The sequence below is a fragment of the Nitratireductor lacus genome (assembly GCF_056431025.1).
Genome location: NZ_JBWKMB010000007.1, coordinates 55511 through 111471 on the forward strand (window position 1 = coordinate 55511; position 55961 = coordinate 111471).

The window sequence follows — 55961 nt, forward strand, 5'->3', positions numbered from 1 at the left end:
GTGGTGGCGCTGGTGATGACGGTTGGCTTCGGCCTGATCGGCACGTGGCGGGTTCTCGGACACAAGGCGGCGCCGGTTCTGCGCAATCTGTGAGCGTGAAAAACCGTTAACCCTTCGCGCGGAGAGGTGCCGTTTCGCCCGCGAACTGTTGCCGCAGGCGCATTTCCGGCGTGGGGAGGTCTTGTCCTGAACACAAACTGACATCATATTTGATCTACGCATGCTGGTATCCCGCCAGCGGCGCACGGTCTCACGGCCGTCACCGGACGGGATTAAAGCCAGAAAGGGGTAATTATGGCTGACCTTCGTAACTATCAGGCCCGCGCAACGCCCGGCGTGCGCGCGGACGCGGCCATCGACGAGGGCCTGCGCGCCTATATGATCCGCGTCTACAACCTTATGGCGCTCGGCCTGGCGATCACCGGCCTTGCAGCCTTTGGCGCGTTCAACCTTGCCATCGCCGACGGCCAGCTCACGGCTTTCGGCCAGCTCATCTATGCCAGCGCCTTCCGCTGGGTTGTGATTCTCGCACCGCTTGCGCTGGTGTTCTTCCTGAGCTTCCGCATTCAGAACATGAGCGTCGGAGCGGCACAGACAACCTTCTGGGTCTATTCAGCCCTGGTGGGTCTGTCCCTGTCGACGGTCTTCCTCGTTTTCACGGGTGAAAGCATCGTCCGTACGTTCTTCATCACCGCCGCTTCGTTCGGCGCGCTGTCGCTCTGGGGCTACACGACCAAGCGTGACCTTTCGGGCATGGGGTCGTTCCTGTTCATGGGTCTGATCGGCATCATCATTGCCTCGATCGTGAACATTTTCCTCGGCTCATCGGCGCTGCAGTTCGCCATTTCGGTGATCGGCGTGCTGGTGTTCGCCGGCCTGACGGCCTACGACACCCAGCAGATCAAGGAGATGTATTACGAGGGCGACGATGCCACCGTGTCCGGCCGCAAGGCGATCATGGGCGCGCTGCGTCTCTATCTCGACTTCATCAACCTGTTCATGTTCCTGCTGCAGTTCCTCGGAAATCGCGAGTAGCGGGCGCGGAACCAGAAACAGTGCTATGGAGAGGGCGGCTTTCGGGCCGCCCTTTCTTTTGCTTCATTCGAGAGCGACCACCGAGTTTCCATGAAACCCACCATCCGCCCCGCAACCCCGGCTGATCTCCCTGCCATCACCCGCATCTACGCCCACGCCGTTGCCGGGGGCACGGCAAGCTATGAGCTTGAACCGCCGGGCGAGGCCGAGATGCGCGAGCGCATGGAGGCGCTCGTTCGCAATGGCTACCCCTATATCGTTGCGGAGAATGAAGACGAAATTCTCGGTTACGCCTATGCGGGACCGTTTCGCCCGAGACGGGCCTATCGCTTCATGGTCGAGGATTCGGTTTATCTGGCGCCGGAAGCGCAGGGTCGCGGCGTCGGGCGGCTTTTGCTTCAGGCGCTGGTTAAAGCGTGCGAACGGTGCGGATTTCGCCAGATCGTCGCCGTTATCGGCGACGGCTCGGAGGAAAGCGCCTCGGTAAAACTGCATCGGGCCGCAGGTTTCCGCGATGCGGGCATTCTTCGCGGCAGCGGCTTCAAGCACGGGCGCTGGCTCGACACGGTGTTTATGCAGCTCGCGCTGAATGGGGGCGACAGTGCGCTGCCCGATCCCGATTCCATCCCCGAGCGGCTGTTTCGGGGCGAGTCGGTTCGTTGAGGACGATCTAAACCATCTTTCGGTCCCGACCCGACAGCGCCGCGCGTCTTATAAGACGCGCAAGGGACGCTGTAACACTTTCAAATGAATTCATTTGAAAGCGACATGCATTAGGTGACGAGTTTCAGCTTCTTGTCGAACACGGCCAGGACGCGTGCCAGTTCGTGTCCACGTTTCAGGATTGCGCCTGTGGCGGCGATAACGCTGTAGGCACCCTGCTTCCGGGTCAGCTTGGGATCCTTGACGATCTGAAACAGCGGGACTTCGCTGGTTCGCCGGAAGACGGAGAACACCGCCCGGTCCCGGAGATGATCGATGGCGTAGTCACGCCACTCGCCTGCCGCGACCATGCGGCCGTAGATGCGCAGAATCTGATCCAGTTCGCGCCGCTCGAAGGTTACGGGGAGATCGGAACGTGCCCTGCGTGCCTCGTGCAGCGGAATCAGTATCCCGGAGCCGTCCCTATCCTCCCCCGCGCTGCCGTAATCGGTCATTGGCTGTACCTCATGACGATTTGGTGACATGGGAAGGTTCGCCCGCCATAGGCGGAATTGCAAGCCCGCATTCCCCAGGCTGCATCTGGTCGGGCCTGAGATGCGAAAAAGCGCGCCTCATCCTTCTTGATGGCATGGTTCATCAGAGTGGTTAGAGTTACCCACATCTTTTGCCGGCACGGCTATTCTTGGTCTGCAAGCCTCAATTGTTAGCCGGTAGTCACAAATCAGGACCGTTTGTCGGAATTGGTGATGACTTGCCTTTTTCTTGCCGCATTTTGTTCAAGCTCACGCCCCATTGTGCCGCAACGATCCGCCCGTTGCCTGAGACGGTTCGGTCCGGACACGGATCCCGAAAACCCCAAGCCCCCCCGCCCTCGGGGTCATGCCCGGATCGAACCAACTCTCGGATGTCCGAGCGGGCAACGGTCCCAAGAGATCAAAACCGGTGCTGAATGAGTCAGCGCCGGTTTTTCTTTTGGGACCAGGCCGCGCGGCGGCCATATTCATAGGCCCCCATCCCCGGGGTTCATGGCAAATGCGCCCAATATCGCTCCCGGTCGACCGTCTTTGTCGACGCGCTGGAGCAGGAGTGCGCAGCCATTGCCCTTCTGCACCAGTTCGGCCTTGGGCATTTCGAAGCTCTTGGCCGCGCCGTCCCACATGCCGATCGTCTGGATGCGGTTGACAGCATTGCGATATTGTATCGACCGCCCGCGGTTTTCGCCGGCGCGGATATCCACTGTGCTTTGCGGCGTGTAATCGACAAAGACCAGATGCGCATTGATGGGCTCGCCCTTCAGGTTCTCGGGTATTGAGCCGACATTGACGACGATGGTGTCGCCCATGTCCTTGAGGGAAATATCCACCTGAAGTCCGTCCACGGTTCCTGCGAGGGCTTCAAGCGTTGAAGTGACCTTGCCCCGGTCCGCGCCATTCATGTCGCGCCGGCCGTTGACGATGGCCTGTGGTGTGTAGACGGATGCCCTTTGAAGTGCACCGGCATATCTTCTCTGCCGTTCGGAGTTAGCCGGGCTTGCGAGCGCATCACGCCAGCCCAGATAGTCCCAGTAATCGACGTGGTAAGCGAGGGCGACAACATCGTCCCTTGCGGCGAGTTCACCCAGCACAGCGTCTGCGGGTGGACATGAATTGCAGCCCTGGCTCGTGAAGAGCTCCACAACACCGATCGGGTCGACCGGGCGGCTGGTGCTTTCAGCACTGCCGGGGCCAGTGAAGGCCAATAAGCCTAAAGCCGCAGCCAGAAAATGGCCGGGTATCCAGAGCCGAAACATGCGCTCTCCGTTTGGGATGTGAAGCGATCATTGCTTTGTTTCAGAACTATAGGAGCGACCACGCCTCAACAAGAAGTCACGTTCAGGTGAGACGGGCCTACGGCGCGGCTTCCAATGGCAGAAACAAAAAGACCGCCGGCGTTTCCGCCGGCGGTCTGACTGAAGCGATCCTGTAGCCTGGTCAGGCGGCCAGGTCGCGCAGGACGTATTGCAGGATGCCGCCGTTCTTGAAGTATTCAAGCTCATCCAGCGTATCGATGCGGCAGAGAAGCGGGACCTCCTTTACCGAACCGTCGGCAAAGGTGATTTTCGCGTTCACGGTTGCGCGCGGCTTGATGGTCTCGAGCCCGTCGATGGTGACGGTCTCATCGCCCTTCAGGCCGAGCTTTGCCCAGCTCGTTCCTTCGTCGGCAAAGACGAATGGGATGACGCCCATGCCAACCAGATTGGAGCGGTGGATACGCTCGTAGCTCTCGGAGATCACGGCGCGGACACCGAGCAGGTTGGTGCCCTTGGCAGCCCAGTCGCGCGAGGAGCCGTTGCCGTATTCGCCACCGGCGAACACCACCAGCGGCACGCCTTCCTTGCGGTATTCCATGGCTGCGTCGTAGATCGACATCTCCTCCTTGGAGGGATAGTGGATCGTGTAGCCGCCTTCGGTGCCGTTTTCGCCCAGCATGTGGTTGCGGATGCGGATGTTGGCGAAAGTGCCGCGCATCATCACCTCATGGTTGCCGCGCCGCGTGCCGTACTGGTTGAAGTCGGCAACGCCCACGCCATTGTCCATCAGGTATTTGCCGGCTGGCGACTGTGCCTTGATGGAACCGGCGGGCGAAATGTGGTCGGTGGTGATCTTGTCGCCGAACAGGCCGAGGATGCGCGCATTCTTGATGTCGCTCACATCGCCGGTCGTCTTCTTCATGCCGACGAAGTAGGGCGGGTTCTGCACATAGGTCGACTTGTCGTCCCATGCATAGGTCTCGCCTTCCGGCACCTGCACGGCCTGCCAGTTCTCGTCGCCGGTGAAGACCTCGGCATACTTCTTCTCGAAGAGATCGCGGGTGACGTTCTTCTGGATGAACTCCTGGATCTCCTGGTTGGAGGGCCAGATGTCCTTCAGATAGACGTCGTTGCCGTCCTTGTCCTGACCGATCGGTTCCTTGGTCAGGTCCTTGGTGACCGAACCGGCGAGCGCATAGGCGACGACCAGCGGCGGAGAGGCCAGGTAGTTGGCCTGCACATCCGGCGAGATGCGGCCTTCGAAGTTGCGGTTGCCGGAGAGAACGCCGGCAGCGATCAGGCCCTTGTCGTTGATGGTCTTGGAGACCGGCGCCGGAAGCGGGCCGGAGTTGCCGATGCAGGTCGTGCAGCCGAAGCCGACGAGGTTGAAGCCTATCTGGTCGAGTTCCTTCTGCAGTCCGGAATTCTCCAGATACTCGGCCACCACCTGCGAACCGGGAGCGAGCGAGGTCTTCACCCAGGGCTTCTGCTTGAGGCCGAGGCGATTGGCGTTGCGGGCCAGCAGGCCGGCGCCGATCAGAACGCTTGGGTTCGAGGTGTTGGTGCAGGAGGTGATGGCGGCAATCGCCACGTCACCATGGCCGAGGTCGTAGTCCTCGCCCTCAACCTGCCAGCGCTGTTCCAGCGTGGACGGGTCCTTCTTGTATTCCTTCTCGAGCGATTCGGCGAAGCCGGACGCGATGTTGTCGAGCGGAATGCGGCCTTCCGGACGTTTCGGGCCGGCCATCGAGGGAACCACGTCGCCAAGGTCGAGCTCGAGCGTGTCGGTGAAGACCGGATGCTCGGTGCCCGTCTCGCGGAACATGCCCTGCGCCTTGCAGTAGGCTTCCACGAGCGCGATGCGCTCTTTCGAGCGGCCGGAGACATTGAGGTAGTTCAGCGTTTCCGAATCGACCGGGAAGAAGCCGCAGGTAGCGCCGTATTCCGGACCCATATTGCCGATGGTGGCGGCGTCGGCCAGCGTCAGATGGTCGAGGCCCTCGCCGAAGAACTCGACGAACTTGCCAACCACGCCCTTCTTGCGCAGCATTTGCACGACGGTGAGCACCAGGTCGGTGGCCGTCACGCCTTCTTTCAGCTTGCCGGTGAGCTTGAAACCGATGACTTCCGGCAGGAGCATGGAGATCGGCTGGCCGAGCATGGCCGCTTCGGCCTCGATGCCGCCAACGCCCCAGCCGAGCACGCCGAGACCGTTGATCATCGTGGTGTGCGAATCGGTGCCGACGCAGGTGTCAGGATAGGCAATCGTCTTGCCGTCCTCGTCCTTCGTCCAGACTGCCTGGCCGAGATATTCGAGGTTCACCTGGTGGCAGATGCCGGTGCCTGGCGGCACGACGCGGAAGTTCTTGAACGCCTTCTGACCCCATTTGAGGAAGCGGTAGCGCTCGCCATTGCGCTGGTATTCCAGCTCCACATTGCGCGCGAAGGCCTTAGGCGTGCCGAACTCGTCGACGATGACCGAGTGGTCGATAACGAGGTCAACCGGAACAAGTGGGTTGATCTTCTGCGGGTCGCCGCCGAGCGACACCATGGCATCGCGCATGGCTGCGAGATCGACCACGGCGGGAACGCCGGTGAAATCCTGCATCAGCACGCGGGCCGGGCGATAGGCGATCTCGTGGCCGGCCGTACCGCGGTCGTCGAGCCATGCCGCGACCGCTTCGATATCGGACTTGGTGACCGAGCGTCCGTCTTCGTTGCGCAGCAGGTTTTCAAGCAGCACCTTCATGGAGAAGGGCAGGCGGGAAATGCCTTCGAGACCGTTTTTCTCGGCCTCCTTGAGGTCGAAATAAACATATTCCGCATCCCCAACCTGGAGGGTGCGACGGCAATTGAAACTGTCAAGTGATTTGGTCACGGGCGATCCTATCCTGTTCTGCTATCCGAAACGGGAACGGACTCCTCGAGGCATCACGCGCAAAAGGTGCGGGTACGGTCATTTCCGCTGTCCGCCCCCAAGCGTCCCGGCCGTTCAAGGCGGCGCGCGCGCGGGTATCGGCACAAAGAGTTACACGCCGACCGCTGGCGTGGTTGAGGCGGATATAGAGAATTTTGTAGAAGAGTTCTAGAGTGAGAAATGGCAAATCTGCCATGTCGTGAAAAATTCAGGACCATATCTTTGCCGAAGGACGACCACATGATGCGGCTTGCTGCCGAGGGGCTTGGCGGTGAGCGCGGCGGCGAGACCGTGTTCTCCGGCATCTCCTTCACGCTTGGTGAAGGCGAGGCGCTGACGGTCACGGGGCCAAATGGCGCAGGCAAATCCACCCTGTTGCGCGTGATCTGCGGCCTTTTGCCAGCCTTTGAGGGCAAGGTGCAGTTTTCCGGTGGAGGGGAGGCGTTTCCGGATGTGGCGTCCGCCTGCCACTATCTCGGCCACCGCAATGCGATGAAAGCAGAGCTCGGTGTGGAGGAGAATTTGCGCTTCTGGCAGGAGTTCATGGGCGAGCCCCATCTGCCGCCGTTCGAGGCGCTGGAGATGGTGGGTCTCGGCGATATCGGCCACCTGCCGTTCGGCTATCTGTCCACGGGGCAGAGACGGCGCGCTTCCATCGCGCGGCTTCTGGTGAGCTATCGGCCCGTCTGGCTGCTCGATGAGCCGACATCCGGCCTCGACAAGGCATCCGAAGCGCAATTCGCCGACCTCATGGGCGTGCATCTGGAGGATGGCGGAATGATCGTGGCCGCCACCCATCTGCCGCTTGGCCTGAAGGGTGCGCGGGAGCTGAGGATGGGGGAGGCTGCGGGTTGACGATGCTGGACGTGCGCTACCTCAAACAGCAACCATCCCGGTTTGCACCATGCTAGCGCTTTTCCGACGCGAGTTGCAGATCGGCGTGCGCACCGGCAACGGGGCGCTGACCGGTGTGCTCTTCTTTCTTGCCGTTGTCGCCGTCATACCTTTCGGCGTCGGGCCGGATTTGAATCTTCTGGCGCGCATCGGCCCGGCAGTTCTCTGGATCGGTGCTCTGCTTGCCGGCCTTCTCGGGCTTGAACGCCTGTTCCAGGCTGATCGTGAGGACGGCTCTCTGGACCTGATGCTTCTGGCCGACAGCCGGCACATGACGGCTATGACCGTGTTTGTAAAATGCTGCGCGCACTGGACAGTAAATGTTCTGCCGCTCGTGGTGGTGACGCCGCTGCTCGGCCTTTTCATGAATATCGAACTTGTGGGCATTCTGGCTGCGACCGCGACGCTGGCCGTCGGCACGCCCGCCATCACCTTCATCGGTGCGGTGGGCGCGGCCCTTGCCGTTGCCCTGCCGCGGGGTGGGCTTCTGGTCTCGGTTCTGGTCCTGCCGCTCACCATCCCGGTTCTGATCTTCGGTGTGGCGGCGGCGCGGGGTGCGGTGGCCGACCCTGATCCGTTTCTGCCGCCCTTCCTCATTCTTGCCGCTCTGATGCTGTTCTTTGCCGTCATCGGGCCGCTGGCCGCTTCCCTTGCACTGCGCTGGGGCGGCGACTGATGTGCGGCAATCGATTCGATTGCGGAACAGGACGCGCAACGCTATGGGTTCAGGCATGACAAACGCCACGCCGCAAGCCTCGACGCTCTCCGGTCGCCTGACGGCGCTCGCCAATCCCACGCGGTTTCTCGCGCTGGCCGACACGCTTGTTCCATGGCTCGGCGGCCTCTCGCTGGCCGTTCTCGCTGCCGGCTTCTACATGGCGTTTGCTGCGCCTGAAGACTACCAGCAGGGAATCACCGTCCGGATCATGTATATTCATGTGCCGTTCGCCTGGCTCGCCATGTTCTGCTACTCGCTTATGGCGGCGTCCGCGCTTGGCACGCTTGTGTGGAAGCATCCGCTTGCCGATGTGGCGCTCAAGTCCGCCGCTCCCATCGGCGCGGCCTTCACCGCGCTGGCGCTGTTCACCGGCTCCGTCTGGGGCAAGCCCATGTGGGGCACGTGGTGGGTCTGGGATGCGCGGCTGACCTCCGTTTTCATCCTGTTCCTGATGTATCTCGGCATCATCGCCCTGACACGGGCGATGGACGATCCCGGCCGTTCGGCGCGGGCCGCGGCAATCCTCACGCTCGTCGGCTTCGTCAACATCCCAATCATCAAGTTCTCGGTGGACTGGTGGAACACGCTGCATCAGCCGGCTTCGGTGTTCCGCCTCGATGGGCCAACGATACACGCCTCGCTCCTGTGGCCGCTGCTCATCTGCGCGCTGGGCTTCACTCTGCTTTTCGTCACGCTGCATCTGATGGCGATGCGCGCGGATATCTGGCGGCGTCGTGTTGTGGCCATGCGCAGGCTTTCGGCGCGGGCGGCGGAAAGGGCGGCCCGATGACCCATGCAGCCTATGTTTTTGCCGCCTATGGAATCTCGGCGCTGGTAATCGCGGGGCTTGGCCTGTGGATCCTGATCGATCAGGCGGGCCGCAAGCGCGAGCTCAAGGAGCTTGAGGAACGCGGTATTCGTCGCCGCTCGGATCGCAAGGCTCAGAAGAAATGAGCGTGACGAGCGACAAACCAGCGCGTTCGCGGCTCGTCCTGTTTTTGCTGCCGCTTCTTCTCTTTCTGGCGCTTTCGGGGGTCTTTCTGGTTCAGTTGATCTCCGGCAAGGACACGTCTGTGGTGCCATCCGCACTGATTGGCCGCCCCGCGCCGCAGACCGATCTTCCACCGCTCGAGGGGATGAGCCTACCCGGTCTGTCATCGGAGGCCTTCAGCGGCCGGGTCACGCTGGTCAATGTCTGGGGTTCCTGGTGCCTGCCATGCCGTCAGGAGCACCCGCTGCTGATGCAGCTCGCCACGGATGAGCGCGTCGTGATTGCGGGGCTCAACTACAAGGACAAGCCGGAAAACGCCCGCCGGTTTCTGGGCGATCTCGGCAACCCCTACGATGCCATCGGTGTCGACCAGAATGGCCGTGCGGCGATCGACTGGGGTGTCTATGGCGTTCCTGAAACCTTTCTCGTCGGACCTGATGGCACGATCCGCTACAAGCATGTGGGGCCGTTCACGCCCGAGAGTATCCGCGAAAGTCTGATGCCCGAGATTGAAAAAGCTCTGGCGGAGCGCCCGGCGGGCTGATTGGCCATGCCATATTCTCTGGCCCAGATAAAATGCTGCACTGCAGCAAAAGTGCCGTGAAACGCATGCTAGGGTTTTCATCCCAACGAACAGGAGGGATGTATGACGACCCATATCAGCGCGCATTTCGAGAAGCAGGCGCAGGCCTGCGATCGCATGGGCTCTTCCTTTACGGCGCAGTTATGCCGTCTCCTGCCCGAAATCCTGGACCGCGAGACCGCCACCGGTGCGCGCGTGCTCGGCTGGCCGGGCGAGGCGGGGGAGGATGCGCTGGCGCTGCGTCTGTGTGGCGGGCTTCACGCGCTTGTGCTTGGCGGTGAGGATGCTGCACTTGCCGGTGTCTATCCACCGCACGCTGCTTCACCCGATGAGCTTCGAAAGGCCGTGAGCGCGGCCATTGCGCGCCATGATGAGCGCCTTTGCGCCAATCTGGACAGCGCACCACAGACCAATGAGATCGGTCGTTCGGCGATGCTTCTGCCGGGCTTTCTCCAGATCGCGCGTGAAACAGGCCTGCCGCTCGACCTTTATGAAATTGGCTCGAGTGCAGGGCTCAACCTTCTGTTCGACCGCTTTCACTACCGCTATGGCGATAGCGCATGGGGCGACCCCGCTTCTCCCGTGAGGCTGGCGCCTGAGACGCGCGGGTCAGCCCCGGACCTGTCGGGGGCACTGGATATCGCCACGCGCCAGGGGAGCGACATCGCGCCCATCGACGTGTCCCGTGATGATCAGCGGTTGCGATTAACCTCCTATGTGTGGGCCGATCAGGAGGCGCGGCTTTCCCGCTTGCGCGCGGCCATGGAACTGGCAAAAGAGACGCCGTTCGCACTGGAAAAGGCGGATGCCGCTGACTTTGTGGAGGCCGCGCTTGCCGCCCGCCGGCCCGATCGGGTCACGGTGCTTTTCCATTCGATCATGTGGCAATACCTTCGCCATGAAACGCGGGCCCGTATAGAGACCGCGCTTGAGGCGGCAGGCCGGGCAGGGGGTCCACCCATCGCATGGCTGCGCATGGAACCCTCGGACACGAATGAGCCATTCGCGCTGGTTTCGCTCACGCTGTGGCCCACCGGAGAGCGCCGCGATCTGGCGCGCTGCGACTTCCATGGCCGCTGGATCGAGTGGTTGCTCTAGATCGCCGTGCGTCCATCCGGACGCACAAAGGACGATTCAGACTATGGATGGAGCATCGGAATAATCCGAAAACCGGGTTCCACCTTTCGGTCCGATGCTCTAGCGCGTTGCGATGGCCGCCGCCGCACCCGCCATCATCGAGGCGCTGGTGCGGTTTGCAATGCGCATGGCGCGCGGGCTTTTGAGCAGTCTTCGTGCCTGCGTGGCGGCAAGCACCCACACGGCATCCACCGCCACCAGCACGAGCACCATGGTGAGTGTCAGTTCAGCCCAGCCGATCAATGTCACCGAGGCGACATCGATGATGGTGGGCAGCAGCGCCAGATAGAACATCATGATTTTCGGATTGCCGAGTGTCACTGCCATGCCGGTGAAGAAGAGACGCAGGCGCGAGCCGGCATTGGGCAGGGCTTCGTCACTTGCTTCCACCGGTGCGGTCCACATCTTCCAGGCCAGATAGAGCAGATAGGCCACGCCTGCATATTTGATCACCACGAACGCCATGTGGAAGGTTTCCGCCACATAGGCGAGGCCTAAAATGGCGAAGGAAAGCCAGATGCCCTCGCCGATCCACATGGCGGCCAGGAATGGCAGCACATCGCGCCAGCCGCGCGTTATGACGCGGGCGACCAGCGCCGCGATGCTGGGGCCGGGAGAGCCGGCAGCGACAAGCAACGCACCGGCAAAGATGATGAGGGCGGAGATATCCATTGTTCTACCTCGCGGAGAGCGCCAGACGCAGGCCGAGCGCGGCAAAGGCTGCCGCAAAGGAGCGCCGCAGCCATTTCATGATGGTCGGGCTCGACAGGACCCTGCCGCGCACGAGCGAAGCCATCTGCCCATAGAGCACGAAGACGACGAAGGTCATCGCCATGAAGATGAAGCCCAGCCACGCCATGTCGAGCGCCGGCAGGGCGCTTTCAGCGGGAATGAACTGGGGCAGGAAAGCGAGAAAGAAGATCGAGAGCTTTGGGTTCAGAATGTTGATCAGGAAGCCGCGGCGGATGATCGCCCGATGCGGGATCGCGCTGCGGTCTGGCTCGGCATTCAGCATGCCGTTCTCCTTCAGCGCGCCCCATGCCATCCAGAGGAGATAGAGCACCCCGGCGAATTTCACGATCTGGAACAGCATCGCGCTGGCATGCAGCAGGGCGGCGATGCCGAGGATCGCGGCTGCGATATGGGGCAGAATGCCGAGCGTGCAGCCGAACGCGGCCGAAACGGATGCCAATCCGCCGCGACCAAGCGCGATGGCCAGTGTGTAGATCACACCAGTGCCAGGAATGAGCACGACGACAAGCGCCGTGAGCAGGAATGCGGGATCCATTGGGGGCTCCTCCACGAGAACGCGGGAGATTAGGGCTCCATGTATGGAAACTGTCAACCCGGATGGCGGGACGTGTCGACGGCTGCGCCTGGCACCCTCGCCCTTCGACGAGCTCAGGGTGAGGGTTACTGAGGACGACCAGTAGGCCCACTATTGACCAGTAGGCTCATTATTGAAATGTCGAGGTGACAGAGCGGTGGGCGGTTGATCCTCGCGGACGATACACCTTTCGAGCCACCGCCACGCCCCGGTAACCCTCACCCTGGGCTTGTCGAAGGGCGAGGGTGCCAGGCAACAACGTCAATGTCGCTCTCAAGAAGTCCAGTATCGCAACGCCAAAGAAGGTTACGCAGCCGCATTCTCATCCGTTTTGAGCCCGCAAGACAAGTGCGGGCTCATCTGGAAGTAAACCTCAAGCCGCGCCGGCGCGGCTTTTCTCGAAGCGCTTGCGCTCGTGCGGGTCGAGATAGAGTTTGCGCAGGCGGATCGACTTCGGCGTCACTTCCACCAGCTCGTCTTCCTGGATCCAGGAAAGCGCGCGCTCCAGCGTCATGCGGATCGGCGGGGTCAGCTTCACCGCCTCGTCCTTGCCGGCGGCGCGGATGTTGGTGAGCTTCTTGCCTTTCAGCACGTTCACTTCCAGATCGTTGTCACGGGAGTGAATGCCGATGATCATGCCGTGATAGACTTTTACGCCTGCGTCGATCACCATCGGGCCGCGATCTTCCAGGTTGAACAGGGCGTAGGCCGCTGCCTCACCGTCATCGTTGGAGATCAGAACACCATTCACGCGGCCGCCGATCTCGCCCTTGTAGGGCTGATAATCGTGGAACAGCCGGTTCATGATGGCCGTGCCGCGCGTGTCGGTCAAAAGCTCCGACTGATAGCCGATCAGGCCGCGCGTGGGCGCGTGGAAGACGAGGCGCTGGCGGTCGCCGCCGGAGGGGCGCAGCTCGATCATCTCGGCCTTGCGCTCCGACATCTTTTGCACGACGACGCCGGAATGCTCCTCGTCCACGTCGATGACCACTTCCTCGATGGGCTCGAGAAGCTGGCCGCTTTCGTCCTTCTGCATCACCACGCGGGGGCGCGATACGGCGAGCTCGAAGCCCTCGCGGCGCATGGTTTCGATGAGAACGGCGAGCTGGAGTTCGCCACGGCCTGAGACATAGAAGGAATCCTTGTCGTCGGCTTCCTCGATCTTCAGCGCCACATTGCCCTCGGCTTCCTTCAGGAGGCGGTCGCGGATCACGCGGCTCGTCACCTTGTCGCCCTCGGTGCCGGCGAGCGGCGAGTCGTTGACGATAAAGCTCATGGTCACGGTTGGCGGGTCGATCGGCTGGGCTTCCATCGGCTGGCTGACCGACGGATCGCAGAACGTGTCGGCAACGGTTCCCTTGGAGAGACCTGCAATGGCGACGATGTCGCCGGCATGGGCCTCCTCGATGGGCTGGCGCTCAAGGCCGCGGAAGGCGAGGATCTTGGAGATGCGGCCGTTTTCCAGAAGCGTGCCGTCGTGATGCAGCACCTTCACGGCCTGGTTCGGCTTGATGGATCCGGCCGCGATACGGCCCGTGATGATGCGGCCGAGGAAGGGGTTGGCTTCCAGAATGGTGCCGATCATGCGGAAGGGGCCGGGCTCGGTGGTCGGCTCGGGCACATGCTTGAGCACCAGGTCGAACAGCGGGGCGAGACCCTGATCCTTGGGACCTTCGGGCTCGTAGTTCATCCAGCCGTCGCGGCCCGAGCCGTAGAGGATCGGAAAGTCGAGCTGCTCGTCAGTGGCGTCGAGCGCGGCGAAGAGGTCGAACACCTCGTTGATCACCTCGTCGGCACGCGCGTCCGGACGGTCGATCTTGTTGATGGCGACGATCGGTTTCAGGCCGACTTTAAGCGCCTTACCCACGACGAACTTGGTCTGCGGCATCGGGCCTTCGGCCGCGTCCACCAGAAGCACGGCGCCATCCACCATGGAGAGGATGCGCTCCACCTCGCCGCCGAAATCGGCGTGGCCGGGCGTGTCGACAATGTTGATGCGGGTGTCCTTCCATTCCACCGAGGTGGCCTTGGCAAGAATGGTGATGCCGCGTTCTTTTTCGAGGTCGTTGGAGTCCATGGCCCGCTCTGCGACACGCTGGTTGTCGCGGAAGGCGCCGGACTGCTTCATAAGCTCGTCGACGAGTGTCGTTTTCCCATGGTCAACGTGGGCGATGATCGCAATATTGCGCAGTTTCATGTGTGCTCTTTTGGGGTCGGTAGGCGCGCGAAAGGCATGGCGCGGCCAGTTGCGTTGCCGCGCTCATACAGGTTTTTTCGCAATTGCGAAAGTGTGCAGTGCCCTTCATGCCGCGGGCGGCCGCAAGATCAGCCCCAGCTTGCGCCCTTGAGCGCGTTGAGCGGAAACTTGAGATAGCGCTTGCCATTGGCCTCCGGCGCGGGGAGCTGCCCGGCGTTCATGTTCACCTGCAGTGCGTGCAGGATGAGTTTAGGCATCGGCAGGGTCCTGTCGCGCGCTTCGCGGACGGCGACGAAATCGGCTTCCGTTTCGCATTTCGACATATGACTGTTTGTCGCCTTCTGTTCGGCGACGGTGCTTTCAAAACGCGGTTCACGCCCGCCCGGCTGATAATCGTGGCCGACGAAGATGCGGGTCTCGTCCGGCAGGCTGAGAATGTCCTGGATGGATTTCCAGAGCCGTTCGGCGCTGCCGCCGGGAAAGTCGCAGCGAGCCGTGCCGGAATCGGGCATGAAGAGCGTGTCGTGAACGAAGGCGGCATCGCCGATCACATAGGTGATCGAGGCCAGCGTATGCCCGGGCGAGAACATGACCCTTGCCGGCAGCGAGCCGATGGTGAAGGTGTCGCCGTCGGCAAAAAGCCTGTCCCACTGCAAGCCATCCGCTTTGAATTCGGGCCAGTTGTAGATTGTTTTCCAGAGCTTCTGGACCTCTACGACCTTTTCGCCGATGGCGATGGGTCTGCCGGTTTTCTCTTTCAGATAGCTTGCGGCGGAAAAGTGGTCGGCATGGGGGTGCGTGTCGAGAATCCACTCCAGCTCCAGGCCCTTATCTGCAACGAAGGCAAGGAGCCTGTCGGCATTCTGCGTCGACGTGCTGCCCGATTTCTCGTCGAAATCCAGCACCGGGTCGATAATGGCGCATTTTCCGGTTGCCGGGTCGGCAACGACATACTGCGCGGAGAAGGTGCGCTGGTCGAAGAAGACGGTCACATCCGGACGTGCGGTGGTGGCCTTCGCCGCTGCACCGGCTCCCCGGGGCGTGTATGTCTGATCCATCGTGCTCTCCGTGAGTGCGTGCGATACAGATTAGTTAATGCCGGTGAGGGGAAGATGCAATTTCTCAAACTGCGACCAATTGGGCATGGCATTCCAATAAATTGGTAGTTTGAGCCAACTGTTGGCTTAATCTTTCGGAAGCGCGCAAAAAAACCGGGACCAGAGGCCCCGGTTTGCTGATCTGCGCGGTCCGTCAGGCAGAGCGCACGGGATCGAGCGTCACTTTGTAGAGTTCGCTGTCGTCGCGGTCCATGAGCCGCACGGTCATCTGTTCCGTGGTGGCGTCGATGTCGACAAGACCGAAGAACTGGAAGCCGGCCGAAGGCGGCAGGTTGGCACCCTGTTCCTCGCTGGGGACCTTCACATATTTGAGCTCGGGTCCGAACGTCCCGTCGAGCCTGTTGGGCCCGAACGTGCCGGCGTGAAGCGGGCCGGACACGAACTCCCAGAACGGTTTGAAGTCCTGGAAGGCGGCCTTGTCGGGATTGTAATAGTGCGCGGCCGTGTAGTGCACGTCGGCGGTGAACCAGACCGTGTTTTCAATGCCCGCATTCTTGATGTAGCGCAGGAGATCGGCGATCTCGAACTCACGGCCTTTCGGGCCTGCATTGTCGCCATTGGCGATCGCCTCGATCCTGTCGCCATCCGGCACCACCAAGCCGATCGGCATGTCGGCGGCAATGACCTTCCAGGTGGCGCGGGAGTTTGCGAGCTCGCGTTTCAGCCAGCGGATCTGCTCGTCGCCGAGGAAGCGGGTTTCCTCGCCGGCGGCTTCCTGGAGGCCTTCCGAATTGGCGGCACGGTAGGAGCGCATGTCGAGGAAGAAGACATCGAGCATCGGACCGTAGGCGATCTTGCGGTAGACCCGGCCCGGCTCTGCCGGGGTATAGCGGATCGGCGTCATCTCGTGGAAAGCGCGCGCCGCACGCGCCTGCAGCAGCGCCACCGACTTTTCGGTGTAGCGATCGTCTTCCGAAAGATCCTTGGAGGCCGACCAGTTGTTGACCACTTCATGGTCATCCCACTGGAAGAATGTCGGGCAGACGGCGTTCAGTGCGCGCACGTGATCGTCCATCATGTTGTATTTCCACTGGCCGCGGAACTCATCCAGCGTTTCGGCAACCTTGCGCTTTTCGTCGATCAGGACGGTGTTTTTCCAGACGCTGCTGTCCTTGAGCGTAACCTCATCTTCCATCGGGCCATCGGCATAGATGGTATCGCCCGAGTGGAGGAAGAAATCCGGGCGGTGCTTCGCCATGGTGGCATAGGTCTTCATGCCGGTCTCGTCGATGCCCCAGCCCTGACCGGCCGTATCGCCGGACCAGGCAAAGCGGATGTCACGGCGGGCAGACGGAGCCGTCCGGAACTGTCCGATAATGGGCTCGGAACCAGCCGAGACGTCGCTCAGATCCACGGCCCTCATGCGATAGAAAATGTCCTGGTCCGAGGCGAGGTTTTCGAGCAGCCGCTTGACGGTGAAGTCGCTCTCCGGCAGCGCGTCCATGGTGGGCAGCCGCACGGGGTTGGCGAAGCTCTCGGTGGTCGAGATCTCGAACTCGATCCGCGCCGGCCGGTCCGTGCGGGTCCAGATCATGCCGCTCGTCGTGTCGACATCGCCGGACTGGACGCCGTGCGTGAACACGGGGCGCGAAGAAGCCCGCGAGATGGCGGGCATGGCAAGCCCGCCCACGGCGGTGGCGAGTGCGGTTGCGCCGGTTCCTAGCAGGAATTTGCGGCGGGTACTCACTGCGAAGGACTTCATGACAGTCTCCCTCAATCTGGTTGATTCTCGGGAGGCAATCTGGTGCTTCAATGTTGCAGTGAGTTATCGCTCACATGACACATCCATGACTGTCAAAAGCCCTTTCAGGCGAGCCCCTTCTTCTCCATCATGGCTTCCGGGGTGGGCATGCGGCCGCGGAAGGCTTTGTAAAGCTCCTCGGGATCGGCGGAGCCGCCCGCAGAATAGATGTGCCGGCGCAGCTTTTCCGCCGTTTCGGGATCGAAGGGATCGCCTTTCTCCTCGAAGGCACGGAACGCATCGGCATCCAGGACTTCCGACCACATGTATGAATAGTAGCCGGCTGAATATCCATCGCCGGCGAACACATGCAGGAAGTGTGGCGTGCGGTGGCGCATGGCTATGGCCTTGGGCATTTCGAGCTTCTCCAGCGTTTCCGCTTCGAAGCGCAGCGGGTCTTCCGGCGCTTCCACCTGGCTGTGAAAGGCCATGTCGACCAGTGCGGATGCGGTGAACTCCACTGTGGCGAAGCCGGCGTCGAACGTGCGTGCGGCGCGCATCTTCTCCACCAGTTCCTGGGGCATGGGTTCGCCGGTCTCGTGGTGCAGCGCAAACTTCTGCAGCACCTCAGGCACGGTGAACCAGTGCTCGAAGAGTTGCGAGGGCAGTTCCACGAAGTCGCGCGAGACCGAGGTGCCGGAGATTGACGGCCAGGTGACATCGCTCAGCAGGCCGTGCAGTGCGTGGCCGAATTCATGGAACAGCGTGCGCGCCTCGTCCACGGAGAGCAGGGCGGAACGCCCTTTCGGCGGTTTGGCGAAGTTCATCACATTGTAGATGATGGGAGATTTGCCTTCCCCCAGACGATAGCCGGATTGAAGCGCGCTCATCCATGCGCCGGAGCGCTTGGACGGGCGATTGAAATAATCGGCCATGAAAAGACCCCGCGTGGAGCCATCGGCGTTGCGGACGATGAATGTGCGCACGTCCTCATGCCATGCAGGCACCGCTTTCAGTTCCTCGAAGGTGAGTCCGAAAAGCCGATGCGCCACATCAAACGCAGCAGCGATGACATTCTCCAGAGCAAGATAGGGTTTGAGGGCGCTCTCATCGAAAGCAAAGCGCTCAGCGCGCCGCTTTTCGGCATAGTAGCGCCAGTCCCAGGGGGCGATGGCGTGGTTCTGCCCTTCCCGCGCGGCGAGGCGGGCCAGTTCTTTCTCGTCCTCGGCGGCCTTCTCGCGCGCTTTCCGCCAGACCGGTTGCAACAGGTCCTGCACGGCTTCGGGCGTTTTGGCCATCGTGTCGTCGAGTTTCAGCGCGGCATAGGATTCATAGCCGAGCAGTTTCGCTTTTTCAGAGCGCAGCTTCAGTGTTCTGGCAATCACGTCGGTGTTGTCGGTCTTTCCGCCGTTCTCGCCACGTTTCGTGAATGCGCTGAACACTTTTTCGCGCAGATCGCGCCGTTCTGACGAGGCGAGGAATGGCTCGGCGATGGAGCGCGACAGCGTCGCCGCAAATCGCCCCTTCTCACCGCGCGTCTCGGCAGCTTCGGCCATGGAGCTCTTCAGGGCGTCGGAAAGCCCGGCCAGGTCGCTTTCGTCCAGAAACAGCGCCCAGCCGCTCTCGTCGGCAAGCACATTCTGGCCGAACTGCGCGCCAAGACCGGCCAGTTCCTCGTTGATCGCGGCAAGCCGCGCCTTGTCATCCTGATCGAGTTGCGCGCCGCCGCGCACGAAGCGCTTCCAGGTTTTTTCCAGAACGCGGCTTGCTTCCGCATCGAGACCCAGCGCCTCACGATCCTGGTAAAGCCGGTCAATGCGGGCGAAGAGCGCATCGTTCATGAAGATCGCGGAGACGTGGCGTGCCATGCGCGGCGAGATCTCCCGCTCCAGCGTCTGGATCGTCTCATTGGTATGCGCGCCGGCCCGGCACCAGAAAACCGCAGAGACTTTCGACAGGGCGTCTCCGGCAAGCTCCAGTGCGGCCAGCGTGTTGCCGATGCCGGGTGCTTCGGCGTTGCCGGCAATCCTGGCGATCTCGGCTTCGTGCGCGGTCAGGGCAGCCTCGAACACAGGTGCGAATGCTGCGTCGTCGAACGCGGAGAAATCCGGCAGGCCATGCGGGCCGGTCCAGTTCGTCAGCGGGTGCGTTGCGAGATCGATTGGGGCGGATTTCTGCATGAGGGTTCCAGAATGTTGGAAGGGTGGGCCCCCTGCGATGTAGGCGTTGGCTGCCAGACGCGCAATGGCTGGAGTTGACGGTGATCCATCATGACTATATGTGATGCTTATATTAAGCTTACCTTATAATAAGGGGCAATTGTCGTGACGCACTCCGTCAATCCCGATTCCTTCGGTTTTCTGGTTGCCGATATCCATCGCCTGATCCGTGGCACGATGGACCGCGCGATCGCGGATGCCGGTCTTGGTGTAACGCCTGGTGAGGCAAGAACCCTGGCGCATGCGGCGCGCGCTGGAGCCGTCCGGCAAAATGTCCTGGCCGAACGCATGGGTGTCGAGGCCATGACGCTCAGCGGTTATCTCGATCGGCTCGAAGCGCGGGCACTTATCCGCCGTGCAAACGATCCGAAGGACCGGCGCGCCAAGCTGGTCGAGCTCACCGATGCGGCTGACGACGTTCTCGTGGCCATAGGCCGGGTGGCTGCGGAGATGCGAAAGAAGGCTGCGGGCTCGCTCAGCCCTGCAGAATGGGATAGCCTGCTGGAGCAGCTCAAACTCGTCCGCGCCAATCTTGCCGGAATCTCGCAAAAGCCTGCCGACTCCCGTGCGGAGGCACCCTTATGAACCTGCGTGCGGACACACCGGACGGTGTTGCCGCGCGGCCGCTCATGAGCGAGCGGCGTGTCAGCATCATTGGGGCAATGCTGGTCGCGCTCGGGCCGGTTTCGATGGCGCTCTTCACGCCTGCCATGCCGCAGATCGTGGAGGCGTTCGGCACCACGGAAGCGGCGGTCAAGATGACCATATCGCTTTACTTTGCCGGCTTTGCATTTGCCCAGCTATTCTGCGGTCCTCTGTCGGACGGGCTGGGGCGCAAGCCTGTCACGTTCGCGTTTATAGGCATCTACGTCGTGGCGAGCTTCATTGCGCTGATGTCGCCCAATATCGAGACGCTCATCGCCGCGCGTTTCATGCAGGGTTTCGGGGCTGCGGTTGGCGTTGCGGTATCGCGCGCGGTTGTGCGCGATCTTTTCACACAGGAAAGCTCCGCCCGCATCATGAACCTGATCGGCATCATCCTGGCGATCGGTCCTGCCTTTGCTCCCACTCTTGGTGGCCTCACAATGCAGCTTGCCGGCTGGCACGCCATCTTCGTTCTCATGCTTGTAGCAGGAGCCGTCATTGCGCTGGTCGTACATTTCTGCATGCGCGAAACAGTCGTGCGGGATCTGTCGCGGATCAGCCCCGGCGCGTTGATCCACTCCTATGGCCTTTTGCTCGGCAATGCCTATTTCATGCTTTCCAGCCTGGTTATCGCCGGAGCGGTGGGCGCGCTCTACACGCAGGCGACAGTGCTGCCTTTCATTCTGATGAGTCGTGTCGGGCTGACACCGGCCGAGTTCGGGATCGGCATGCTGGCGCAGTCGGGCATGTATTTCACAGGCGCGGTTGCGGCGCGTTTCCTGATGAGATCGCTCGGAGCCTACAAGCTGGTGCCCATCGGCCTTGCCGCCATTGGCGCGGGCAGCCTGCTTCTGATTTTCTCCCTGACTCTGTTCGAGCCGAGCTTTATCGGTGTGATGGGCCCCGTGGGGGTTTATGCCTTCGGCATTGCCTTTGTGATGCCGGCCATGATGACAGCGGGCCTCGCGCCATTTCCACGCATCGCAGGTTCGGCGTCGTCGCTCACTGGTTTTCTGCAGATGGGAACAGGGCTTGCCGGTGGCAGCATCGCGGCGCTGATCGGCGATCCGGTGCTGGCAATGGTGCTCATCATCCCGACGCTGGGGGCCATGGCGATCATTTCATGGCTGATCTGGAACCGGCTGCCGGAACCGGCACTGGCGACGGCCCTGCGGCCAAGCCCTCCGGGTCCGGTTTAGCAAAGCCCGTTAATCGAGCTGCGGTCGCTCGAAATCACCGGTCTGGGGGTTCATCACCCACAATTCGCCGCTTGAGATGTCAAACCAAGCACCGTGCAGAGAGAGCTTGCCCTTGTCTTCCAGTATCTTCACACAGGGGAAGCTGCGCAGGTTCTGCACCTGGTAGCGGATCGAAATACGCTCCAGCGCTGTCTGGCGCTCTGCCGGCGTCATCAGCTCGTTGCCGGACAGTGCCTCGGCAGCCGGCGCCACGAGACCCATCCACTTGCCGATGAAGTCACCTGGCGAAAGCGGCTCTGCCGAAGGATTGAGCGCCGCACCAATGCCGCCGCAGCGACCGTGACCCATCACCACGATATGCTTTACCTTGAGGCTCTGCACCGCGAATTCAAGCGCTGCCGAAGTACCGTGGTGCTGGCCGTCCGGCGCATAGGGCGGCACGAGGTTGGCCACATTGCGCACGACGAACAGTTCGCCCGGACCGCAATCGAAGATCGTTTCGGGCGCCGCTCGGGAATCGCAGCAGGCGATGACCATGGTCTGTGGAGACTGGCCATCCTTGGCCAGTTTGCGATAGCGGTCGCTCTCGGAGCTGTAACGGCCGGCCATGAAATTTTGGTAGCCGGCGATCAGGCGTTCTGGAAGATGGGTCATGAGCTTTCGAATAGCGGCAAAATGCGCGGCGGGCAATCCGGTTTAATGTCGAACCACGCACAGCGTCAATGCAATGGCTTTCATGCGCTGCTCTCAGATGCCCGGAGCTGTTCTATCCGTTTAACATTCTCGCATTCATATGGATCTCGGATGTTTCCGCCTGCCCCTGGAAAGCTGACGCATTCAGTGTGATGCGGAGACGGGCTCCGCGACGCGTTCGATATCGACCACCATCTGTGGACGTGTGAGAACCTGCCGGTCGGTTTCCAGCATGAGCTCGTCCGAACCGCGTTCCGTGGCCCTGTTGAGGATGGTCACCACGGATCCCGTTGTCTTCGCAAGCGCTTCTTCCCGCGCCTCGCCGGCAAGCAGGCGCGCGAGGTAGAGTGCTGCCGTCAGATCGCCGGTTCCATTCGGAGCTTTTGGAATGCTGTCGTGTGCCGCACGCAGGATTTCCGTCTCACTGACAAGCAGATTTGCCAGCCGGTCGGCGCTGCTTGCAGGGGCCGATGTCACCATCACATCGGCAGGGGGCGCCTTTCGCGCAGCGCGGATCGCCGTCTCCGTGCCGTCGATATCGACGCCTGTGAGCCAGGCCAGCTCATATCGGTTGGGAGTGGCGATGTCGGCCAGCGGCAATAGCCGGTCACGGATGGCTGCTGCCGTTGCTTCCGGCACATAGAGCCCGCCCCGGTCGCCAAGCACCGGGTCGCAGACATAGCGTGCCGCTGGATTGCTGGCTTTCAGGGTTTCCACAAGGCCTGCGATCGCTTCTGCCTGTTCCGGGTTCCCCAGATAGCCGGTCAGAACGGCAGAGACCTCGCTTAGCCATGGCGCATTCTCCAGATCGTTCATAAACCGTGCGAACTGGTCGGGTTCCGGCACGATGCGTGTTGCGGGGCCGTGCCCTGGATGCCACGGCAGAATGACGGTCGGCACCGCCCAGACCGGAAAGCCAAGCGCTTCCAGCGTGAAAACGGCTGCGCGGTTTCCCACGCTGCCGCGCGCGACATGGCTTGAGATGACGATCACGGCGCGTGTTTCGCGCCGGTTTTCTTCTGTGGTCATGCTGCCCTTATCCGCCGATGATGCCGAAAACGTAGAGGAGAAGCCAGAGGATCAGCGCGGTCAGGGTTGTCACGGCGATGGCCCTGCCGATCCGTGTGCCCCAGAGTTCGATCGGATCGTTCTGCTCCGCGTCTCTTGCCGCGATGTGATCGCGCGCGCGGGTCATCATGGAACTGCCTTCGCTTTCGCGGCTGACCCGGTCGAGGATGCGGCGCGACTCCGCTTCCGCCCGCTCATCCCGTTTCTGTGCTGACCCCATACGAAAACCCGCTGCAGTGAGTGAGGGTCGACCGTACAGCATGGACGCACTGATCGGAATTGGTTTCCTATCAGTGGACCATGTTCTAATGTCCGGAGAACCAATTTTCTGGAGGTGCTCCTTCATGTCGTTTGCCAAGTCGCTCGCCGCCGTTCCTGCACGCGGCCTTTTCCCCCTGCTTGCGCTCTGCCTGTTGCTGCCGTTGCTGTCGGCCTGTGGTTTCAACACCATTCCGACCCGTGAGGAGCAGGCCAAGGCGGCATGGAGCGAGGTGCTGAACCAGTATCAGCGCCGTGCCGACCTGATCCCCAATCTGGTCGAGACGGTGAAGGGCTATGCCGCGCAGGAGCGCGAGGTGCTTGAAGGCGTTGTCGAGGCGCGCGCGAAAGCGACGCAGGTCCAGATCTCGCCGGACATGCTTACCGATCCTGAAGCCTTCAAGGCGTTTCAGGAAAGCCAGGCGGGTCTTTCCGGCGCGCTGTCGCGCCTCCTTGCGGTGGTTGAGAATTATCCGGATCTGAAATCCAGCCAGAATTTCCTGGCTCTGCAGGCGCAGCTTGAGGGCACGGAAAACCGCATTGCCGTTGCCCGTCGCGACTATATCGAGGCCGTGCGGCTCTACAACACCTCGCTGAAAACGCTGCCCTCCATGCTGTGGGCCATGTTCTGGTTCACCGGCAACGAGCCCTATGAGACCTTCACCATCCCGGAAGACAAGATGGATGTGCCGTCGGTCAATTTCGGGACCAGCAGCGGCGGCTGACGGAGACGGACCCATGGGGGAGGCTTTTCCGCGTGCGTCGACCGCGCATTGCCGGGCCGGGATCTGGATGGCATTTGTCGCCGGGCTGATCGCGGTTTTCTCGGCATCGGCCCTTGCGGCTGCGGAACTGCCGCCGCTCACGGGTCGGGTGGTCGACAATGCCGGTATCATAGACGCATCGACCGAAGCCTCGCTTACCGAGCGACTGGAGGCTTTCGAACGGAAGTCCTCCGACCAGATCGTCGTCGCTACGATCCGCAGCCTTGAAGGCGAGGCGCTTGAGCCATTCGCCAATCGCCTGTTTCGCGCATGGGGGCTGGGGCAGGCGGGCGAGGACAATGGTGTCCTGCTCCTCGTCGCGCTCGATGACCGCAAGATGCGCATCGAGGTGGGCTACGGTCTTGAGGGAACGCTGACGGACCTGCACTCTAAGCTGATCATCGAAAACACGATGGTGCCGGCCTTTCGTGCGGGCGACTTCCCGGCCGGCATCAGTGGCGCGGTCGATGACATCGTCATGGTTCTGGAAGGCAATGCAGCCGAGCTTGAAGCGCGCGCCAGGCGCAGCCAGCAGGATGACGATGGTCTCCCCTGGCCGGTCATTCTCTTCTTCATTGTCTGGGGCACGTTCTTCTTCGGCGGGTTTGCCATGGCGTTTCTGCCGCCCATCTTCGGTCGCAAGATCGGTCCGAAGCGCTACAAATGGCTCGGCATGACGGTGGATTACAACAAGTCGAGCAGCGGCTCGTCCGGCGGGCACTCATCGGGCGGCTGGTCGTCCGGCGGTGGTGGCGGTGGCGGCTTTTCCGGTGGCGGCGGTTCGTCGGGCGGCGGCGGTGCTTCGGGGAGCTGGTAGAATGACGCGACGCATCAAAAGGCTTTCAGGCGCGGAGCACGCGCGCATCGCCCGGGCAATCAGTGACGCCGAGGAAAAGACATCGGGCGAGATCTACTGTGTGCTCGCGCGGACGAGCGACCCCTATCTCTACCCAGCCTGCCTGATCGTCGCTCTTGCGATCCTCATTCTGGGGCCGTTCCTGGCGCTTGCGCTCAGACACTGGTGGATCTCGATCGATCCGGTGGTTTTCGCTGCGGCCCAGCTCGCTGCCTTCGCTGCCGCAGCCGCTCTGGTTGTTGCCTTTGAGGGGCTGCGTGTGGCCCTGGTTCCCAAAGCGCTGAAATACCGGCGGGCGCATGACAATGCGCAGAACCAGTTCTTCGCGCACAACATCCATGTGACGGAAGGCCGGACGGGCGTTCTGATCTTCGTTTCGCTGGCGGAACGATATGTGGAAATCGTGGCCGATCACGAGATCGACGCCTGTGTCGACCAGAGTGTCTGGAACGAAGGTGTTGCGCTGATGCTGGACCATGCGCGGCGTGGCACACTGGCCGATGGCTTCGTGGAAACGGTCACTTATGCGGGCGAGGTGCTTTCCCGGCATTTTCCTGCCGGACGGCGTAATTCCAATGAAATCGCAGACCGTTTGACGGAAATCTGAGCGCTTTTCGGCCATTTGTGCGTGACCGCAAAGATGAGCGCTCTAATGCTTGCGCATGTCGACCCGACGCAGCTATGGTTAAGAAATTATGAACACGCTGACGATCGACATCAGACGAGCAGAGCCGAACGACGCCGAGGCTGTCGCCGAGGTTCATGACAGTGCGTGGCGCAGCGCCTATACCGGCATCATCCCCTATCAGGCGCTCGGACGCATGATCGGTCGGCGCGGTCCGCGCTGGTGGGCAAATGCGATTCGCCGGTCTGCCACTGTTCTGGTGATCGAGATCGGCGGCGAGATTGCCGGCTATGCAACACTCGGGCGGAATCGCGCCCGCGAACTCAGCCAGGAAGGCGAGATCTACGAGCTTTATCTGCGGCCCGAATACCAGGGCATCGGTCTGGGCCGGCGTCTCTTCCAGGCGGCACGCGACATGCTGGAAGCTCATGGTCTGAAGGGACTGGTGGTCTGGGCGCTGGAAGACAACGAGACGGCTCTGGCGTTTTATTCGGGCGCAGGCGGGCGCGACATCGCCGAAGGCGTCGAGGTGTTCGAGCATCGGGCGCTGCGCAAACTCGCCTTTGTCTGGGACTAAGACGCCTGAGGCGACTGGCACCCCGTTCCGCCCCATCTGTGCATTGGCGCGCAGTGTCAAATTTTCGCACTGCACCATTCGCTGCATTGCCATGCGGCCTTTGACGCGATAAAGCGGCAGCCATCCATTTCCGGGCTGCTCCGTCCGGCTGACCGTATCGGTCGCCATGCCGGTCTCCGGCAGCCATAAACTGCCAGAACAAAGGTTGCTTTCCCCATGCGCATAGACGCCATCTCCACCGGTGACAATCCGCCGGAAGACGTGAACGTCATCATCGAAGTTCCGGTCGGCGGCCAGCCGATCAAGTACGAGATGGACAAGAACTCCGGGACGCTGGTCGTCGACCGGTTTCTCTACACGCCGATGACCTATCCGGGCAATTACGGCTTCGTGCCGCATACGCTTTCGGATGATGGCGATCCGATCGACGTTCTGGTCTGCAACACGCGCCAGCTCATTCCCGGCTGCGTCATCAATGTGCGTCCCATCGGCGTTCTCATCATGGAAGACAATTCCGGACAGGACGAGAAGATCATCGCCGTACCGTCGCCGCACCTGACGCGTCGCTACGAGAATGTGAAGAACTACACGGACCTGCCGGAAATCACCCTCCAGCAGATCCAGCACTTCTTCGAGCATTACAAGGATCTGGAACCCGGCAAATGGGTCAAGATCGGCGACTGGATGGACGCTGCGGCAGCGCGCAAGCTGATCGTTGAAGCGGTCGAGCGGGCCAAGACCAGCAAATAAAGGACGGGGCGGCGCCTGGATCGCCGTGCGTCCCATCCGGACGCGCAAAGGACGATCTAAACTATTGACGGAGCATCGGAACAATCCGAAAGCCGGATTCCACTTTTCGGTCCGATGCTCTAGCCGCCGTCACCTCCAGTGGTCTCAGGCAGCGGAACATCGCCGGCATCGATAACCGGCTGGTCCGCTCCGCAAGCGAAATCGAAAGCCTGCCCATCGGCGATGCGGCGGGCTTTTTCATTGGCGTTTTCGTTGCCCGTGGCCACAACGTAGCCGACCACGCAGCCCTCCCGCCCGAAGACCTGCCCGACCTTCTCCACCACCAGCACTTCGATCTTGTCGTCCAGGCTCTCGCCGTCGTCGACGAACCAGCGGTGGATTGTCGCGAAGGGCCACTGGCGATCGCCATCGCTCATGATGCGCCATTCGATGGTCGATCCAGTCGAATTGAAGCCGGCAAAGCTCTCCCATTCCGGCGCCAGGTCACCGTCAGGCGGGAAGCCGTAGAAAATCGATTCGCGCGCATCCCCATAGTAGATGAGCACGGGGTAGCCGCGCCAACCCGCACAGACGAAATTGATCCAGTCGCCGGGTTCATCACCTGCAGGGGGGGCAAAGGCCGCGCAGTTCTCCTGCGTGTTGACCTCGGTATAGGCGCTTTCGATTTCCGCGGCCTGGGCCACGCCGGCAAGGGCGCCTACCAGAAGTCCCGCTATTGCCAGTCGCATGGGCTATGCTCCTTCTCACAGGTGAGGCGAGCATAGACGCATTTCATGACGACGCCTATTGCCCTGCGGCGATTGCCCTGAGCCGTATGAGAAGCTCTCCGCGGTCGCCCCTTATCTCCACGGTCTTGAGGCGGGAGGTCGCTCCACCAGCCACTGAAACGGCGCCTGAGGGCACGCCGATCTGTTTTGCGAGCAGTTTTTCCAGTGCGGCATTGGCCTTCCCGTTCTCGGGAACGGCGCGCACACGTGCCTTCAGGTGACAGCGGCCATCCGCGGTCTCCGCCGTGCCCTCAATGGCGTCGCGCGCGGACCTGGGTGTCAGGCGCACGAAAAGCGCCAGCCCGTTCTCGGCCAACCGACAGAAAGCTGGCAGGTTCGTCACGGATCAGAGAAGTGCCGGGGCGATGGTGGTCAGGATGAACTGCCGGATGAAGAACAGCGCCAGCAGCAGGATGATCGGCGAAATGTCGATGCCGCCAAGATCGGGCAGAAGGTTTCGGATCGGCCGCAATGCGGGCTCCGTAACGCGGAAGAGAAAATTGCCGACCGAACCGACGAACTGGTTGCGCGGGTTGACCACGTTGAATGCGTAGAGCCAGGAAAAGACGGCCGAGGCGATGATCAGCCACCAATAGATGTCGAGCGCCATGATGATGGTCTGGATAAGCGCGAGCATGCCGGTCTCCTGGGCCGTGTGAAGCGCGGCAGTCGGAAGCGGGAACGATGCCCCTGCCTGCTCCGCATGCCGTGAATTTTGCGACATGTAGCCATTGCCGAAGGATGCGGCAAGTCTGGCGCGGTTATTTGCCTGCCTGAAACGCGAGAATGGGGCCATTTGTGTGTCATTTGGCGATGAATGACGGGCATCCCGGGTAGAAAACTGGATTCTTGACAGCCCGGGCGCTGCGGACCTAAATGCTGTCCACCGGCGAAACGGGGCTGTAGCTCAGATGGGAGAGCGCGTCGTTCGCAATGACGAGGTCAGGGGTTCGATTCCCCTCAGCTCCACCAACCGTCCGCCGGTTAAACTCAGCCCACAAGTCTCGATCCGAATACCGGCGTGTTTTCCGTAGCTTGGCCAATACTTGTGCATCATCCCCTGCATTCGAGACCCGCTGATTGGGTGTATTTGGTCGATATGTGACCTGCCGTCTCTGTTGGGGGATTTGCGTGCCCACATGTTTGGCAACCTGATGGTGGCGCCATCGCCCAGATGCGCTTAGAACATGGAGATATCGCGGTGCGAACCCAGGGTGGGTGGCCTGTGATGCAGGAGCACTCAAATGGGGGACAGCAAAAAAGGCGACGCGGAAGGCGTCACTGGCGAGTTGCCGATGTTACAAAAGGGATGCTTCTTGCTCAGACCAGATCGGAGAAAGATCGGCGCGGGCAAGCTGAGCGCATTCAATGATAGAGGCTGACGACCGGTAAGGATGGCTTCGAGCGCTGCTGGGCTCAAGAATGCAAGCGGCAGAATGCGGCCGACATCAGCCCGGTACATCCCGAACCTTTCTGCAATGCGGCTTGTGCTTATGGCCGATGCACCGGTTAGCCGGCTGAGAAAGACATGCGCCCGGGCGACGAGGTCCACCAATGTTTGATCCGGTTCCGGTTGAGTATAGGGAGAGCTGATCACGATGCGTAGGCCATTGGCCCTGCGGCGGAGTGTGATTGGTACCTCGATGGAAGTCGGTTCATCCTCTGAGGTTGGATCGTCATGCATGTTTGTCTTTTCAATCAACCGGTGCACAATTCTCGAACTATTGACCTCGAAGCGGATTGCTGAGGTTGAAAGGGAGATTGATCGGAACATTAGGTTCAACACCTCGCGCCGACGATCGGTGTCACTCCATTCTTCCATTGACTGGGCAAGTTCGTGCGCCCGCTGCAATCCGAGCTGGGTCCGATTGGTCGATCCGCATTGTTCAACCCAGCCCGCGATCAGGCTTTCATTCCTCAAGAACGCCGCAGCCTGATTGCAGATCACTTTCTCGATCTCATGTGCGGAAATGCGCCAGCCATCAGAAGCGGCATCCAGTGTTCGCCTGATGCGGCGCGAGACATAGTATAGGTAGCGTTTTCCGTGCGCCTTACCATGGGTCGGCGCCATGCGATCGCCGGCATCGTCGAACAGGATACCCGTCAGCAGATGAGTGTTTCCACAGGTGGCCCGGCCCTTTGTACGGTGTGTTCCATCTGCAAGCTGCTTCTGCACCGCCAGGAAGAGCTCTTCATCAATGAGGGGCTCATGCTCGCCGTCATAGACCTCTCCCTTGTGGCGTGCCTTGCCAATGTAAACTGGGTTGGCGAGAAGGCCGTAGAGGACTCCTGAGGAGATGCCGTTTGAAGCATAGCGTTCGAGCCGGGAAGACTGGCCGCATGCGATCACCGCTGCAACCTCCTGGCTGATTTGTCGAGCGAGCCTGGGCACGGATTGCAGTTCCAGATATCTGCGAAAGAGGTTTCTGACGAAACGTGCCTCAGGCTCCTTGATCACGAGCCTGCGATCCTGAACCTGATAGCCGAGTGGCACGGTGCCTCCCATCCACATGCCCTTCTTCCTCGATGCCGCAATCTTGTCGCGGATGCGCTCGGCGGTGACCTCGCGCTCGAATTGCGCGAAGGAGAGCAGAACATTGAGAGTAAGCCGTCCCATGGAGGTGGTGGTGTTGAACTGCTGGGTGACGGAAACGAAAGACGTTTCGTTGTCGTCGAACACTTCCACCATCTTTGCGAAGTCCGCGAGCGACCGGGTGAGGCGATCGATCTTATAGACCACAATCACATCAATCTTGTTGCCACGGATATCGTGAAGCAGTCGCTGCAAAGCGGGGCGGTCCATCGTGCCGCCCGACAGGCCACCATCGTCATAGCGCTCCGGTACCAGCTTCCAACCAAGACTGGTCTGTGAGGCGACGAAGGAGGCGCAGGCTTCTCGCTGAGCGTCGAGCGAATTGAACTCCTGATCAAGCCCTTCGTCCGTTGATTTACGGGTGTAGACGGCGCAGCGAAGGCGCCGCAGCGCAGAGCGAGCTCCATTGTTGCTCATGCCCTGCGGCTGCGACGACAGGTCGACAGAAGTCGACGCCGGTTGAACACGCCTCATAACCCGAAGAACCTCGGCCCGGACCAGTGGGTGCCTGTGATCTTGCCGGCAATCGCAGTAAGGGAGCGATAGACCCTGGCTTCGAAGACATACCCGCCTTCGATCACATCAACGGTATGGGTCTGGCCATTCCATTCCCGGGTGTTGATTGCCACTGAGAAGTGACCCAGTAGGCTGGGATATTTCCACTGAGATTTAACCCATGTTTGAACCTTGCCCCTGGCTGTTGCAGCGGGGGCTATGGAGTGATCGACATGGCGTTACTGAGCGTTATCCGACGCTGGCATTTTCGAGAGCATCTATCGATACGGGAGATTGGTCGCAGGACCGGCCTGTCCCGGAACACTATCCGCAAGTATCTGCGCTCTGACGGGGTTGAACCGCAGTTCAAGGTTCCCGATCGACCGAGCAAGCTTGACCCCTTTGCGGACCGGCTGGCTGCCTGGCTGAAGACCGAAGCGAACAGGCCCCGCAAGCAGAAGCGGACTCTCAAGCAGTTGCATGCGGATCTGGTCAGCCTGGGGTTTGACGGGTCCTACAATCGGGTCGCGGCCTTTGCCCGGGAATGGCGGGCGGATCGGCAGCGCGAGATGCAGACCACAGGTCGTGGGACCTTTGTGCCATTGAGCTTTGCGCCGGGTGAGGCGTTCCAGTTCGACTGGTCCGAGACTGGGCCATCATCGGCAATGAGCGGACCAAGCTTCAGGTCGCGCATATTAAGCTCAGCTATAGCCGGGCCTTTCTTGTCCGAGCCTATCTGCTGCAGACCCACGAGATGCTGTTTGATGCCCACACCCATGCCTTCCGGGTATTCGGTGGCATTCCGCAGCGCGGCATCTACGACAATATGCGCACCGCCATCGACAGGGTTGGCCGCGGCAAGGAGCGGGACATCAATGCCCGGTTCATGGCCATGGCCAGCCACTATCTGTTCGAGCCCGAGTTCTGCAATCCAGCTTCAGGCTGGGAGAAGGGCCAGGTCGAGAAGAACGTGCAGGATGCCCGGCATCGACTCTGGCAGCCCATTCCACGCTTCCCAACCCTGGATGGGTTGAACGACTGGCTGGAGAGCCGCTGCAAGGAGCTGTGGTCCCAGACCGCTCATGGCCGGATGGGCGGCACCATTGCCGATCTGTGGGCGGAAGAAGCCCCAACCCTGATGCCGACACCACGCCCGTTCGACGGCTTTGTCGAATACACCAAGCGGGTCACGCCCACCTGCCTGGTGCATCTGGACCGCAATCGCTACAGCGTGCCCGCTTCCTTTGCCAATCGCCCTGTCAGCCTCAGGGTTTATCCTGACCGGATCGTGGTTGCCGCAGAAGGCGGTGTCGTCTGCGAGCACCATAGGATCATTGACCGATCTCATAATCAGCCGGGTCGTACCGTCTATGACTGGCGCCACTATCTGGCTGTCGTGCAACGCAAACCCGGTGCGCTGCGCAACGGGGCACCATTTGTCGAACTGCCCCAAGCCTTCAAAACGCTGCAGCAGCATCTGCTGAAGAAGCCAGGCGGCGATAGGGAGATGGTCGAGATTCTCGCTCTGGTCCTGCAGCACGATGAGGATGCCGTGCTCCTGGCCGTCGAGATGGCGCTCGAGGCGGGCGTCCCCACCAAAACCCATGTGTTGAACCTGCTGCACCGCCTGGTGGACGGCAAGGCCATCACGCCGCCAACCATCAATGCCCCGCAAGCACTGGCTCTGACCAATGAGCCCAGGGCCAATGTTGAGCGCTACGACGCCCTGCGCACAGCTTCGGAGACCCGCCATGCGTCATAATCCTGCCGCCGGTGCGATCGTCATCATGCTCAAAAGCCTCAAGATGCATGGCATGGCCCAGGCGGTCGGCGAACTGACCGAACAGGGCGCACCTGCCTTCGAGGCTGCCATCCCAATCCTGTCTCAGCTGCTCAAGGCCGAGACGGCGGAGCGGGAAGTGCGCTCGACGGCCTATCAGCTCAAGGTGGCGCGCTTCCCGGCTTATCGCGACCTCCATGGCTTCGACTTCGCCAGCAGTGACGTCAACGAGGCATTGGTGCGCCAGCTCCATCGCTGCGACTTCCTTCAGGACGCCAACAATATCGTTCTGGTTGGCGGTCCGGGCACCGGGAAGACCCACATCGCTACGGCCATCGGGATCCAGGCTATCGAGCATCACCACAAGCGCGTCCGCTTCTTCTCAACCGTGGAACTGGTCAATGCACTTGAGCAGGAGAAAATGCAGGGGCGAGCCGGTCAGATTGCCGGCCGGCTCGCCTATGCCGACCTCGTCATCCTCGATGAGCTGGGATACCTGCCGTTCAGCGCCTCGGGTGGCGCCTTGCTCTTCCACCTGCTCAGCCGGCTCTACGAGCACACCAGCGTCATTATCACCACGAACCTGAGCTTCAGCGAATGGGCCAGCGTCTTCGGTGATACCAAGATGACGACCGCGCTGCTCGATCGGCTCACCCATCATTGCCACATCCTCGAAACCGGAAACGACAGCTTCCGCTTCAAGAACAGCTCGGCGCACACACCCTCAAAACCGAAGGAGAAACCCAGACCCTTGACCGCAACAACCGACACAAACCACAACTGAGAGGCGGGTCACTTCTCAATGGAAAACCCGGGTCACTTCTCGGCGGAAATCAACAGTGTGCCACCTGCCCGCGTTCATGTGGAGCTAGATCCTCGGGCCCTTGTTGCGACATGCGAATAACGTCTCGATACCAGCCCTCCACATCTCTGGCTCTTGCAGACCAAGCTTCCAATGTCCGCCAAAGCGCTGCATGACCATCAGAGTCATCGTAGGCGATAGCTTCGACTCCTTTGTGGTGCCATCGCGCTGCCGCGTCGGCCTCACCACCGGACTGTAAAGCGTACACATGATCCAGCCGACCCGGTACTTTGTTCAGTGCTTCAAGTAGATATTGGACGGGGGGGTCGTCGGCTGTATAACCGACAAAAACGACCACAAACCGCGCCAAAATGGATCGGAAGAACTCCGTCGCCCATCCGTCCGCGAGGTAAGCTCGCCCAAATTCCGAACTTGAGAGAACGAAGCCGTCTCCCTCGGCGCCATCGTATGCTTCGGTGGCACGACCGTGGAGATAGACAATTCCGTTTAGTTCACCTGCTCGTCGCGGATCTGGAAGTCGCGGCGGCTGCCAAGTCTGAAGATCGCGGCCACATTCCTCAAACAATCGGTCAAAGTTAGTTGTGACGAGGCGAACCACGCCATCCGCGGTTGTTGCTAGGTCCAGCAAGACTCGGTGGGCGCTTAGATCACAGGGTCTGCTCGGCTTCAGCGCGGATGCTACTGCCGCCTCTATATCTCGGGCAACGAATTCACGTTCCAGGAGGCCAAAGACACGATCAGCGGATATCACTCCGGCCACACCAACACGGCCATCGATTTCGCGTGCCTCTTCCACCAGTCGGCACGCAGGGCTGTCTTTAGGCACGCCCAGTGAAATGATTACCTCTTCCGCAAGGCCGAAGAAGTCAGGAAGCTGCGCTCTAGCCCTAGAAACCCCTGCACCACAAAAAAATACGACGCGCCCCTGATCGCGCGCCCAAAGCAACTCATCAGGAATTGATGGTCCGTCTTCAACGAATCTCACGGATCCCCCCATATGCAGAGAATAATCAAATCCGACACAGAGAGGTCAGGCTACAACATTTGTGAGTTTCGGTACCATGCAATCTCCGCTCGAACCGGGAACGCTGTTTGGCCGCCCGAGACGAATGCCCACTCTTGGCTCGCGCCACTGCCTTCCGCGTGGTCACCCATGATGTCCGCTTTTAGGCATTGGCAAAGTTAATCTTAACGGCCGAGATGTCGCGCATAGTTGACGCTCGTCCAAGCTTCGGCGCGTCGACTTCCGTTCAGGACGAACCCTTATTGCCCTGGTAATTGAGCATCCATGGCGTGCTGTATCGGTCGGTAAACATGGCGAAGCGCTCGGCCCAGAACGTCTCGTCGGGCGCCATCTCAACACTCTCGGCATCCTTTGCCAAAGCGTCGTGGATACGGTCGAACTCCTCACGCGAGGTCGGCGCGATCGAGACCCGGAAGCCCTGCGGCTTGCTGTACATCTCATCGGGAACGTCAGACGCCATGCCGCCGCGAAGGGATCGCTCAAAGCCTTTATTACAAATGGTCTAAGGAGTTCATGGAGGCTGGCAAGCGCCGCCTGGCCGGTGACACGGCCCGTGCCGCGATCACCGACGAGGTGAAAGGCCTGAAGCCGCCAGGAATAGCCATGCTCATTTATCTGGCAGCAGGGATGATTGCCCGGTTGTCGAATTCCTGGATAAATTTCTCGCTGTCGGGCACCTGATTCCTGAAGCGCGCGATATCGTAGGCGTCAATTGGCGTATTCGTTTGTCCCGTGCGGATCAGTTCGCCAAGAACGGCGCCTATTCCCGGAGCGATCTGAAACCCGTGGCCGCAGCAGGCAAAGGCGTGAAAGAGCCCAGCTTGCGTCCGGCTTGGCCCGATGACCGGGCGCATGTCGGGCAGATAACCCTCGACACCTGACCAGACGCGGATGACATGCGCATCGCGCAGGAGAGGAACGATGGCACCGAGCGCTTCCATTCCGGCGAGCGTTTTGCCGGGGGGAACGAATGTGCGATTGCCATCCGCCTCGCTGGCCGTGCGCGGATAGCCTGCAACAATGACATTGCCCCTCGGTATCTGGCGGAAGATCACGCTGCCGTTCACCATCTGCATGGAAGGCCGGATCACATGCGGAAATGGCTCGGTCACGAATTGTGGCGGTCCTGCGGAAAACACGGGCACCGGCTCGCCGAAATGCGCTGCGATAGCACCGCCCCAGGCACCCGCCGCGTTGACCAGAGTCTTCGACATGAACCGTCCTTGCGCGGTTTCCACCTCGAAGCGCGAGCCGGTGTACACGGTTGAAAGCGCTTCGCAATGCTCGACGATCCTTGCGCCGAGCCGAAGCGCCGCGCGCATGACGACCGGCGTGGCGAGCCGCGGATTGGCGGTCGCGTCGCGACCACAGAAGGTGGCGGCGAGCGTGTCGGTGACCAGATAGGGAAAGCGTTGCGTCAAGGCTGCCGTTGCCAGCATCTCGATGTCGAGGCCGTGTTGCCGTGCAATCTCGGCGTGGTGCTCGAGCTTGGCGAGTTCCTTTTCGTTCCGGGCGATGTAGAGATGACCGGTGCGATCATATTCGAAGCTCTCCCCGGCGATCGTCTCGAATGCCTCCCAGATGGCTTGCGCCCTGAGGGAGAGTGGATATTGGCGCGGATCGCGGCCTTGAAGGCGCAGATTGCCGAAATTCGCGCCGCTGGATTGTGCCCCCACGAAGCCTTTCTCAAGTACTGTGACCGGGTGCCCCTCACGGGCAAGGAAATAAGCGGTGAACGCACCGATCAGACCGCCGCCAATGATGATCGTCTCTGTTTCCTGCGTCATCGGAGAGCGGTTTCCGTAGTGGATATCGGCACCGGCTTCACCGGCGCCTGAGCGCGCAACCGGCCCACGGCGTCGATTGGCTTGCCGCAGGCCGCGGCGGCGATTTCCGCAAGCGCCGCGCTGCAGAAACGCCCCTGGCAGCGGCCCATGCCGCAGCGCGTTATGGCTTTCATGCGGTTGAGTTCGACGGGACCAAACGCCTGTCTGGCCGCTGTGCGGATGTCGTCCGCTGTTACGTTCTCGCAACGGCAGACGATTGTATGGCCGGGCAGGGTCTGTGCGGTTTCATGGGGCCAGCGGAAAGCCGCCGCGAGATGCTGCTGGAACCTGCGCAGTTTGCCGACCTGAGTTTGAAGGTGCGCTCCGTTCTTGCCCGCCTGCGACATGCCGAGTTCGCCCAGCAATGCCGTGGCGGCAAGGGTGCCGCTGGCGATGGCGGCGTACGCGCCGCCGGTCGCAGCGCCGTCGCCGGCGATATACAGGCAGTCACCGGCGCGACCGTTTTCGTCGACCCTTGGCAGCCACTGCCGAAGGCGGTGGTCGAACCGGAAATCGGCGCCGGCAAGTTCGGCCAGCTGCGTTTCGGCGCGCAGCCCATATCCGAGCGCAACGGCATCGCAGGTCAGACGGTGTTCGGTGCCCGACGTATCGGAAAAGCGGATTGCCGTCACCCGGTCCTGCCCTTCGATTTCCCGTAGCTCGACACCATTGTGGATGGGCACGCCGCGTTTCTTCAAAGCCCACAGATAGGACAGGCCCTGCAGGAAAGTCCGGCCGGAATTGAGAAGCCCCGGGGCGGCGCGGAGCTTGTGATGCAAAGGGGTGGTATCGAGCACACAAAGCTGCCGTGCGCCAAGTTTGTGGTATTGCAGGGCGGCCAGAAGGAGCAGGGGCGAACTGCCGGCAAACACGATCCGGCGACCGATAAAGCAGCCCTGGTCCTTGAGCGCGACCTGAGCGGCGCCGAGCGAGAAGACGCCGGGAAGTGTCCAGCCGGGGAGGGGCATCAACCTGTCGGTGGCGCCGGGAGCAAGGATAAGCCCGTCAAAGGCGATTTCGGAGAAGCCTTTGTCGTTGAACGTGTGCGCCTTTCGGTCGTGAATGGCCCAGACGAGCGTTGAAGAACGATAGTCGATCTTGTCGAGGCAGCTGCGAAACCTGGAATGAAGATCTCGGTATCTGCCGTATTCGCGTCCGTAGATCGCATCGGCATCGAGATCGATGTCGGTGTTGGTTTGCCGAAATCCCTGCCCGCCAGCCAGAGTGTTCTCATCGATCACGATTGGTCGAATGCCGGCTTCCGCCAATGCCATGGCGGCGCTCATCCCGGCCGGCCCCGCGCCTATGATCAGGATTTGGCGCAAGGCTTGCCTCCTTTCAGGTGCGTCGGCGGCGAGGTGTAGAGATCGAGACCGGAAGTGACCGGTGTCGAACACGCTCTCAGGCGTTTCCCTTCGGCGCTCCACATCCAGCAATCCTGACAGGCGCTCATCAGGCAGAAGCCGGCGCGCGGCTCCCCAGTGAATTCCGAACGGCGCAATATGTGACGGCTCTGGAGCGCGGCAGACAGAACGCTTTCTCCCGAATGGGCCGAAATGGCGTGTCCATCGATGCGAAACCGTATGGCTGCACCCTTGCGGCGCCCCACCGCTACGAATTGAGCGTCACTTTGAACTTCACTGGCCGCAGCTCGGTCGCTGGAAGACATATCTACCGAATTGCAATAATTATTATCGTTATGAAAATGATCGAATGCAAACCACGGATTGTCAATAGACCCGGTTCATAGCTTCGAGATGGACCTGGCGGCGGCAACGACGAGCGGGGCGAACCGCTCAACGAGCTCGGAACGAGTGTAGCGCGCCAGGGATGTGGCGATGTTGATTGAAGCGATCGGGCGGCCCACCGTATCGAGTATGGCAGCGGCAATGGAGCCGTCGCCATGGTAGATTTCCTCGCATGCGACGGCAAAGCCGGATTGAGCTGCCTCGGTGATCCGCGCCTTGATCTGTGTCTTGTCCCAGACGGTGTGTGGCGTGAAAGGACGCAGATCCGACGCCTCGATGATGGCCTCGGCTTCCATGGCAGGCAGTCGTGACAGGATCGCAATCCCCGGTGCGGTGCAATAGGCCGGCAGCCGCGTTCCCACGATCACATCTGTGTTGAGAACGTGCCGGCTGAGGAAACGCGACACGAACACCACCTCGGTGCCGTCCGGTATCGTAAGGTTCACCGTCTCTTCGGTTTCCTTGCTCAGATGCTGCAGATAGGGCAACGCTCTCTCCATCAGCCGATTGGCGCGCGTGAAGTGATAGCCGAGATCAAGCGTTCTTACGCTGAGTTCGAACTGCCGCGTCGTCGGGTTCTTGTTCAGATATCCAAGTTTTACGAGCGTGTGCGTGAAACGTTGCGCCGCGCTCATGTCCAGGTCGGTCTCGGCGGCGATCTGGGAAAGGCTCATGGTGGAACGCTCCGCATTGAACGCCGAGAGAACGCGGAAAGCCTTCTCTACCGAGCGCACCATTAACGGATCGGTCTTCGATGTTTTTTCTCTGCTTGTCACCAGGATGGTTCCTTTTGCCAGAGGTCGAATTACGACCGGACGCGATGCGAATGCCGAATAGGCCCTCTAGCTCATTCGGCAAAAAACGGGAAGCGAGCTTGACAGAATGAGAACGTTCTATTCATAATACAATAATAATTATTGCATAGAAATAGTTGGGAGTAGCGAATGCGCGAATTCATCCTCACCGAGGTGGAGGGTCCGGTCCTCAAGATCACGCTGAATCGTCCGCAGGTTTTGAACGCGTGGAACGCCGCCATGCGGGAAGAGCTCATTGAGGCGTTGACGGAGGCCGAGGACGACGAGGCGGTGCGTGCGGTCATCCTGACCGGAGCGGGAGATCGGGCGTTTGGAGCGGGGCAGGACCTGAACGAGACAAAATCGTTCGATGCGGATCGCGCAGAGGTCTGGATCGGTGAGTGGGAGAAGCTTTACAACCGCTTCCGTACGCTTTCGAAGCCGATCATTGCTGCATTGAACGGGGTTGCTGCGGGCTCGGCTTTTCAGGTCGCCCTGCTTTGTGACTTGCGGGTCGGACACGCCGGCGTGCGTATGGGGCAACCGGAGATCAATTCTGGTATTCCCAGCACGACGGGCCCGTGGATCATGCGGGAAATGCTGGGCATGGCGCGCACGATCGACCTGACGCTGACCGGTCGTCTGATGAATGCGGATGAAGCCGAAAGGATCGGTCTCATCAATCGACTGGTGCCGCAAGAAAAGGTGGCCGAAGAAGCCATGAAACTTGCGCTGGAGCTGGCGTCGAAGCCGCCAGTCGCTATGCGGCTTGATCGCCAGCGCTTTCGCGAAATGACGGAATCGAACCTGCAGGATGCGCTTAGCGCCGGCATTCGCATTCAGCGTGAAGCCTACGCGACAGGAGAGCCGGCCCGCATGATGGAGGCATTTCTCGCCAAGCGCAGGGTTAAAAGTGCTTAAAGCTGCTTAACTGGAGAAAAGGGGAACGAAATGACAAAGCAGAACACCATCTCTATGACCCGCCGTACCGTGCTTCTGGGAGCTAGCGCGGCACTGGCTGCACCGGCGATCCTGCGCCCGGCTTACGGCTCGACCACCCTGACGGTCGCCGACCCAGGCGGACCGTTCAGTCCGGCTTTCCGCAAAGCGTTCTACGCTCCGTTCGAGAAAGAAACCGGAATGACGATCGCCAATGTCGCTCGCGAAGCCGAGCCCACTGCGCAATTCAAGTCGATCGTGGAGACGAAAACGTACATCTGGGATGTATGCACTCTAACGCTTTCAGCACGGATGATCCTGGAAAAACAGGACCTGCTTGAGCCGACCGGTGTGGAGGCGGCGGATGCTCCGGGCATGATGAAAGAAGCGCTGTTCAGCAATTTTGTCGGCACCGATGTCTACTCAACGATCTTCGCCTATCGCACCGACAAGCTTAAGGACAATGCGCCGAAGTCGTGGACAGATTTCTGGAATGTGGAGTCTTTTCCGGGGCGTCGTGCCCTGCGCAAGAACCCGATCGATACGCTCGAGCAGGCTTTGCTGGCCGATGGTGTGCCGTTGGAGGAGCTTTACCCACTCGACCTTGATCGGGCTTTCGCCAGCCTCGACAAGATCAAGCCGCATATCGATGTCTGGTGGACGGGCGGCGCACAGTCCACGCAATTGCTCCAGAGCGGAGAGGTTGACTTGATTTCAGGCTGGAACGCGCGCCTGCAAGCAGCCATCGATGGCGGGGCTCCCGCGGAACTGGTCTGGAATCAGGGGCTTTATTCGGTAGAGGGATGGGGTATCCCCAAGGGCAACCCCAAGGCCGATGCCGCGCGCGAGTTCGTAAAGTTCTGCACCCGACCGGAGCAGCAGGCTCTATATACAAGCGAGCTCGCTTATGGGCCGACGAACCAGAAAGCCTATGACAGCATCGATGCCGAGCGCGCCACAGTCCTCCCGACTGCGCCAGCCAATATCTCGCAAATGCGGTTGGCGAGCGAGGATTGGTGGAGCGAGAACCGCGCAGATGCCACCGAGCGTTTCAACGCCTGGCTTCTGATCTAGCACTGGCTTCTGACAAGTGACCGGTGTGCATCACGCCGGTCGCGCATAGGCGCGTCCGACTATGGGCGCGCGGCTCGACCTATTCGGGATGAACGATGGTGAATGTGGATCATACGAACGTGACGCCGAAACTGAAGATCAGCGGACTTGGGAAGCGATACGGTGAGGTTGTTGCTCTGGAGCCGACCGACCTTGCAGTGAACACAGGAGAGTTTGTGACGCTGCTTGGCCCCTCCGGCTCGGGCAAGACGACGCTGCTGCAGATGATATCGGGACTGACCGAACCGACGACAGGGACCCTTCATGTGGATGGTCGCGACGAGACGGCGACGCCCGTCCATAGGCGCGACATGGGCCTGGTGTTCCAGCACTACGCTCTCTTTCCTCACATGACTGTCGGCGAAAACATCGCCTTTCCGTTGAAGATGCGCGGGACCCCGGTACGGGACATTCGCGAGCGTGTTCGCGAGACGCTGGCGAAGGTACAACTCGAGCAATACGCAGATCGCTTCCCGCGTGAACTTTCTGGCGGCCAGCAGCAACGAGTCGCGCTCGCACGCTGCTTCGTCTACCGCCCACAGATCGTCCTCATGGATGAACCGCTGGGCGCCCTCGACAAGAACCTTCGCGAGCACATGCAGTTCGAGATCAAGCGGCTGCATCGGGAATTCGGCGCCACCGTCATCTATGTGACCCACGATCAGGAGGAGGCGCTGGTTCTTTCAGATCGCATCTGCCTGATGAACCATGCGCGCGTCGAGCAGATCGGCACGCCGCGGGAGATCTATTCGCGCCCGAAAAGCATTTTTTCCGCCCGTTTCATCGGACTTTCGAACCTGTTCATCGGCAAGGTTTCCGATGCAGGTGACGGCCGTATCATGGTGGCCAATTCCAACGGCAGTTTCGAGGCGCGGCAGGAGAATTGCGGGCCGCTTGTCAATGGCAAGGCGGGCCTCGTTCTGCGGCCTGAGCAATTGCGTCCCGGTCCGGCGGGAGCCGGGGAGAACGACATCACCGGAACGGTCACGGAAATCATCTATGTTGGCTCGGACACGCGTCTGGTGCTGACCTTGGAGGACGGTGAAACCTTGTCGGTACGCCATGATCCGGAGGCCGCCCTGCCGGCGCTGGGCGATCCGCTGACCTATCATTGGCCTATCGATGTGGCGGTGGTTGTTTCATGACTGCCGCCAGCCTTTCCGCCTCGCCACGAACCTTTCGTTTACGCGCCAACGCATTGTGGCTGGCTGCGCCAGCGATTGCGTTCCTGGTCGTCTTCTTTCTTATCCCCGTAGGCCGCCTTCTGTTCCTCAGCGTTCAGGGGGACACCGGCAATCTGACTGCAGAGCACTATTCGCGTCTCCTCAACACGGAGGTGTACTGGCGCATCCTCATTATCACGTTCCGGATTGCGGGTTTGACTGCCTTCTTCTCCCTTCTGCTTGGCTATCCGCTTGCCTATTGGCTCTCCCAGCTCAAGGAGAACCGGCGCAACCAGATGCTTCTGCTGGTGCTGGTTCCGTTCTGGACGAGCTATCTGGTGAAGGCTTTCGCGTGGATGCTTTTGCTCGGTAATCAGGGCGTTTTGAACCGTCTTCTGGTCGGTACGGGACTCACCGGTGATCCTCTGCCGCTTATGTACAATGAGTTCGGCGTGATCGTCGGCATGGTGCATGCGATGATGCCGCTTGCCGTTCTCACGATGATGCCCGTGATGAGCGGCATCGATACACGACTGTCGCAGGCGGCTGGGACACTCGGCGCCAGTGGCCCGCATCGCTTCTGGATGGTCTACTTTCCGCTGTCCATACCCGGAATGGCCGCAGGAGGCCTACTTACATTCATCACGTCGCTCGGCTTTTTCATCGTCCCGGCCTTCCTGGGCGGGCGGCAACAGACCATGCTGGCGCAGTTGATCATCATTCAGGTGCAGGAGCTGGTGAACTGGGCTTTTGCCGGCGTGCTTGCGACCATGTTGCTAGTGTCGGCCCTCATCGCTTGCTGGATCTACAATCATCTTTTCGGCCTGGCGTCGCTTTCGGCGGGAAACAGCACAACGGACAAGGCCGCATCGGGCTGGGCCCGTCGTTTCGGCTTTGCCCTTCTGGAAAAACTCGCATGGTCAACAGCGGCGGTGACCGACCGCATTCCCGGCAGGGGCTCTGGCAGGGTGCTGCCGGCCTATGTCGCGCTGATCGTGTTCTTCCTTGTTGTGCCGACGCTGATGGTGATCCCGATCGCGTTTACCAACTCCGACTTCCTGGAGTTTCCGCCACCTGGATACAGCACGCGCTGGTTCAGTCTCTATTTCAATTCCCCGATCTGGATTTCTGCGACGGTTCGCTCTTTCGGGGTCGCCTTTGCAACGGCCATAGCCGCCACGGTGATCGGCGGGTTTGCCGCTCTCGCCATCGCCCGCTCGCGTTCGCGTTTCGGCGGCGTCGTGTTCGCCTTCATGCTGGCGCCGATGATCGTGCCACGCATCGTGATCGCGGTCGGCTTGTTCTATCTGTTCGCGCAGATGGGGCTGGTGGCGACCAATCTGGGCCTGGTGATCGGACATACGGTCCTCTCCATACCCTTCACCTTTGTTGCGATCGCTGCGGTGCTCAAGGGTTACGACTGGCGTCTCGACCAGGCCGCCGCCTCGCTTGGGGCGGGGCGGTTCCAGGTTCTGCGCCTGATCACCGTGCCCCTGATCCGCGGCGGGGTCATTTCGGCATTCCTGTTCGCCTTCGTCACGTCCTTTGACGAACTGACGATCGCCATCTTCGTGAGCGGCGGGCTGAAATCCACCCTTCCCAAGCAGATGTGGGACGACATGATCCTGCAACTCAATCCGACACTGGCTGCGGTCTCGGTCGTGGTGCTGGTCATTGTCACTGCAATCCTGCTCGTTGCCGACCGTCTGCGCCGTTGAGGCGCGGACGGTTGCTTCCGGACAGCAGTGAAGACGTCATTTAAGATACCCAAGGTAAGAGAATGCAAATATCTGAAGGTTTCATCGACCTGCTTTGCCGCCGCGCGGCCGAGAGTCCGGACAGGATATTCGGCCGACACGAGGGTGTTGCGATCTCGTTTGCCGATCTCGAGCGTGCTTCGGCTCGACTGGCGGCCTCGATTCGCGAAAAAGGGGTCAAGCGTGGCGACCGCATTGCGGTCGTTATGCGCAACAGCCCGTTCGCGATGGCCGTCATCTATGCCATCACCCGGGCCGGGAACGTTTGGGTTCCTGTCAATGCCGCGCTAAAGGGAGAAGGGCTGGAGTATATTCTCAGTCACAGCGAACCGTCCCTGATCGTTGCCGATGAGGAATTCTCCGGGCCAATCGGAGGGTGCAGTGCGGCACGCGACGTGCCCCTCATGACAATCGGCGAGCAGAGCCTTCCGGTTGGCGAAGCCACGTTCGACGAGCCGCTGCCTCTGCCCGACGAAGCCGCCGCCATCATGTACACATCTGGGACCACAGGTCCGGCGAAAGGCGTAATCGTTACCCATCGCATGCTTCGCTTGGCCGCAGAGGCTGTCGCCTTGTGTTCGGCTCCGGTGTCCGGTGACGATTATTACGTATGGGAGCCCTTTTACCATATTGGTGGAGCACAAACCCTGCTCTTGCCATTGGTCCGCGATGTTACCCTCACCGTAGGTAGCCGCTTCAGCGCAAGCCGTTTCTGGCAGGAGGTTGCCGCTGCCGGCTCCACGCATATCCATCACCTGGGTGGCGTCATCCAGATCCTGCTTAAGCAGCCGCCATCGCCGCTGGACACAAGCCATAATGTGCGGATCGCGTGGGGAGGGGGCTGCGCCACGGAAGTCTGGCGGGCCTTCGAGGAGCGGTTCGGCATTCATATCCGGGAATGCTATGGCATGACCGAGGCATCAAGCCTGACCACCTTCAATGATAGCGGTCTTGTTGGATCCGTTGGAAAGCCCATGCCCTGGTTCAACGTGCGTCTGTTGGATGACGATGGACGGGAAACTCTGGACGGACGCGGAGAGATCGTCATTAATACGTCCGTTCCCGGCGCTATCTTTCCCGGCTATTTCCGCAACCCCGAGGCAACCGCAAAAGCACTTCGTCCGGAGGGTTTTCACACCGGCGATATCGGTTCCTGGGATGCCGATGGCAATCTGTTCTTCCATGGTCGAAAGTCCGACAGCGTGCGGTGCCGGGGTGAGAATGTTTCGGCCTGGGAGGTGGAGCACGTCGCGTCTCAGCATCCTGACGTCGAAGACAGCGCAATGATCGGCGTGGCCACCGATGTGGGCGAACAGGACATAAAACTGTTCGTGCAACTGAAACCGGGCGCAAGGGCAGATGCTGACGCTCTTGGTGCATGGCTGGGGCAACGGCTGGCAGGGTTTCAGGTGCCTCGCTACATCGCTTTCGTCAAGTCGTTCGACCGGACGCCCAGCCAGCGGATCATGAAACACCGGTTACCGCACTCCACCAATGATTGCTGGGACAGGATGGCGGAAAAGGAGCGCGCGTGATGACCAGCCCATTCAAGACCGATGTTCTGATTTCGGGAACCGGCGCTTTTGCAGGTCGCATCGCGCTCGATATTGCTGCGACGGCGCCGGACCCGGTCAATGTCGTGATCGCCGGTCGCAATCGTGACCGGTTGGATTGGCTGAGGACGGCCGGCAATGCGCGTGCTTCGATGTTTTCCCGCCCAGCCACTTTTTCGACCATGGAGGTGGACCTGCTCCAGGAGGGTGCCGCGGAGCGCATGATCCTAGAAACCCGGCCGAAGATTGCCGTTCAGGCAGCATCCGTGCAGACCTCCTCGGTCATTTCCGATACCGGAAATGCCTGGACGGCGCTGGTAGCCGAGGGCGGCTTGAGCGCAACGGCGATCTTCCAGGCGCTTCTGACAAGCCGGGTCGGCAAGGCGATCAGGGAGCACTCTCCCAAGAGCGCCTTGATCAATTGCTGCTTTCCAGATGTGGTAAACGCCATGATTCAGGCGCTCGGCCACAACGTGCTTTGCGGCACAGGCAATGTGGCAATTCTCTCCAACGTGTTTGCCGGCGCCCGTGGGGCTGATGCCTCGGAGCGCCTGCGCGTGCTTGCGCATTACCAAAACCTTGCTGCATGGCGTCTGCCGCGCAAGCAGAGGAAAGGAGTGCGGCCTCCACGTGTTTTTCTGGATGACCGGGAGGTTCCGGACGTTTTCGAGACGTTTTCCGAAGTGAAGCTGACGGCCGAACCGGCAATCGAGGTCTCCGGCGCTTCCGGCGTGACTTTGATCTGCGCCTACGCGGCGGGTCGGCCCTGGACAGGGCATGTGCCGGGACCAGGTGGCCTGCCTGGTGGATATCCGGTGCGGCTAGAAGCAGGAAAGCTGCATCTGGATCTCCCCGAGGGTCTCGCTCGGGAAGAGGCCATTTCGTGGAACCATGCCTTCGAGGCGGAGAACGGTCTGGTGCTGGACGGACAGCGTGCGCATTTCACGGGCCGGCTGAAAGAGGCGTTCGAACGGGTTGGCTTCGCCCATGCTGGAGGCTTCGAGATCGGCCGGTTGGAGGAGGTCTATCGGAACCTCGCGCTTCTGCGCGATGCCTTGAGCAGGCAGCCGGCCTGAACTGGAGGGGTGCCATGGGCGGTGCACGGAAGGTGGTTGTCATCGGTGCCGGCATCATCGGCGCGTTTGCGGCATGGGAACTTGTCGAGGATGGTCATGACGTCGTCATTCTGGATGCCGAACAGCCGGGCGGGCGGCAGGGCGCCAGCTATGGTAATGGTGGGTGGATCATGGAAAGCTCGCTGCTGCCGGTTTCCGTCCCGGGGCTGTGGCGACAAGTGCCGGGTTATCTCATGGACCCCCTTGGTCCGTTCGCCATTCGCTGGTCTCATCTTCCCGGGTTGACGCCATGGCTCGCCCGGTTCCTTCTGGCGGGGTCAGGTGTCGGAAAGATCGAACGGACGGCCGGTTTCCGCCATGCACTGACGCAGGGTGCATTCCAGCGCTACGAGGCGGTCGCGGAGGCAAACGGCCTCGCTTCCCTTTTCAGGCGTGACGGGCATCTTTTCCTTTACCCCGACAGAGCAACCTACGAGGCCGATGGCCTCGCCTGGGGGCTGCGCCAGCGCTACGGCATCGAGTGGCAGGAGCTGGAAGGCGAGGCGCTGCACGCCTTCGAGCCGGGCCTGGGAGCGCATCACCGGTTCGGTGTCTACATTCGTGCGGGTGCAAATCTTTCCGATCCCGGGGCCTTTGTTGCCGGTCTGGTCGAAGGTGCGGCCCGGCGAGGCGCGGTTCAGCAAAGAGCCCGGGCGACGGGGTTCCGTTTCGAGGAGAACCGGCTGCGCGCCGTGAAGACCGATCACGGCGACATCGATTGCGGCAGGGCTGTCTTGACGGCAGGCATAAACGCACGTGATCTTGCACTGCAATGCGGAGACCAGGTGCCGCTCGAAGCAGAGCGCGGCTACCATGTGGTGGTGCCGGATATCGAAGGTGGCCCGCGCCATCCCGTCATGATGATGGACGGGAAGATGGTTTTCACGTGGACGCAGGCAGGCCTCAGGATCGCAGGGCAGGTGGAGCTGGCCAGCCTTGGTGCCGCGCCTGACTGGCGGCGCGCCGACATCCTCCTGAAACATCTCGAACGGGCATTTCCCGCCATGGCGGATCGACTGGAGAAAGGTGTCATCGATCGATGGATGGGCAATCGTCCCTCGACGCCTGACGGCATTCCCTGCATCGGTCCATCGCGCCTGTCTCCCGATATCATCTATGGTTTCGGACATGGCCATAGCGGCATCACCATGGCGCCGATGACGGGCAGGCTCATTGCCGATCTTTGCGGTGGCAGGCATCCTGCCATCGACCCGAAGCCCTATGAAGCGGAGCGCTTCCGGTGATCGGCGCGCACCCGCTCTTTATCGGCGAGGAAGAGGTTCGCCGGCTTGGTCTGACCCCGGGTGAGGCACGCGAAGCCCTCTTACATGCATATCGGTTGCAGCATGAGGGGCGTGTCCGGGTTAAGCCAAAAACGTCTCTCGACATCGCGCCGGGGCACAAGTTCCAGGCCATGTGCGCGGCCTGCGAGGAGCTTGGTCTGGCGGTCGTGAAGTGGCTCGGCGTCGCGCCCCGCAGTGCGGGGGACCCATCTCCCGGCATCCACGCACTGGCCGTGCTGAACGACTTCAATTCGGGCGCACCGCTTGCCGTCATGGATGCAAATGCAATCACGGGGCTCCGCACGGCGGCCATGTCCGCATTGGCAGCACGTTTTCTCGCCCGGGAAAAAAGCAGGGCGATCGGCTTCGTCGGCTGCGGGCTTCAGGCTCGCATGCATCTGGAAGCAATGCACGATCTTTTTCCAGGTCTGGCGGCGGTGCTTTGCAACAGCAGATCGGAGCAATCTGCCCGCCGCCTGACCGCCCTTGCGGGTAAGCTCGGGTTGCAAGGCAAGGTCTGTTCCGACCCCGCGCAACTTCTGCGGGAGAGCGATGTCGTCGTCACCACGGTTCCTATGAACGCGGATTTCGAGCCCTTTCTGGATGCGTCCGATCTGGCGCCTGGCGCCTTCGTAGCGGCGGTGGATGTCGGTCGTTCCTGGCATTCGGATAGTTTTAAGGTTTTCGATTGCATGGCGACCGACAGTCGGCTTCATCACGGTATCGAGATGAAGCCGGGGATGAGAATAGACTGCGACTTGTCGGAATTGGCCGGGGATGTTCATCCGGGCCGGGTATCCGAAGCCCAAAGGGCACTCTTCGTTTTTCAAGGACACGCAACTGCAGATCTGGCCATTGCGTGGCTGGTGTGGTCCCGGCTTCAGGCCGCAACCGGTAGGTACATATAGCCCCGGTTCGCGGTGTCAGTCGTTCTCAGACAAGCATTCGACAGCGAAAATCGTAGGCGTGAAAGCAGGAGGAACAACCGACTTTCAATAAAATTCCGACCTTTGCGATTGGCCTGTTGGCAAATGTGCGTCAGCTTCGTCCTAGAGGCATGAGCTGTGAACGCCGGGTCGCCGTGAAGACCCGGCACACATCGAAGACCGAGGAGACGAGACATGACTGAGATCGTAAACTGCCTGTGGTTCGATCATGGCGAGGCGAGCAAGGCTGCCGCCTTCTATGCCGCCACCTTTCCCGACAGGGGTCCGTTGCATTAACGTCAGAAAGCTTTCTTTGTTATCGCTATCACCGACCGATTATGCAGCCACCGGGAACAGATTGGCGATGAAGGCGACCGGCCGGAAGCCGCTCAATCTGTCTGCGGGACAGCCAGCAGCATAACGGTGTTCAGGCTTCGTTTTACCTTACCGTTGTTTAGCGGGAAACCAACGCTACGCCCTCTTGTTGAGCCCCTCTTCGGTCCCGGCAAGATCGATACTTTTGGCATCGTTGCAATTTCATACCCACCGCTTGATCTCCGAGACGATTGATTTACAATATACCGAACTAGTTCAATATATTGAACTTCAGGGATTGTGAAGGAGGCAAGCTAGGTGAGTGGTCGCGGCGCTGAGCGCATCTTGCTTTTGTTGGAATGGATGGCCCGTCAGGAAGGCGCGGTCTCGTTCTCCGACGCCGTCGCTGCACTGGACCTTCCCAAGAGCAGCGCGCTCGGCCTTTTGCGCATGCTGGTCGATCTTGGCTATGCCCGCCGTGAGGATGACGGCCGCTATCGTCTCTGCCGCCTTCCCGGCGAGCCGGATGACGCGCATCAGGCATGGGGCACGCTTGCGCGCCTCACCGATGCGGTTCTGCATACGGCAGTGCGCGAGGCGGGCGAATCCGGCTTTCTCGCCGTGCTCGATGAAAACGACCGCGTTCGTTACATCTCCAAGCTCATGCCCGAGCGCGAGATCAGATATGACCGCGACATCACCGTGTCGCGCAGGGCGCATCAGGTCACGAGCGGCATCGTGCTTCTGACCGGCCTTTCCGCCGAGCGGCTTGCAGCTTATGCGACACGCGCGGCTGAAGAAGCCGGCGATCCGGATTTGCGCGAAGCCATTCTCTCAAAGGTGGAAGAAGCGCGTTCGGCCGGCCATGCCGTCAATCTGCGTGGCGTGGTCGAAGGTGCCGCGGGCGTTGCAGCTCCCGTTCTCGATGCAGACGGATGTGTGCGCGCCGCACTCAACATTGCCGGCCCCGCCGACCGCATGGCCGCAAATATCGATCAGGTCATTGCCGTGACCTGCGAAGGCGCAGCGCAGGCCACCGCCGCGCTGACAGCCTTTCGCCACAGGCTACCGGCCAGGTAGCCACCCGATCCGCACGCAATGCGGTTCCAACATCACTCAACCAGACGATCATCAGGAGGAAACGACGTGAAACATATGCTGAAATCCATGGGTATGGCTGCCGCCGTGCTCGCTGCTGCGCAGGCCGCTCCGGCCAGCGCCCAGGAATTCCCAGAGCGCGGAATCGAGTTCGTCGCCGGTTATGGTCCGGGCGGCGGTCACGACACCATGCTGCGCTCCATGGCCAAGATCATGCAGGAAGAGGGCATCATCGAGACGCCGATCAACGTGGTCAACAAGCCGGGCGGCAGCTCCGCCGTGGCCATGGGCTACCTGAACTCACGCGCCGGTGACGGCCACTACCTGATGTCGGTGACGTCCTCGCACATCACCACGCCGCTCACCTCGAACATCGGCCTCGACTTTTCCGATTTCACGCCGATTGCGCGTCTGGGCATCGACCCCGAACTGCTCGTCGTCAACGCGGCTGGCCCCTACAAGTCGATCGACGATCTGCTCACGGCCGACAAGGTTCTGAACGTTGGCGGCACCGCCACGGGCAGCATCGAGCACATCGTCGCCATCCAGTTCCAGAAGCAGACCGGCAAGAAAGTCAACTTCGTGCCGTTCCAGGGCGATGGCGATGTGGTTGCCGCGCTTCTGAGCAACCAGCTCGACTTCATCGTCACCAATCCGGGCACGGCCCGCGACTTCATCGAGGCGGGCAAGTTCAACGCGCTGGCCATCAGCACGGAAGAACGCATCGACGCACTTCCCGATGTTCCGACCTTCAAGGAGCAGGACATCGACATCACACTCAGCCTCTATCGTGGCGTTACCGCTCCGGCTGACATCAGCGATGAAGCGAAAGCCTATCTCATCGAGAAGATGACCGAGCTGAACGAGAGTGTCGCGTGGAAGTCCGGCTATCTCGACCCGAACTCCGTCGTTGAGGGCTTCATCACCGGTGATGAATTCGAGGCCTATCTCGAAGAGACCCAGGGCGTCTATCGCGAGACGCTCACCGAGCTCGGCATCATCAAATAAGTTGACTGGAGAGGACTCATGAAACTGTCGGAAATCGTCCTGCTCGCGGGTCTCGCCGTCTTTTCGGGAGTCCTCCTCATAAGCAGTCTGGATATGCCTTACGGCTCGGAGCAGAGCTTCGGGCCGGGGTATATCCCGCTCAACATCGCGGTTGTCGTTCTAGGTCTGATCGGCATTCTCGCCGTCAAGGCTTTCATGGCCGGGCGCAAGCCCGGTGCGGACGGCAGCGCCGTCATTGAGGATATGTCTTCTGCGCTTCCGGTCGCCGCCGTTATCGTTCTTCTGGCGGGCGCGATCTACGCCATGAGCTGGGGCAGCATTCTTGCGCCGCTTGGCGTGCTGATGATCATCCTGTCGTGGCGCTTCAACGGGCATGGCTTCGTAAAGTCCTGTCTGGTCAGCGCCGCCATTCTGGCCGTCATCTACACGATCTTCAGCCTCTGGCTGAAAATCCCGCTTCAATAGTCTTCCTGAAAGTCGCTCTCCAATGGACGCACTCACTCAACTCGCGGGCGGTTTTTCGGAAGTCCTGACCGTCTACAACATCCTGCTGATTTTCCTTGCCGGCATGATCGGCACGGTGGTCGGCGCGCTGCCGGGGCTTGGGCCATCGGCAGGCATCGCGCTCATGCTACCGCTGACTTTCGGCATGCCGCACGCTTCGGGCCTGTGCCTGCTTACCGGCGTCTACATGGGCACCATGTATGGCGGCCGCATCACGTCGATCCTCATCAACACGCCGGGAGACGCACCCGCCATCATCACCGCCATGGAAGGCTACCCGATGATGCTGCGCGGGCAGGGCGGTCTGGCGCTCGGCCTGTCGGCGTTCTCGTCCTTCATCGGCGGTTTCTTCGGCCTTGCCGTTCTGATCTTCTTCGCGCCAGTGGTCTCTTCCTACGCGATCTATCTCGGCGCGCCGGAATATTTCCTGCTCATGCTGCTGGGGCTCAGTACGATTGTGCTTCTGGCTGGCGACAACATGGTGAAAGCCCTGCTGATGGCCTGTGTCGGCGTTCTGGTCTCCACCTTCGGCAGTGACTACATTTCCGGCCATATCCGCTTCGCCTTCACGCCGGAGCTGATCGAGGGCATCGACTTCGTCGCCATCATCATCGGCCTCTATGGCCTTGGCGAAGTCTTCTACAATCTCGAGAAGCGCGTGCGCATCGACCTCGGCAAGCCCAGCTTCAACATCCGCGAATACATCCCGCCGGTATCCGCCATCAAGGAGAGCAGCGGTGCAACCGTGCGCGGTTCGATCCTCGGCACCGTCATCGGCATTCTGCCGGGCGCCGGCGCAACTGTCGCGACCTTCCTCGAATATGCTCTGGAGCGGCGCATTTCGCGCAAGCCGGAAGAATTCGGCAAGGGCGCGATTGCAGGTCTTGCCGGACCGGAAGCATCCAACAACGCTTCGGTTCCCGGCTCGCTGATCCCGCTCATCACGCTCGGCATTCCCGGCTCCGGCGGCACGGCCATCATGCTTGGCGCGCTCATCATGTTCGGCATGCAGCCCGGCCCGCTTCTCATGATCAAGTCGGGAGACGTGGTCTGGGCGATGATCGCAGGTCTTGTGCTGGCGAACATCTTCCTGCTCTTCTCGAACGTGCTGTTGATTCCCGTCTTCGTGAACCTTCTGCGTTCGGTGCAGGGGCATCTGGCGAGCGTCGTCATCGCCCTTTGTGTGGTGGGTGCGTTCTCGCTTGCCTACAGCACGTTCAACATTTGGGTCGCGCTGGTGTTCGGCGTGCTCGGATATCTGATGAAAAAAGCGGATTATCCCACCGGCCCGTTCATTCTGGCGGTTGTCCTTGCCCCGCTCGCGGAAAACTATTTCCGCCAGTCGATCATGCTGGGGCAGGGTGACTGGGCGATCTTCATCGACCGGCCCATCTCGCTTGGAATCATCATTGCCATGGTCGTCCTTGGTGGGCTGGGCATGGCAACGAAACGCTTCATGAAGCGCCGCGAACCTGCGGCGCGCGCCTGAGACTACAAGAAGGAAGACTATGGCCGACCGTGCCTGGAAACCCGTCGATTTCACACCCGATGCAAAAGGTCCGCTGAGCGGGATCGTTGTGCTTGACCTGTCGCGTCTCGTGGCGGGCAACATGACCTCGCTTCAGATGGCCGATTTCGGGGCCGAGGTCATCAAGGTGGAACCGCTACCTGCAGGCGATCCCCTGCGGGCGTGGAAGCAGGGCGGCCATGCCACCTTCTGGAAGGTCTATGGCCGCAACAAGAAGAGCATCGCGCTTGATTTTCGCAAGGAAGGCGCGCTGGATCTCCTGCGCCGGCTCATCGCCCGCGCCGACGTGATGGTCGAGAGCTTCCGGCCGGGCACGCTGGAAAAGATGGGGCTCGCACCGGATGTGCTGAAGCGCGAGTTTCCGGGACTGGTTCTTCTCAGGGTTTCCGGTTTTGGCCAGAGCGGTCCCTACAGCCCGCGTCCCGGTTTCGGAACGCTGGTCGAGGGCATGTCCGGCTTTGCACATCGCAATGGCGAGGAAGGGGGCGATCCGCTGCTGCCGCCGCTGGCGCTCGCCGACATGATTTCCGGCCTCTACGGGGCCAATGCCGTGATGATGGCGCTGCGCGCACGTGACCGCGACGGGCACGGTCAGGTGATCGACCTGTCGCTGCTCGATGCAATGGTTTCCGTTCTTGGGCCGGAGCCGTTCGACTACCAGATCACCGGCAAGCCCAAACAGCGTGTCGGCAATGGCTCCAACACGTCGAGCCCGCGCAATGTCTACAAGACCAGCGACGGGCACTTCATCGCCATTTCCGCGTCCATCCAGAAGACCGCCGAGCGCCTGTTCCGCAGCATCGGGCGCGAAGACATGATCACCGACCCGCGCTATGCCACCAACGAGCAGCGCGTTTCGCGCCGGCATGAGGTCGACGCCATTGTCGGCGGGTGGATCGGCGCGCGCAGCCGCGCCGAGGTTCTGGAGATTTTCGAGAAAGACGGCATCACCGCCGCGCCGCTCTACGACGTGGCGGACATCTGCGCCGACCGTCATTTCATCGAACGCGGCATTTATGTCGCTGCACCGGATGAAGAGCATGGCCGAGCGCCCATGCATGCGCCCACGCCGCGCCTTTCCGAGACGCCTGGCACGCTGCGCGGGCCGGCACCAGCGCTGGGCGCACATTCGCGTGAAATCCTGCGCGCGGCCGCGTTCTCCGATGCCGAAGTCGATGGCTTCGTCGCGGCCGGCGTCATCAACGACGGAGCAGATGCATGAGGCAGGCAGGAAACCAGCCGCGCTGGCGCTCGCTTCTCTACGTGCCGGGCAACAATGAGCGCTTCATCGGCAAGGCCCAGACCCGTGGGGCCGATGCGGTTGTGCTCGATCTGGAAGATAGCGTCCCCGATCACGAAAAGGCAGCCGCCCGCGCGATGACAGCGGCTGCGCTGCCGACCCTCGCCGAGGGGCCATCGGATCTGCTGGTGCGCATCAATGGCGGCATGCGACTTGCCGTGCCGGATCTTGAAGCTGTGGCTCAGCCCGGTCTGCGCGGCATTTTCGTGCCCAAATGCGAAGCTGCGGAAAAACTGCGCCTCATCTCCGAAATGCTGTTCGATCTTGAGGCCGAGCGTGGCCTGCCGGTCGGAGAAATCGCTCTGGTGGCGATGATCGAGACCCCACGCGGTCTTGAAAACGTGCATGACATTGCGCGGGCCGATCCGCGCATTTGCGGCATGATCCTCGGCAGCGAGGACTTCGCCACAGCCACCGGCATGCAGCCGACTCCCGAGGCGCTGATCGCGCCGCGCCAGCAGATCGTTTTTGCCGCGTATGCCGCCGGCATTGCGCCTCTGGGGCTTCTGGACAGTGTCGCCAATTATGGTGATGCAGAGCATCTTTCCGCAGTCGCTCGCCGGGCGCGGGCCTTCGGCTTTCGCGGCGCGACCTGCGTTCATCCGGCAGCCGTTGCGCCTCTCAACGCGGCATTCGTGCCGTCGGATGAGGAAACCGATTGGGCAAAGCGCGTCGTCGCGGCGATGGAAGAGGCCCACGCACAGGGCAGGGGAGCCGCCACGCTTGACGGGCGCATGATCGACAAGCCGATGCTGGATCGCGCATGGAATATCATTTCTTCTCAAGGCTAAAAGTTCGACTTAGCAACCAATAGTTCAGCGTCGAGCCCACGCATTCGAGGTCGACCATCGTACGATACACGTCGAATTGGCGGCGCTACTTTTCGGTCCGCGATTGGCAAGCCAGATGCTCTTTGGAGTGTGACTTCCCGCCATATCGGTGTCCTGTAAAATTGCACCGAAGGCGGCCCCTCCCCGCTTTACATATTACTAGTTGATTTTATTGGATATTTCGGGTTCTGCCGTGAACGGATTTTCATGCGAAGAGCCCTACCGGAATGATACTTTCCACTGCAAAAATAAACGCTTGCTGGATCGCAAATAAGGTACCTGTTCGGCAAAAAGTCACGATGCCGGAATGAGGGTTCATTCGGTGATGAGAACGGTGCTTTGCGATGGCCAGCCGATGACGACCTCGTCGCCCTCGCAAAGCCGCTCCTGACCGGCGTTCTGGACGTGCACCTTGATCGCTTGGCTGGTGGTCTGCACGAAATAGGTGCTCGTATCGCCGGCGAAGATCCGCCGAGAAACCCGCCCGGCAAGGCGGTTCATAGCCTCCGGCATTGCTGCCGCGCCGGCGCGTGCGATCATCATGCGCTCCGGGCGAACCGCGCAGATTGCCGGGCCGTTGGCGCGCGCGGCCCCGTTTGCAGCGAGCACCAGCGTCCCGTCGGCGAGCCGGACGCCGCCGTCTGTGGCAATGCCTTGCAATATGTTGGCATCGCCCAGAAAGGTTGCCGCGAACTTGCTCGCGGGACGATCGTAGATCTCCTCGGGTGGGCCTTCCTGCACCAGTTTCCCATTGCGCAGGATGCCGATCCTGTCACTCATCGTCAGCGCCTCTTCCTGGTCGTGCGTGACGAAGATGGTGGTCACGCCGATCTCGCGCTGGATGCGCTTCAGTTCCATCTGCATGTCGACGCGAAGCGCCTTGTCGAGTGCCGACAGGGGTTCGTCGAGGAGCAGGACGCGTGGACGGGTCACGATGGCGCGCGCAAGCGCGACACGCTGGCGCTGACCGCCCGA

General features: G+C 61.1%; 56 protein-coding genes, 1 tRNA gene and 2 pseudogenes (2 of these 59 running past the window's edge). 35 read left to right on the top strand and 24 right to left on the bottom strand.

Features of this window, described 5'->3' with window-relative positions; translation table 11 throughout:
- The 3 genes from AC07E3_RS07580 to AC07E3_RS07590 form a co-directional block, all read left to right on the top strand.
- Window positions 1-93: the 3' portion of an ABC transporter permease gene (locus AC07E3_RS07580; RefSeq protein ID WP_478361110.1), read on the top strand. 2451 nt of this gene lie to the left of the window's left edge; the window shows 93 of its 2544 coding nt (coding positions 2452-2544); its start codon lies off the left edge, out of view; the stop codon is at window positions 91-93.
- 201 nt (window positions 94-294) lie between these two features.
- Window positions 295-1035 carry a Bax inhibitor-1/YccA family protein gene (locus AC07E3_RS07585; protein ID WP_007010679.1) on the top strand — a complete coding sequence of 247 codons (741 nt, stop codon included), beginning with the start codon at window positions 295-297 and terminating at the stop codon, window positions 1033-1035.
- Window positions 1036-1125: 90 nt separating this feature from the next.
- A complete protein-coding gene (locus AC07E3_RS07590; protein WP_478360987.1) occupies window positions 1126-1698 on the top strand; it encodes an N-acetyltransferase family protein in 573 nt (190 codons plus the stop codon).
- Window positions 1699-1808: 110 nt separating this feature from the next.
- Here the strand turns inward: AC07E3_RS07590 and AC07E3_RS07595 are convergent, their stop codons facing one another.
- The 3 genes from AC07E3_RS07595 to acnA all read right to left on the bottom strand — a co-directional run bounded on the left by AC07E3_RS07595 (window position 1809) and on the right by acnA (window position 6365).
- Complete coding sequence (locus AC07E3_RS07595) at window positions 1809-2192, bottom strand: DUF2794 domain-containing protein (RefSeq protein WP_025031307.1); 384 nt, start codon at window positions 2190-2192, stop codon at window positions 1809-1811.
- 506 nt (window positions 2193-2698) lie between these two features.
- Window positions 2699-3487 carry a DUF1223 domain-containing protein gene (locus tag AC07E3_RS07600; protein WP_336071019.1) on the bottom strand — a complete coding sequence of 263 codons (789 nt, stop codon included), beginning with the start codon at window positions 3485-3487 and terminating at the stop codon, window positions 2699-2701.
- Between the two features lie 181 nt (window positions 3488-3668).
- The gene (acnA, locus tag AC07E3_RS07605) at window positions 3669-6365 is read right to left on the bottom strand and encodes an aconitate hydratase AcnA (RefSeq protein WP_336071021.1); all 2697 of its coding nucleotides are present in this window, start codon (window positions 6363-6365) and stop codon (window positions 3669-3671) included.
- Between the two features lie 282 nt (window positions 6366-6647).
- Here acnA and ccmA point away from each other — a divergent pair, with 282 nt between their 5' ends.
- From ccmA to AC07E3_RS07635, 6 genes are all read left to right on the top strand, one after another.
- Window positions 6648-7259 (top strand): heme ABC exporter ATP-binding protein CcmA, encoded by a 612-nt coding sequence (gene ccmA / locus AC07E3_RS07610; RefSeq protein WP_478361112.1) that lies wholly within the window; start codon window positions 6648-6650, stop codon window positions 7257-7259.
- Window positions 7260-7308: 49 nt separating this feature from the next.
- Window positions 7309-7974: a heme exporter protein CcmB gene (ccmB, locus tag AC07E3_RS07615; RefSeq protein ID WP_478360990.1), complete on the top strand. Its 666-nt coding sequence runs from the start codon at window positions 7309-7311 to the stop codon at window positions 7972-7974.
- 43 nt (window positions 7975-8017) lie between these two features.
- Window positions 8018-8806: a heme ABC transporter permease gene (locus AC07E3_RS07620; protein WP_418793146.1), complete on the top strand. Its 789-nt coding sequence runs from the start codon at window positions 8018-8020 to the stop codon at window positions 8804-8806.
- The gene (gene ccmD, locus AC07E3_RS07625; protein WP_336071027.1) at window positions 8803-8970 is read left to right on the top strand and encodes a heme exporter protein CcmD; all 168 of its coding nucleotides are present in this window, start codon (window positions 8803-8805) and stop codon (window positions 8968-8970) included. Before AC07E3_RS07620 ends, ccmD begins: the two co-directional genes overlap by 4 nt.
- Window positions 8967-9551, top strand: coding sequence for a DsbE family thiol:disulfide interchange protein (locus tag AC07E3_RS07630; RefSeq protein WP_478360993.1), 585 nt, complete (start codon window positions 8967-8969; stop codon window positions 9549-9551). The genes ccmD and AC07E3_RS07630 overlap by 4 nt, the downstream gene beginning before the upstream one ends.
- A 102-nt stretch (window positions 9552-9653) precedes the next feature.
- Entirely contained in the window at window positions 9654-10688 is a 1035-nt protein-coding gene (locus AC07E3_RS07635) for a DUF2332 domain-containing protein (protein ID WP_478360995.1), read from the top strand.
- Between the two features lie 99 nt (window positions 10689-10787).
- Here the strand turns inward: AC07E3_RS07635 and AC07E3_RS07640 are convergent, their stop codons facing one another.
- The 6 genes from AC07E3_RS07640 to AC07E3_RS07665 all read right to left on the bottom strand — a co-directional run bounded on the left by AC07E3_RS07640 (window position 10788) and on the right by AC07E3_RS07665 (window position 19230).
- Window positions 10788-11399 (bottom strand): LysE family translocator, encoded by a 612-nt coding sequence (locus AC07E3_RS07640; protein WP_478360997.1) that lies wholly within the window; start codon window positions 11397-11399, stop codon window positions 10788-10790.
- A 4-nt stretch (window positions 11400-11403) separates the two neighbouring features.
- Window positions 11404-12015: a LysE family translocator gene (locus AC07E3_RS07645; protein WP_336071034.1), complete on the bottom strand. Its 612-nt coding sequence runs from the start codon at window positions 12013-12015 to the stop codon at window positions 11404-11406.
- Window positions 12016-12427: 412 nt separating this feature from the next.
- A complete protein-coding gene (typA, locus tag AC07E3_RS07650) occupies window positions 12428-14251 on the bottom strand; it encodes a translational GTPase TypA (RefSeq protein WP_322340216.1) in 1824 nt (607 codons plus the stop codon).
- A 128-nt stretch (window positions 14252-14379) separates the two neighbouring features.
- A complete protein-coding gene (locus AC07E3_RS07655) occupies window positions 14380-15309 on the bottom strand; it encodes an MBL fold metallo-hydrolase (RefSeq protein WP_478361000.1) in 930 nt (309 codons plus the stop codon).
- Between the two features lie 193 nt (window positions 15310-15502).
- Window positions 15503-17071 (bottom strand): alkaline phosphatase D family protein, encoded by a 1569-nt coding sequence (locus tag AC07E3_RS07660; protein ID WP_478361002.1) that lies wholly within the window; start codon window positions 17069-17071, stop codon window positions 15503-15505.
- 104 nt (window positions 17072-17175) lie between these two features.
- A complete protein-coding gene (locus AC07E3_RS07665) occupies window positions 17176-19230 on the bottom strand; it encodes a M3 family metallopeptidase (RefSeq protein ID WP_478361004.1) in 2055 nt (684 codons plus the stop codon).
- A gap of 144 nt (window positions 19231-19374) precedes the next feature.
- On the opposite strand from AC07E3_RS07665, the gene AC07E3_RS07670 reads away from it, so the two are divergent.
- A complete protein-coding gene (locus tag AC07E3_RS07670) occupies window positions 19375-19854 on the top strand; it encodes a MarR family winged helix-turn-helix transcriptional regulator (protein ID WP_336071044.1) in 480 nt (159 codons plus the stop codon).
- Entirely contained in the window at window positions 19851-21113 is a 1263-nt protein-coding gene (locus AC07E3_RS07675) for a multidrug effflux MFS transporter (RefSeq protein ID WP_336071046.1), read from the top strand. Before AC07E3_RS07670 ends, AC07E3_RS07675 begins: the two co-directional genes overlap by 4 nt.
- Before the next feature lie 9 nt (window positions 21114-21122).
- On the opposite strand, the gene AC07E3_RS07680 is transcribed toward AC07E3_RS07675, so the two are convergent.
- The 3 genes from AC07E3_RS07680 to AC07E3_RS07690 form a co-directional block, all read right to left on the bottom strand.
- Window positions 21123-21767: a carbonic anhydrase gene (locus tag AC07E3_RS07680; RefSeq protein WP_478361006.1), complete on the bottom strand. Its 645-nt coding sequence runs from the start codon at window positions 21765-21767 to the stop codon at window positions 21123-21125.
- A gap of 183 nt (window positions 21768-21950) precedes the next feature.
- Window positions 21951-22835, bottom strand: coding sequence for a pyridoxal kinase PdxY (pdxY, locus tag AC07E3_RS07685; protein ID WP_478361008.1), 885 nt, complete (start codon window positions 22833-22835; stop codon window positions 21951-21953).
- 7 nt (window positions 22836-22842) lie between these two features.
- Complete coding sequence (locus tag AC07E3_RS07690; RefSeq protein WP_065816838.1) at window positions 22843-23094, bottom strand: hypothetical protein; 252 nt, start codon at window positions 23092-23094, stop codon at window positions 22843-22845.
- A 124-nt stretch (window positions 23095-23218) separates the two neighbouring features.
- Between AC07E3_RS07690 and AC07E3_RS07695 the strand changes: the two genes are divergently transcribed.
- The 5 genes from AC07E3_RS07695 to ppa all read left to right on the top strand — a co-directional run bounded on the left by AC07E3_RS07695 (window position 23219) and on the right by ppa (window position 26704).
- Complete coding sequence (locus tag AC07E3_RS07695; protein ID WP_336071051.1) at window positions 23219-23857, top strand: LemA family protein; 639 nt, start codon at window positions 23219-23221, stop codon at window positions 23855-23857.
- A gap of 13 nt (window positions 23858-23870) precedes the next feature.
- Window positions 23871-24713, top strand: a complete 843-nt coding sequence (locus tag AC07E3_RS07700; RefSeq protein ID WP_478361010.1) for a TPM domain-containing protein — start codon at window positions 23871-23873, stop codon at window positions 24711-24713.
- A 1-nt stretch (window position 24714) separates the two neighbouring features.
- A complete protein-coding gene (locus AC07E3_RS07705; protein ID WP_478361012.1) occupies window positions 24715-25359 on the top strand; it encodes a TPM domain-containing protein in 645 nt (214 codons plus the stop codon).
- Between the two features lie 88 nt (window positions 25360-25447).
- Complete coding sequence (locus tag AC07E3_RS07710; protein WP_025030915.1) at window positions 25448-25954, top strand: GNAT family N-acetyltransferase; 507 nt, start codon at window positions 25448-25450, stop codon at window positions 25952-25954.
- A gap of 216 nt (window positions 25955-26170) precedes the next feature.
- Window positions 26171-26704, top strand: a complete 534-nt coding sequence (gene ppa, locus AC07E3_RS07715; protein WP_065816842.1) for an inorganic diphosphatase — start codon at window positions 26171-26173, stop codon at window positions 26702-26704.
- Window positions 26705-26823: 119 nt separating this feature from the next.
- Here the strand turns inward: ppa and AC07E3_RS07720 are convergent, their stop codons facing one another.
- From AC07E3_RS07720 to AC07E3_RS07730, 3 genes are read right to left on the bottom strand one after another with little or no spacing between them, the layout of a single operon-like run.
- Window positions 26824-27432, bottom strand: coding sequence for a hypothetical protein (locus tag AC07E3_RS07720; RefSeq protein ID WP_478361014.1), 609 nt, complete (start codon window positions 27430-27432; stop codon window positions 26824-26826).
- Window positions 27433-27487: 55 nt separating this feature from the next.
- Window positions 27488-27805 carry a DUF167 family protein gene (locus tag AC07E3_RS07725; RefSeq protein ID WP_336071155.1) on the bottom strand — a complete coding sequence of 106 codons (318 nt, stop codon included), beginning with the start codon at window positions 27803-27805 and terminating at the stop codon, window positions 27488-27490.
- Window positions 27806-27817: 12 nt separating this feature from the next.
- Complete coding sequence (locus AC07E3_RS07730; RefSeq protein ID WP_065817101.1) at window positions 27818-28108, bottom strand: YggT family protein; 291 nt, start codon at window positions 28106-28108, stop codon at window positions 27818-27820.
- A 259-nt stretch (window positions 28109-28367) separates the two neighbouring features.
- Between AC07E3_RS07730 and AC07E3_RS07735 the strand changes: the two genes are divergently transcribed.
- Window positions 28368-28443, top strand: a tRNA-Ala gene (locus tag AC07E3_RS07735).
- Window positions 28444-28711: 268 nt separating this feature from the next.
- Here AC07E3_RS07735 and AC07E3_RS07740 read toward each other — a convergent pair.
- Window positions 28712-30481, bottom strand: coding sequence for a recombinase family protein (locus AC07E3_RS07740; protein ID WP_478361016.1), 1770 nt, complete (start codon window positions 30479-30481; stop codon window positions 28712-28714).
- 53 nt (window positions 30482-30534) lie between these two features.
- Window positions 30535-30693, bottom strand: a complete 159-nt coding sequence (locus AC07E3_RS07745) for a DUF2924 domain-containing protein (protein ID WP_478361018.1) — start codon at window positions 30691-30693, stop codon at window positions 30535-30537.
- Between the two features lie 99 nt (window positions 30694-30792).
- On the opposite strand from AC07E3_RS07745, the pseudogene istA reads away from it, so the two are divergent.
- Window positions 30793-32321: pseudogene (gene istA / locus AC07E3_RS07750) on the top strand (IS21 family transposase).
- On the top strand, window positions 32311-33123 hold the full coding sequence (gene istB, locus AC07E3_RS07755) for an IS21-like element helper ATPase IstB (protein WP_478361020.1): 813 nt from the start codon (window positions 32311-32313) through the stop codon (window positions 33121-33123). The pseudogene istA and the gene istB overlap by 11 nt, the downstream one beginning before the upstream one ends.
- A 49-nt stretch (window positions 33124-33172) precedes the next feature.
- Here istB and AC07E3_RS07760 read toward each other — a convergent pair whose 3' ends face one another.
- A complete protein-coding gene (locus tag AC07E3_RS07760; RefSeq protein ID WP_478361022.1) occupies window positions 33173-34147 on the bottom strand; it encodes an SIR2 family protein in 975 nt (324 codons plus the stop codon).
- A 265-nt stretch (window positions 34148-34412) separates the two neighbouring features.
- Window positions 34413-34646, bottom strand: a complete 234-nt coding sequence (locus tag AC07E3_RS07765) for a VOC family protein (protein ID WP_336071161.1) — start codon at window positions 34644-34646, stop codon at window positions 34413-34415.
- On the opposite strand from AC07E3_RS07765, the pseudogene AC07E3_RS07770 reads away from it, so the two are divergent.
- Window positions 34646-34774 (top strand): annotated as a pseudogene (locus tag AC07E3_RS07770) (transposase); the annotation flags it as partial. The gene AC07E3_RS07765 and the pseudogene AC07E3_RS07770 overlap by 1 nt on opposite strands.
- A gap of 23 nt (window positions 34775-34797) precedes the next feature.
- On the opposite strand, the gene AC07E3_RS07775 reads toward AC07E3_RS07770, so the two are convergent.
- From AC07E3_RS07775 to AC07E3_RS07790, 4 genes are all read right to left on the bottom strand, one after another.
- A complete protein-coding gene (locus AC07E3_RS07775) occupies window positions 34798-35973 on the bottom strand; it encodes an NAD(P)/FAD-dependent oxidoreductase (RefSeq protein WP_478361024.1) in 1176 nt (391 codons plus the stop codon).
- Complete coding sequence (locus AC07E3_RS07780) at window positions 35970-37409, bottom strand: FAD-dependent oxidoreductase (RefSeq protein WP_478361026.1); 1440 nt, start codon at window positions 37407-37409, stop codon at window positions 35970-35972. Before AC07E3_RS07780 ends, AC07E3_RS07775 begins: the two co-directional genes overlap by 4 nt.
- Window positions 37322-37681, bottom strand: a complete 360-nt coding sequence (locus AC07E3_RS07785) for a (2Fe-2S)-binding protein (protein WP_375295349.1) — start codon at window positions 37679-37681, stop codon at window positions 37322-37324. Before AC07E3_RS07785 ends, AC07E3_RS07780 begins: the two co-directional genes overlap by 88 nt.
- Window positions 37682-37756: 75 nt before the next feature.
- Entirely contained in the window at window positions 37757-38536 is a 780-nt protein-coding gene (locus AC07E3_RS07790; protein ID WP_478361028.1) for an IclR family transcriptional regulator, read from the bottom strand.
- A 168-nt stretch (window positions 38537-38704) separates the two neighbouring features.
- Between AC07E3_RS07790 and AC07E3_RS07795 the strand changes: the two genes are divergently transcribed.
- The 15 genes from AC07E3_RS07795 to AC07E3_RS07865 all read left to right on the top strand — a co-directional run bounded on the left by AC07E3_RS07795 (window position 38705) and on the right by AC07E3_RS07865 (window position 54947).
- Window positions 38705-39475, top strand: a complete 771-nt coding sequence (locus AC07E3_RS07795; RefSeq protein WP_478361030.1) for an enoyl-CoA hydratase/isomerase family protein — start codon at window positions 38705-38707, stop codon at window positions 39473-39475.
- Window positions 39476-39505: 30 nt separating this feature from the next.
- Window positions 39506-40567 carry an ABC transporter substrate-binding protein gene (locus AC07E3_RS07800; RefSeq protein WP_336071063.1) on the top strand — a complete coding sequence of 354 codons (1062 nt, stop codon included), beginning with the start codon at window positions 39506-39508 and terminating at the stop codon, window positions 40565-40567.
- Window positions 40568-40662: 95 nt separating this feature from the next.
- Entirely contained in the window at window positions 40663-41751 is a 1089-nt protein-coding gene (locus AC07E3_RS07805) for an ABC transporter ATP-binding protein (protein ID WP_336071065.1), read from the top strand.
- Window positions 41748-43487: an ABC transporter permease subunit gene (locus tag AC07E3_RS07810; protein WP_336071067.1), complete on the top strand. Its 1740-nt coding sequence runs from the start codon at window positions 41748-41750 to the stop codon at window positions 43485-43487. Before AC07E3_RS07805 ends, AC07E3_RS07810 begins: the two co-directional genes overlap by 4 nt.
- 62 nt (window positions 43488-43549) lie before the next feature.
- Window positions 43550-45061, top strand: a complete 1512-nt coding sequence (locus AC07E3_RS07815; RefSeq protein WP_336071068.1) for an AMP-binding protein — start codon at window positions 43550-43552, stop codon at window positions 45059-45061.
- Window positions 45061-46155 carry a hypothetical protein gene (locus AC07E3_RS07820; protein WP_478361032.1) on the top strand — a complete coding sequence of 365 codons (1095 nt, stop codon included), beginning with the start codon at window positions 45061-45063 and terminating at the stop codon, window positions 46153-46155. The genes AC07E3_RS07815 and AC07E3_RS07820 overlap by 1 nt, the downstream gene beginning before the upstream one ends.
- A 14-nt stretch (window positions 46156-46169) precedes the next feature.
- On the top strand, window positions 46170-47438 hold the full coding sequence (locus AC07E3_RS07825; protein ID WP_478361034.1) for an NAD(P)/FAD-dependent oxidoreductase: 1269 nt from the start codon (window positions 46170-46172) through the stop codon (window positions 47436-47438).
- A complete protein-coding gene (locus tag AC07E3_RS07830) occupies window positions 47435-48385 on the top strand; it encodes an ornithine cyclodeaminase family protein (RefSeq protein WP_478361036.1) in 951 nt (316 codons plus the stop codon). Before AC07E3_RS07825 ends, AC07E3_RS07830 begins: the two co-directional genes overlap by 4 nt.
- 213 nt (window positions 48386-48598) lie before the next feature.
- Entirely contained in the window at window positions 48599-48700 is a 102-nt protein-coding gene (locus tag AC07E3_RS07835; protein WP_418793148.1) for a VOC family protein, read from the top strand.
- Between the two features lie 336 nt (window positions 48701-49036).
- Complete coding sequence (locus AC07E3_RS07840; RefSeq protein WP_478361038.1) at window positions 49037-49798, top strand: IclR family transcriptional regulator; 762 nt, start codon at window positions 49037-49039, stop codon at window positions 49796-49798.
- A 75-nt stretch (window positions 49799-49873) separates the two neighbouring features.
- The gene (locus AC07E3_RS07845) at window positions 49874-50824 is read left to right on the top strand and encodes a tripartite tricarboxylate transporter substrate binding protein (RefSeq protein ID WP_478361116.1); all 951 of its coding nucleotides are present in this window, start codon (window positions 49874-49876) and stop codon (window positions 50822-50824) included.
- 18 nt (window positions 50825-50842) lie between these two features.
- Window positions 50843-51289 carry a tripartite tricarboxylate transporter TctB family protein gene (locus tag AC07E3_RS07850; RefSeq protein ID WP_336071077.1) on the top strand — a complete coding sequence of 149 codons (447 nt, stop codon included), beginning with the start codon at window positions 50843-50845 and terminating at the stop codon, window positions 51287-51289.
- 22 nt (window positions 51290-51311) lie between these two features.
- Entirely contained in the window at window positions 51312-52817 is a 1506-nt protein-coding gene (locus AC07E3_RS07855; protein WP_336071079.1) for a tripartite tricarboxylate transporter permease, read from the top strand.
- 19 nt (window positions 52818-52836) lie between these two features.
- Window positions 52837-54078, top strand: a complete 1242-nt coding sequence (locus AC07E3_RS07860) for a CaiB/BaiF CoA transferase family protein (RefSeq protein WP_478361040.1) — start codon at window positions 52837-52839, stop codon at window positions 54076-54078.
- Entirely contained in the window at window positions 54075-54947 is an 873-nt protein-coding gene (locus tag AC07E3_RS07865) for an HpcH/HpaI aldolase/citrate lyase family protein (protein WP_478361042.1), read from the top strand. The genes AC07E3_RS07860 and AC07E3_RS07865 overlap by 4 nt, the downstream gene beginning before the upstream one ends.
- Before the next feature lie 354 nt (window positions 54948-55301).
- Here AC07E3_RS07865 and AC07E3_RS07870 read toward each other — a convergent pair whose 3' ends face one another.
- A protein-coding gene (locus AC07E3_RS07870) for an ABC transporter ATP-binding protein (RefSeq protein ID WP_478361044.1) crosses the window boundary here: on the bottom strand, window positions 55302-55961 show its 3' portion. It continues 402 nt past the right edge of the window; 660 of the gene's 1062 nt are visible here — the last part of the coding sequence; its start codon lies beyond the right edge, outside the window; its stop codon occupies window positions 55302-55304.

What these genes read in the sequence shown, in the direction of transcription:
- AC07E3_RS07585 (WP_007010679.1), top strand. Translation starts at nt 295, where the DNA reads ATGGCTGACCTTCGTAACTATCAGGCCCGCGCAACGCCCGGCGTGCGC.
- AC07E3_RS07590 (WP_478360987.1), top strand. Translation starts at nt 1,126, where the DNA reads ATGAAACCCACCATCCGCCCCGCAACCCCGGCTGATCTCCCTGCCATC.
- AC07E3_RS07595 (WP_025031307.1), bottom strand. Translation starts at nt 2,192, where the DNA reads ATGACCGATTACGGCAGCGCGGGGGAGGATAGGGACGGCTCCGGGATA.
- AC07E3_RS07600 (WP_336071019.1), bottom strand. Translation starts at nt 3,487, where the DNA reads ATGTTTCGGCTCTGGATACCCGGCCATTTTCTGGCTGCGGCTTTAGGC.
- ccmA (WP_478361112.1), top strand. Translation starts at nt 6,648, where the DNA reads ATGCGGCTTGCTGCCGAGGGGCTTGGCGGTGAGCGCGGCGGCGAGACC.
- ccmB (WP_478360990.1), top strand. Translation starts at nt 7,309, where the DNA reads ATGCTAGCGCTTTTCCGACGCGAGTTGCAGATCGGCGTGCGCACCGGC.
- AC07E3_RS07620 (WP_418793146.1), top strand. Translation starts at nt 8,018, where the DNA reads ATGGGTTCAGGCATGACAAACGCCACGCCGCAAGCCTCGACGCTCTCC.
- ccmD (WP_336071027.1), top strand. Translation starts at nt 8,803, where the DNA reads ATGACCCATGCAGCCTATGTTTTTGCCGCCTATGGAATCTCGGCGCTG.
- AC07E3_RS07630 (WP_478360993.1), top strand. Translation starts at nt 8,967, where the DNA reads ATGAGCGTGACGAGCGACAAACCAGCGCGTTCGCGGCTCGTCCTGTTT.
- AC07E3_RS07635 (WP_478360995.1), top strand. Translation starts at nt 9,654, where the DNA reads ATGACGACCCATATCAGCGCGCATTTCGAGAAGCAGGCGCAGGCCTGC.
- AC07E3_RS07640 (WP_478360997.1), bottom strand. Translation starts at nt 11,399, where the DNA reads ATGGATATCTCCGCCCTCATCATCTTTGCCGGTGCGTTGCTTGTCGCT.
- AC07E3_RS07645 (WP_336071034.1), bottom strand. Translation starts at nt 12,015, where the DNA reads ATGGATCCCGCATTCCTGCTCACGGCGCTTGTCGTCGTGCTCATTCCT.
- typA (WP_322340216.1), bottom strand. Translation starts at nt 14,251, where the DNA reads ATGAAACTGCGCAATATTGCGATCATCGCCCACGTTGACCATGGGAAA.
- AC07E3_RS07655 (WP_478361000.1), bottom strand. Translation starts at nt 15,309, where the DNA reads ATGGATCAGACATACACGCCCCGGGGAGCCGGTGCAGCGGCGAAGGCC.
- AC07E3_RS07660 (WP_478361002.1), bottom strand. Translation starts at nt 17,071, where the DNA reads ATGAAGTCCTTCGCAGTGAGTACCCGCCGCAAATTCCTGCTAGGAACC.
- AC07E3_RS07665 (WP_478361004.1), bottom strand. Translation starts at nt 19,230, where the DNA reads ATGCAGAAATCCGCCCCAATCGATCTCGCAACGCACCCGCTGACGAAC.
- AC07E3_RS07675 (WP_336071046.1), top strand. Translation starts at nt 19,851, where the DNA reads ATGAACCTGCGTGCGGACACACCGGACGGTGTTGCCGCGCGGCCGCTC.
- AC07E3_RS07680 (WP_478361006.1), bottom strand. Translation starts at nt 21,767, where the DNA reads ATGACCCATCTTCCAGAACGCCTGATCGCCGGCTACCAAAATTTCATG.
- pdxY (WP_478361008.1), bottom strand. Translation starts at nt 22,835, where the DNA reads ATGACCACAGAAGAAAACCGGCGCGAAACACGCGCCGTGATCGTCATC.
- AC07E3_RS07690 (WP_065816838.1), bottom strand. Translation starts at nt 23,094, where the DNA reads ATGGGGTCAGCACAGAAACGGGATGAGCGGGCGGAAGCGGAGTCGCGC.
- AC07E3_RS07695 (WP_336071051.1), top strand. Translation starts at nt 23,219, where the DNA reads ATGTCGTTTGCCAAGTCGCTCGCCGCCGTTCCTGCACGCGGCCTTTTC.
- AC07E3_RS07700 (WP_478361010.1), top strand. Translation starts at nt 23,871, where the DNA reads ATGGGGGAGGCTTTTCCGCGTGCGTCGACCGCGCATTGCCGGGCCGGG.
- AC07E3_RS07705 (WP_478361012.1), top strand. Translation starts at nt 24,715, where the DNA reads ATGACGCGACGCATCAAAAGGCTTTCAGGCGCGGAGCACGCGCGCATC.
- AC07E3_RS07710 (WP_025030915.1), top strand. Translation starts at nt 25,448, where the DNA reads ATGAACACGCTGACGATCGACATCAGACGAGCAGAGCCGAACGACGCC.
- ppa (WP_065816842.1), top strand. Translation starts at nt 26,171, where the DNA reads ATGCGCATAGACGCCATCTCCACCGGTGACAATCCGCCGGAAGACGTG.
- AC07E3_RS07720 (WP_478361014.1), bottom strand. Translation starts at nt 27,432, where the DNA reads ATGCGACTGGCAATAGCGGGACTTCTGGTAGGCGCCCTTGCCGGCGTG.
- AC07E3_RS07730 (WP_065817101.1), bottom strand. Translation starts at nt 28,108, where the DNA reads ATGCTCGCGCTTATCCAGACCATCATCATGGCGCTCGACATCTATTGG.
- AC07E3_RS07740 (WP_478361016.1), bottom strand. Translation starts at nt 30,481, where the DNA reads ATGAGCAACAATGGAGCTCGCTCTGCGCTGCGGCGCCTTCGCTGCGCC.
- istB (WP_478361020.1), top strand. Translation starts at nt 32,311, where the DNA reads ATGCGTCATAATCCTGCCGCCGGTGCGATCGTCATCATGCTCAAAAGC.
- AC07E3_RS07765 (WP_336071161.1), bottom strand. Translation starts at nt 34,646, where the DNA reads ATGGCGTCTGACGTTCCCGATGAGATGTACAGCAAGCCGCAGGGCTTC.
- AC07E3_RS07775 (WP_478361024.1), bottom strand. Translation starts at nt 35,973, where the DNA reads ATGACGCAGGAAACAGAGACGATCATCATTGGCGGCGGTCTGATCGGT.
- AC07E3_RS07785 (WP_375295349.1), bottom strand. Translation starts at nt 37,681, where the DNA reads ATGTCTTCCAGCGACCGAGCTGCGGCCAGTGAAGTTCAAAGTGACGCT.
- AC07E3_RS07795 (WP_478361030.1), top strand. Translation starts at nt 38,705, where the DNA reads ATGCGCGAATTCATCCTCACCGAGGTGGAGGGTCCGGTCCTCAAGATC.
- AC07E3_RS07800 (WP_336071063.1), top strand. Translation starts at nt 39,506, where the DNA reads ATGACAAAGCAGAACACCATCTCTATGACCCGCCGTACCGTGCTTCTG.
- AC07E3_RS07805 (WP_336071065.1), top strand. Translation starts at nt 40,663, where the DNA reads ATGGTGAATGTGGATCATACGAACGTGACGCCGAAACTGAAGATCAGC.
- AC07E3_RS07810 (WP_336071067.1), top strand. Translation starts at nt 41,748, where the DNA reads ATGACTGCCGCCAGCCTTTCCGCCTCGCCACGAACCTTTCGTTTACGC.
- AC07E3_RS07815 (WP_336071068.1), top strand. Translation starts at nt 43,550, where the DNA reads ATGCAAATATCTGAAGGTTTCATCGACCTGCTTTGCCGCCGCGCGGCC.
- AC07E3_RS07820 (WP_478361032.1), top strand. Translation starts at nt 45,061, where the DNA reads ATGACCAGCCCATTCAAGACCGATGTTCTGATTTCGGGAACCGGCGCT.
- AC07E3_RS07825 (WP_478361034.1), top strand. Translation starts at nt 46,170, where the DNA reads ATGGGCGGTGCACGGAAGGTGGTTGTCATCGGTGCCGGCATCATCGGC.
- AC07E3_RS07835 (WP_418793148.1), top strand. Translation starts at nt 48,599, where the DNA reads ATGACTGAGATCGTAAACTGCCTGTGGTTCGATCATGGCGAGGCGAGC.
- AC07E3_RS07845 (WP_478361116.1), top strand. Translation starts at nt 49,874, where the DNA reads ATGCTGAAATCCATGGGTATGGCTGCCGCCGTGCTCGCTGCTGCGCAG.
- AC07E3_RS07850 (WP_336071077.1), top strand. Translation starts at nt 50,843, where the DNA reads ATGAAACTGTCGGAAATCGTCCTGCTCGCGGGTCTCGCCGTCTTTTCG.
- AC07E3_RS07855 (WP_336071079.1), top strand. Translation starts at nt 51,312, where the DNA reads ATGGACGCACTCACTCAACTCGCGGGCGGTTTTTCGGAAGTCCTGACC.
- AC07E3_RS07860 (WP_478361040.1), top strand. Translation starts at nt 52,837, where the DNA reads ATGGCCGACCGTGCCTGGAAACCCGTCGATTTCACACCCGATGCAAAA.
- AC07E3_RS07865 (WP_478361042.1), top strand. Translation starts at nt 54,075, where the DNA reads ATGAGGCAGGCAGGAAACCAGCCGCGCTGGCGCTCGCTTCTCTACGTG.